The sequence below is a fragment of the Flavobacterium sp. PLA-1-15 genome (assembly GCF_049060005.1).
Lineage (GTDB): Bacteria > Bacteroidota > Bacteroidia > Flavobacteriales > Flavobacteriaceae > Flavobacterium.
Genome location: NZ_JBMGQS010000024.1, coordinates 1 through 52,629, shown reverse-complemented (window position 1 = coordinate 52,629; position 52,629 = coordinate 1). Strand labels below are relative to the sequence as shown.

At 35.9% G+C, this 52,629-nt stretch carries 43 protein-coding genes and 4 tRNA genes; 6 read left to right on the top strand and 41 right to left on the bottom strand.

From position 1 onward, the window contains the following. On the bottom strand, positions 1-1,311 hold a 1,311-nt coding region (locus tag ACI6PS_RS13095), incomplete at its 3' end, for a RecQ family ATP-dependent DNA helicase (protein ID WP_421013017.1). Positions 1,312-1,397: 86 nt separating this feature from the next. On the opposite strand from ACI6PS_RS13095, the gene ACI6PS_RS13090 reads away from it, so the two are divergent. The 4 genes from ACI6PS_RS13090 (at position 1,398) to lptB (ending at position 4,365) form a co-directional block, all read left to right on the top strand. After that, on the top strand, positions 1,398-2,363 hold the full coding sequence (locus ACI6PS_RS13090) for a KpsF/GutQ family sugar-phosphate isomerase (RefSeq protein WP_421013016.1): 966 nt from the start codon (positions 1,398-1,400) through the stop codon (positions 2,361-2,363). Further along, positions 2,363-3,175 carry a twin-arginine translocase subunit TatC gene (gene tatC / locus ACI6PS_RS13085; RefSeq protein ID WP_421013015.1) on the top strand — a complete coding sequence of 271 codons (813 nt, stop codon included), beginning with the start codon at positions 2,363-2,365 and terminating at the stop codon, positions 3,173-3,175. Before ACI6PS_RS13090 ends, tatC begins: the two co-directional genes overlap by 1 nt. Positions 3,176-3,181: 6 nt before the next feature. Next, on the top strand, positions 3,182-3,529 hold the full coding sequence (locus tag ACI6PS_RS13080) for a carboxymuconolactone decarboxylase family protein (protein WP_421013014.1): 348 nt from the start codon (positions 3,182-3,184) through the stop codon (positions 3,527-3,529). Positions 3,530-3,624: 95 nt separating this feature from the next. Further along, complete coding sequence (gene lptB, locus ACI6PS_RS13075; RefSeq protein ID WP_421013013.1) at positions 3,625-4,365, top strand: LPS export ABC transporter ATP-binding protein; 741 nt, start codon at positions 3,625-3,627, stop codon at positions 4,363-4,365. 357 nt (positions 4,366-4,722) lie between these two features. On the opposite strand, the gene ACI6PS_RS13070 is transcribed toward lptB, so the two are convergent. Together ACI6PS_RS13070 and ACI6PS_RS13065 are read right to left on the bottom strand one after the other, a co-directional pair. Further along, on the bottom strand, positions 4,723-5,577 hold the full coding sequence (locus ACI6PS_RS13070; protein ID WP_421013012.1) for a glycoside hydrolase family 25 protein: 855 nt from the start codon (positions 5,575-5,577) through the stop codon (positions 4,723-4,725). A gap of 512 nt (positions 5,578-6,089) precedes the next feature. Further along, the gene (locus ACI6PS_RS13065; RefSeq protein WP_421013011.1) at positions 6,090-6,794 is read right to left on the bottom strand and encodes a CDP-alcohol phosphatidyltransferase family protein; all 705 of its coding nucleotides are present in this window, start codon (positions 6,792-6,794) and stop codon (positions 6,090-6,092) included. A gap of 182 nt (positions 6,795-6,976) precedes the next feature. Here ACI6PS_RS13065 and ACI6PS_RS13060 point away from each other — a divergent pair, with 182 nt between their 5' ends. After that, positions 6,977-7,960: a PorV/PorQ family protein gene (locus ACI6PS_RS13060; protein ID WP_421013019.1), complete on the top strand. Its 984-nt coding sequence runs from the start codon at positions 6,977-6,979 to the stop codon at positions 7,958-7,960. A gap of 76 nt (positions 7,961-8,036) precedes the next feature. After that, positions 8,037-9,170, top strand: a complete 1,134-nt coding sequence (locus tag ACI6PS_RS13055) for a DUF4105 domain-containing protein (protein ID WP_421013010.1) — start codon at positions 8,037-8,039, stop codon at positions 9,168-9,170. Here ACI6PS_RS13055 and ACI6PS_RS13050 read toward each other — a convergent pair. The 38 genes from ACI6PS_RS13050 to ACI6PS_RS12865 form a co-directional block, all read right to left on the bottom strand. Continuing rightward, positions 9,139-10,530 (bottom strand): sugar transferase, encoded by a 1,392-nt coding sequence (locus tag ACI6PS_RS13050; protein ID WP_421013009.1) that lies wholly within the window; start codon positions 10,528-10,530, stop codon positions 9,139-9,141. The two genes, ACI6PS_RS13055 and ACI6PS_RS13050, sit on opposite strands and share 32 nt — an antisense overlap. 68 nt (positions 10,531-10,598) lie before the next feature. Continuing rightward, entirely contained in the window at positions 10,599-11,606 is a 1,008-nt protein-coding gene (locus ACI6PS_RS13045) for a glycosyltransferase family 4 protein (protein ID WP_421013008.1), read from the bottom strand. After that, the gene (locus ACI6PS_RS13040; RefSeq protein ID WP_421013007.1) at positions 11,578-12,942 is read right to left on the bottom strand and encodes an O-antigen ligase family protein; all 1,365 of its coding nucleotides are present in this window, start codon (positions 12,940-12,942) and stop codon (positions 11,578-11,580) included. The genes ACI6PS_RS13045 and ACI6PS_RS13040 overlap by 29 nt, the downstream gene beginning before the upstream one ends. After that, on the bottom strand, positions 12,939-14,078 hold the full coding sequence (locus ACI6PS_RS13035; protein WP_421013006.1) for a glycosyltransferase family 4 protein: 1,140 nt from the start codon (positions 14,076-14,078) through the stop codon (positions 12,939-12,941). The genes ACI6PS_RS13040 and ACI6PS_RS13035 overlap by 4 nt, the downstream gene beginning before the upstream one ends. Then, entirely contained in the window at positions 14,068-15,156 is a 1,089-nt protein-coding gene (locus ACI6PS_RS13030; protein WP_421013005.1) for a glycosyltransferase family 4 protein, read from the bottom strand. Before ACI6PS_RS13030 ends, ACI6PS_RS13035 begins: the two co-directional genes overlap by 11 nt. Beyond that, positions 15,153-15,965 carry a polysaccharide deacetylase family protein gene (locus ACI6PS_RS13025; protein WP_421013004.1) on the bottom strand — a complete coding sequence of 271 codons (813 nt, stop codon included), beginning with the start codon at positions 15,963-15,965 and terminating at the stop codon, positions 15,153-15,155. The genes ACI6PS_RS13030 and ACI6PS_RS13025 overlap by 4 nt, the downstream gene beginning before the upstream one ends. 6 nt (positions 15,966-15,971) lie before the next feature. Then, the gene (locus tag ACI6PS_RS13020; RefSeq protein ID WP_421013003.1) at positions 15,972-16,958 is read right to left on the bottom strand and encodes a GNAT family N-acetyltransferase; all 987 of its coding nucleotides are present in this window, start codon (positions 16,956-16,958) and stop codon (positions 15,972-15,974) included. Between the two features lie 2 nt (positions 16,959-16,960). Beyond that, on the bottom strand, positions 16,961-18,280 hold the full coding sequence (locus tag ACI6PS_RS13015) for a glycosyltransferase family 2 protein (RefSeq protein ID WP_421013002.1): 1,320 nt from the start codon (positions 18,278-18,280) through the stop codon (positions 16,961-16,963). Continuing rightward, complete coding sequence (locus ACI6PS_RS13010; protein WP_421013001.1) at positions 18,270-19,316, bottom strand: exostosin domain-containing protein; 1,047 nt, start codon at positions 19,314-19,316, stop codon at positions 18,270-18,272. The genes ACI6PS_RS13015 and ACI6PS_RS13010 overlap by 11 nt, the downstream gene beginning before the upstream one ends. Then, on the bottom strand, positions 19,316-20,485 hold the full coding sequence (locus tag ACI6PS_RS13005) for a glycosyltransferase family 4 protein (protein WP_421013000.1): 1,170 nt from the start codon (positions 20,483-20,485) through the stop codon (positions 19,316-19,318). The genes ACI6PS_RS13010 and ACI6PS_RS13005 overlap by 1 nt, the downstream gene beginning before the upstream one ends. Then, positions 20,482-21,300, bottom strand: coding sequence for a hypothetical protein (locus tag ACI6PS_RS13000; protein WP_421012999.1), 819 nt, complete (start codon positions 21,298-21,300; stop codon positions 20,482-20,484). Before ACI6PS_RS13000 ends, ACI6PS_RS13005 begins: the two co-directional genes overlap by 4 nt. Before the next feature lie 76 nt (positions 21,301-21,376). Beyond that, the gene (locus ACI6PS_RS12995) at positions 21,377-22,771 is read right to left on the bottom strand and encodes an asparagine synthetase B family protein (protein ID WP_421012998.1); all 1,395 of its coding nucleotides are present in this window, start codon (positions 22,769-22,771) and stop codon (positions 21,377-21,379) included. Beyond that, positions 22,758-23,831, bottom strand: a complete 1,074-nt coding sequence (locus tag ACI6PS_RS12990; protein ID WP_421012997.1) for an acyltransferase family protein — start codon at positions 23,829-23,831, stop codon at positions 22,758-22,760. Before ACI6PS_RS12990 ends, ACI6PS_RS12995 begins: the two co-directional genes overlap by 14 nt. Then, positions 23,828-24,946 carry a glycosyltransferase gene (locus ACI6PS_RS12985; RefSeq protein ID WP_421012996.1) on the bottom strand — a complete coding sequence of 373 codons (1,119 nt, stop codon included), beginning with the start codon at positions 24,944-24,946 and terminating at the stop codon, positions 23,828-23,830. Before ACI6PS_RS12985 ends, ACI6PS_RS12990 begins: the two co-directional genes overlap by 4 nt. 2 nt (positions 24,947-24,948) lie before the next feature. Continuing rightward, the gene (gene asnB / locus ACI6PS_RS12980; protein ID WP_421012995.1) at positions 24,949-26,772 is read right to left on the bottom strand and encodes an asparagine synthase (glutamine-hydrolyzing); all 1,824 of its coding nucleotides are present in this window, start codon (positions 26,770-26,772) and stop codon (positions 24,949-24,951) included. Between the two features lie 27 nt (positions 26,773-26,799). Beyond that, on the bottom strand, positions 26,800-28,230 hold the full coding sequence (locus ACI6PS_RS12975) for a lipopolysaccharide biosynthesis protein (RefSeq protein WP_421012994.1): 1,431 nt from the start codon (positions 28,228-28,230) through the stop codon (positions 26,800-26,802). Between the two features lie 592 nt (positions 28,231-28,822). Further along, positions 28,823-33,700: a GEVED domain-containing protein gene (locus tag ACI6PS_RS12970; RefSeq protein WP_421012993.1), complete on the bottom strand. Its 4,878-nt coding sequence runs from the start codon at positions 33,698-33,700 to the stop codon at positions 28,823-28,825. A 201-nt stretch (positions 33,701-33,901) separates the two neighbouring features. Then, the gene (locus tag ACI6PS_RS12965) at positions 33,902-34,213 is read right to left on the bottom strand and encodes a DUF3467 domain-containing protein (protein ID WP_421012992.1); all 312 of its coding nucleotides are present in this window, start codon (positions 34,211-34,213) and stop codon (positions 33,902-33,904) included. A 97-nt stretch (positions 34,214-34,310) separates the two neighbouring features. Further along, positions 34,311-38,618: a DNA-directed RNA polymerase subunit beta' gene (gene rpoC, locus ACI6PS_RS12960; protein WP_421012991.1), complete on the bottom strand. Its 4,308-nt coding sequence runs from the start codon at positions 38,616-38,618 to the stop codon at positions 34,311-34,313. Between the two features lie 258 nt (positions 38,619-38,876). Then, on the bottom strand, positions 38,877-42,689 hold the full coding sequence (rpoB, locus tag ACI6PS_RS12955; RefSeq protein WP_421012990.1) for a DNA-directed RNA polymerase subunit beta: 3,813 nt from the start codon (positions 42,687-42,689) through the stop codon (positions 38,877-38,879). Between the two features lie 254 nt (positions 42,690-42,943). Then, the gene (gene rplL, locus ACI6PS_RS12950; protein WP_026704166.1) at positions 42,944-43,315 is read right to left on the bottom strand and encodes a 50S ribosomal protein L7/L12; all 372 of its coding nucleotides are present in this window, start codon (positions 43,313-43,315) and stop codon (positions 42,944-42,946) included. A gap of 75 nt (positions 43,316-43,390) precedes the next feature. Next, complete coding sequence (gene rplJ, locus ACI6PS_RS12945) at positions 43,391-43,885, bottom strand: 50S ribosomal protein L10 (protein ID WP_421012989.1); 495 nt, start codon at positions 43,883-43,885, stop codon at positions 43,391-43,393. Between the two features lie 22 nt (positions 43,886-43,907). Next, positions 43,908-44,597, bottom strand: coding sequence for a 50S ribosomal protein L1 (gene rplA / locus ACI6PS_RS12940; RefSeq protein ID WP_421012988.1), 690 nt, complete (start codon positions 44,595-44,597; stop codon positions 43,908-43,910). 7 nt (positions 44,598-44,604) lie between these two features. After that, the gene (rplK, locus tag ACI6PS_RS12935; RefSeq protein WP_026704163.1) at positions 44,605-45,045 is read right to left on the bottom strand and encodes a 50S ribosomal protein L11; all 441 of its coding nucleotides are present in this window, start codon (positions 45,043-45,045) and stop codon (positions 44,605-44,607) included. 70 nt (positions 45,046-45,115) lie between these two features. After that, positions 45,116-45,667, bottom strand: a complete 552-nt coding sequence (gene nusG / locus ACI6PS_RS12930) for a transcription termination/antitermination protein NusG (protein ID WP_421012987.1) — start codon at positions 45,665-45,667, stop codon at positions 45,116-45,118. 6 nt (positions 45,668-45,673) lie between these two features. Beyond that, on the bottom strand, positions 45,674-45,871 hold the full coding sequence (secE, locus tag ACI6PS_RS12925; RefSeq protein ID WP_421013018.1) for a preprotein translocase subunit SecE: 198 nt from the start codon (positions 45,869-45,871) through the stop codon (positions 45,674-45,676). 15 nt (positions 45,872-45,886) lie between these two features. Beyond that, positions 45,887-45,957 (bottom strand) — tRNA-Trp (locus ACI6PS_RS12920). A gap of 55 nt (positions 45,958-46,012) precedes the next feature. Further along, positions 46,013-47,206 carry an elongation factor Tu gene (gene tuf, locus ACI6PS_RS12915; RefSeq protein ID WP_421012986.1) on the bottom strand — a complete coding sequence of 398 codons (1,194 nt, stop codon included), beginning with the start codon at positions 47,204-47,206 and terminating at the stop codon, positions 46,013-46,015. 54 nt (positions 47,207-47,260) lie between these two features. Then, positions 47,261-47,332: transfer RNA gene (locus ACI6PS_RS12910), tRNA-Thr, on the bottom strand. A 76-nt stretch (positions 47,333-47,408) separates the two neighbouring features. Beyond that, a tRNA-Tyr gene (locus tag ACI6PS_RS12905) sits at positions 47,409-47,489 on the bottom strand. A gap of 44 nt (positions 47,490-47,533) precedes the next feature. Then, a tRNA-Thr gene (locus ACI6PS_RS12900) sits at positions 47,534-47,607 on the bottom strand. A 92-nt stretch (positions 47,608-47,699) separates the two neighbouring features. Then, positions 47,700-48,002: a ribosome hibernation-promoting factor, HPF/YfiA family gene (hpf, locus tag ACI6PS_RS12895; RefSeq protein ID WP_421012985.1), complete on the bottom strand. Its 303-nt coding sequence runs from the start codon at positions 48,000-48,002 to the stop codon at positions 47,700-47,702. A gap of 37 nt (positions 48,003-48,039) precedes the next feature. Continuing rightward, positions 48,040-48,933, bottom strand: a complete 894-nt coding sequence (locus tag ACI6PS_RS12890; RefSeq protein ID WP_421012984.1) for a tyrosine-type recombinase/integrase — start codon at positions 48,931-48,933, stop codon at positions 48,040-48,042. Between the two features lie 71 nt (positions 48,934-49,004). Further along, positions 49,005-49,199: a 30S ribosomal protein S21 gene (gene rpsU, locus ACI6PS_RS12885; RefSeq protein ID WP_026704157.1), complete on the bottom strand. Its 195-nt coding sequence runs from the start codon at positions 49,197-49,199 to the stop codon at positions 49,005-49,007. Between the two features lie 71 nt (positions 49,200-49,270). Beyond that, positions 49,271-50,440 carry an acyl-CoA dehydrogenase family protein gene (locus tag ACI6PS_RS12880; protein WP_421012983.1) on the bottom strand — a complete coding sequence of 390 codons (1,170 nt, stop codon included), beginning with the start codon at positions 50,438-50,440 and terminating at the stop codon, positions 49,271-49,273. 138 nt (positions 50,441-50,578) lie between these two features. Beyond that, positions 50,579-51,448 carry a ComEA family DNA-binding protein gene (locus ACI6PS_RS12875; protein WP_421012982.1) on the bottom strand — a complete coding sequence of 290 codons (870 nt, stop codon included), beginning with the start codon at positions 51,446-51,448 and terminating at the stop codon, positions 50,579-50,581. Between the two features lie 12 nt (positions 51,449-51,460). Further along, positions 51,461-51,688: a PspC domain-containing protein gene (locus tag ACI6PS_RS12870; RefSeq protein WP_421012981.1), complete on the bottom strand. Its 228-nt coding sequence runs from the start codon at positions 51,686-51,688 to the stop codon at positions 51,461-51,463. 47 nt (positions 51,689-51,735) lie between these two features. Next, positions 51,736-52,629: DUF2851 family protein (locus ACI6PS_RS12865; protein WP_421012980.1), on the bottom strand; the 894-nt coding region annotated here is incomplete at its 5' end.

Sequence of the window (52,629 nt, the reverse complement as noted above, 5' to 3'; positions counted from 1 at the left end):
AATTTCTTTTGATTTGTACAAATGCTTGGTATCGCGAACCACTTGGAGCAATTTAACCACTTGGTCTTTGGCTTCAACCTTGGCTTTCGGATTGCGGATATTGTCGTCCATATCAGCACCTTCGCCTGTTTCGCTGTCAAATTCTTCACCGAAATAATGCAGAAGAAATTTTCGTCTCGACATCGAAGTTTCGGCATAAGCCACAACTTCCTGCAACAAGGCAAAACCAATTTCCTGCTCGGCAACGGGTTTTCCAGACATGAATTTCTCCAGTTTTTCTACATCTTTATAGGAATAATACGCAAGGCAATGTCCTTCTCCGCCGTCACGTCCTGCCCTACCCGTTTCCTGATAGTAACTTTCCAATGATTTTGGAATATCGTGGTGGATGACAAAACGAACATCCGGCTTGTCGATTCCCATTCCGAAGGCGATTGTTGCCACCACAACCTCAACATCTTCCATCAGGAACATATCTTGGTGTTTGGCTCTTGTTTTCGCATCCAAACCTGCATGATAAGGCACGGCACTGATTCCGTTTACCTGTAAAACTTGGGCAATCGCTTCCACTTTTTTACGGCTCAAGCAATAAATAATCCCCGATTTCCCTTTGTGTTGCTTTATAAAACGAATAATGTCCGACTCCACATTTTTAGTTTTGGTACGAACTTCATAATATAAATTAGGTCTGTTAAAAGATGCTTTGAAGGTATTGGCATCCGACATATCGAGGTTTTTCAAGATGTCTTCCTGCACTTTTGGAGTAGCAGTAGCGGTCAAGCCGATAATGGGAACGTCGCCCAACTGCTTGATAATATGTCGTAAATTTCTATATTCAGGTCTGAAATCATGCCCCCATTCAGAAATACAGTGTGCTTCGTCAATGGCTACAAATGAAATAGGTACGTTTTTAAGAAACAGCACATATTCTTCTTTCGTAAGGGACTCAGGAGCAACGTATAATAGTTTCGTAATTCCAGAAGTAATGTCTTTTTTAACCTGTGCAATTTCCGTTTTGGTCAAAGAGGAATTCAAAACGTGAGCAATTCCATTCTCAGAAGACAAACTTCTAATCGCATCCACTTGATTTTTCATCAAGGCAATCAGAGGGGAAACAACAATCGCTGTTCCTTCTTTAATTAATGCAGGCAATTGATAGCAAAGGGATTTACCTCCACCTGTTGGCATGATGACAAATGTGTTATTATTTGTGATTATGCTTTTGACGACCTGCTCTTGCAATCCTTTAAATTGGCTAAAACCGAAATACTTTTTTAACTCTTTGTGGATGTCAATTTCGTTTGAATTCATTCTTTATTTAGGGTATTTTACATAAATTTGCACCACATAAAGATACAACTTTCTTTTATAACAACAAATTTTATACAATTTCTGTTTTGATAGCAAAAGAAAATATATTGGCAATAGCCAAAAAAACCATTCTCTCTGAAAGTGAAGCCATTATAAAACTCATCGATTTTCTTGACGACAATTTTGTGAATACTGCCGAGATAATTTTCAACGCAAAAGGCCGTCTGATAGTCACTGGAATCGGCAAGAGCGCCATAATTGCTCAAAAAATTGTGGCTACTATGAATTCTACCGGAACGCCATCGATGTTCCTGCATGCTTCAGAAGCCATTCACGGCGATTTGGGAATGGTGCAACCTGGAGATGTCGTAATTTGTATTTCAAAAAGCGGTAACAGCCCCGAAATCAAAGTTTTGGTTCCGATTTTAAAACGTTTTGGCAATACTTTAATCGGGATGACTGGAAATATCACATCTTTTTTGGCAAAAGGTTCCGATTATATATTGAATACTACGGTTGAAACTGAGGCTTGTCCTATAAATTTAGCACCAACAAACAGCACCACCGCACAACTGGTCATGGGCGATGCTTTGGCGGTTTGCTTGATGGAAATGCGTGATTTCAAGAGTGATGATTTTGCAAAATACCATCCAGGTGGTGCTTTGGGTAAGAAATTATTGCTTCGCGTAAAAGACATGCTCGAACATACACTGAAACCAATGGTCAATGCCGATGCTTCTATCAAACAGGCTATTTTCGAAATCTCAGAAAAACGTCTTGGTGTGACTGCGGTTGTAGAAGACAATAAGGTTATCGGAATTATTACCGATGGTGATATCCGAAGAATGCTCAACGAACGTGATACTTTCGCGGATTTGACAGCAAAAGATATTATGACCAAAAATCCAAAAGTGATTAAATCGACCGATATGGTGGTGGACGCTCTGAATATATTGGAAGATTTCTCTATTACGCAACTGATCGTTGTGGATGGTGAAGAATACAAAGGCGTGTTGCATTTGCACGACATTTTAAAGGAAGGCATCGTATAATGGCAAAAAAGAACCAAAGGGAAATGTCTTTCCTCGACCATCTCGAAGTATTGAGATGGGTATTGATCAGAAGTACGATTGCGATTTTGATTGGGGCAACTGTTGCCTACAATTTCAGTGATTTTATTTTTGATGTCATTATTTTCGGACCTAAAGATGGCAATTTCATCACCTACCGCTGGTTCTGTGAATTGGCAACACAATACGACCTGGACAAAAGTTTCTGCCTAGAAGAACTTCCTTTTCAATTACAGAACCGTACCATGGAAGGACAGTTTTCTATGCTGATTTGGACTTCGATAACTGCCGGATTTATTATTTCGTTTCCTTTTATACTATGGGAATTATGGAAATTCGTAAGCCCCGCTTTATATGAAAAGGAAAAGAAAAACATCAAGTATTTCATTGCCATTGCCTCTTTTCTGTTTTTCCTTGGAGTGGCGTTTGGTTATTTTATATTGACACCACTTTCTATAAATTTCCTGGCCAACCTTACCATCAGTACGCAGGTAGAAAACCAGATTGATATTGATTCCTATATTGGATTGGTAAAAACGACTTCGCTCGCAACAGGATTGGTCTTTGAACTTCCGATTGTAATCTTTTTCCTTGCCAAAATGGGACTGGTAACCGCCAAATTCCTTCGAGATTACAGAAGATATGCCATCGTAATCATCTTGATTATCGCCGCAATTGTTACACCTCCAGATGTCATCAGTCAGATTATTGTGACGATTCCGTTATGGATTTTATACGAAGTAAGCATCTTCATTGCCTTATTTGTATCGAAAAAAGACAAACAAACAACTTAATATATTATGTCAGATTTAGTAAAAGAATTTAATGATTACCGCGCGAAAATGAATGAGAAATTGCTTGCTGACAATAACAAGATCGTCAAGCGAATTTTTAATTTAGATACGAATGCTTATGCCGAAGGTGCTTTGGATGTTAAAACCAAAGAACTTCTAGGACTTGTGGCTTCTGCAGTTTTAAGATGCGACGATTGTGTGAAATACCATTTGGAAACCAGCTATAAAGAAGGCGTTACCAAAGAAGAAATGATGGAAGCGATGGGAATTGCAACTTTAGTTGGCGGTACGATTGTAGTACCTCACTTGAGAAGGGCGTATGAATTCTGGGAAGCATTGGAAGAGAACAAATAATTGTTAAAAGGTGTATTTGGTAATGCGTTAATTTGTTAATTTGTATCGAATTACCGACGGGCAATGAATAACCAAATCAACGAATAAAATATAAAATGATATTAAGAGCCGACAATCTAATCAAAACATATAAAGGCAGAAGTGTCGTGAAGGGGATTTCTGTGGAAGTGAATCAAGGCGAAATTGTGGGGCTTTTGGGTCCGAATGGTGCCGGGAAAACCACTTCCTTTTATATGATTGTAGGTTTGGTGAAGCCAAATGCAGGGAACATCTATTTGGACGACATGAACATCACCGATTTCCCGATGTACAAGCGTGCCCAACACGGAATTGGTTATTTGGCACAGGAAGCTTCGGTTTTTAGGAAGTTGAGTATTGAAGATAACATCTTGAGTGTACTGCAATTGACGAAACTTTCGAAGGCGGAACAAGTGGCAAAGATGGAATCGTTGATTGATGAATTCAGTTTGCAACACATCAGAACCAACAGAGGGGATTTACTTTCGGGTGGAGAGCGACGTAGAACTGAGATTGCACGTGCCTTGGCAACGGATCCCAAATTTATCCTGTTGGATGAGCCATTTGCAGGGGTTGACCCGGTTGCGGTGGAAGACATCCAAAGGATTGTAGCGCAATTGAAGAACAAAAATATTGGGATTTTGATTACCGACCACAACGTTCAGGAGACTTTGGCGATTACAGACAAGACGTATCTGATGTTTGAGGGTGGTATCTTGAAGGCTGGTGTTCCGGAGGAATTGGTACAGGACGAGATGGTAAGAAGGGTATATCTTGGTCAGAATTTTGAGTTGAGGAAAAAGAAATTGGAGTTTTAAAAATAGAAATTAGCGTTTATAAATCAGAAACCGGAAAAGTACTTTAAAAGTTCTTTTCCGGTTTTTTATATTTAGTAGGTATTTATTTCCTACTACTTTTCAATTTTTGCCATACTTTTTCGGAGACAGCCTTCGTTTTTGGACATCAGCCAACCTTTTTTGAGTTTTCGCCGACCTCTTTTGCGTTTCCGCCGACCTTTTTTACATTTCCGCCGACCTTTTTGGACATCAGCCGACCTCTTTTGCGTTTCGGCCGAGCTTTTTGAGTATCCGCCGAGCTTTTTGAGTATCCGCCGTACTTTTTTTGTGACAGCCTTGCTTTTTTGGCTTTCCAACAGCGCACACTTAGACTGATTACTAATTGCCTATGGTCTGGAATTTTAATTGCTGAAGGTTGCCATTGAAGATGTTGACATCGACGTTGCCTTTGATGCCGGGAATGGTGCCTTTTTCGGTGAATTGCCATATCAGCCAGTCGTCTTTTATGTTTTCGACGAAGAAATTGTAGTTGGCAATCCAGAAATTGTAGTCGGCAAATTCTTCTTCGAGGAAGTCGCTATAGTAGCTTTCGCCGGAATAGATGATGGGCTTTTCGCCATAATGTTCTTCTACCCTTTTGAGCCAGCGCTTGAGACCCACCTTTAAACTGTCGATGGATTGATTTTTGGGCAGTTTTTCGATATCCAATATCGGAGGCAAATCGCCTTTTTTGAGTTTTACGGTTTTGATGAAGAGCTCGGCCTGTTCCAAGGAATTTTCGTTGGGACGGTAGTAGTGATAAGCACCACGGATGATTTTTTGGTTCTTGATGGCTTTCCAGTTTTGGTGGAATTTGGCATCGACACGGTTCTTGCCAGCGGTGGAGCGGACGATTATGAATTGGATGGGAAAAGTACCTTCGATGTTTTTTACTGAATCCCAGAGGATGTTGCCTTGGTATTCGGACACGTCGATTCCGGCTATCTTGCCTTGGTGTTTGGAGAGGATTTGGAAATTTCGGACGTCTGAGAGTCGTTTTTGCTCGGCTTCTTGCTTGATGATCTTGTCGGTTTTATAGCCGAGATAATAGGCCAGTCCGTTGCGGTAATGATAGCCAATAGCAGTGATGACCAATAGAATTGAAACGATGATGATGGTGCTTCTTAGCCAGGAGGATTTCTTTTTGGGTTTTCTTCTTGGGGCGGGTTTCTTTCTTGGTGCTGGTTTTTTCATATACCGTTTTTAGGATATAAAGATATAGAGATTTAAAGACTTAAAGATTAGAAAATTGAAATGCCGAAAATGGATTTTGAACTTAACTTCGTCTTTTCTAGCCACTGATGCACAGATTTTACATTTAATTCTGGGATATTTAAATTCCACAGATTTGAATGCTTCGCATTCGGTTTTCTTTTGCCACGGATGCACAGATTTTATATTTAATTCTAGGATACTAAAATTCACAGATTTGGATGCTTTGGATTCGGTTTTCTTTGCCACGGATGCACGAATTTTATTCAACCGTAATATCTAAAATATTGAACAGCAGTTGAACATTTACGGTTGAACTTATAAATCTGTGTATCTGTGGCTGAAACGGAACAGCATCGTGGGCGCTTCAAGGATTTCTTCTAGCCCCGATTGAAGTGGAAATCCTCTTTGTTTTTTCTTTAAAAACAAAAAGATTGGAACGGAAAGCGGGAATATGGTTTTATTCTTAGCCCTAACGATTTGCTCCTAAAAAACTATACGCTCTTTTTCTTTTTATTGTTGATGATGGAAAGCAGGATATAGGTGAATATTAGAAGTGGAATTCCGAGGAATTGGAAAAACACGAGCAGGAGAATGGAAACGGCAAGGAAGAACACTTGGAGTTTGTATTTGGCGAAGGTAAATTGCTTTATTTTCAAAGAGAACAACGGAATTTCGGCGTTTAGGATATAGGCACTGAAAAGGGTGATGAGGAGGAGTACCCATTGATTGGTTAGTACTTCGACCATGATTAATGATTCGGTGTTTTGCAAAACGAGTGGCAAGCTTAGTATTACCAAGGCATTGGCGGGTGTTGGTAGGCCTATGAAGGAGTCGGTTTGACGGGTGTCGATGTTGAAATTAGCGAGTCGGTAGCAGGAACCGAGGGTGATGATGAAGCCCAGGTAAGGAAACCATTCGGGTACTGAGGTTGAAGCAGACATCATTTGGAACATGATGAGTCCGGGAACGAGACCACTCGTAACCATATCTGCAAGGGAATCGAGCTGGAGCCCTAGCTCGCTTGAAACATTAAACATTCGGGCAAAAAAACCATCGAAAAAATCAAGGAATATCCCTAGAGAAACGAAGAAAAACGCCATCTCGAATTGTTTGTTGAAGGCAAAGACAAGGGCGATGCAACCGGAGAACAAATTGAGGAGGGTGATGCTATTTGGGATATGTGATTTGATGTTCATTTTGATAATTTTTGAAAAACAAATTTAGCACAATAAGTTAAAGAGAAGTGCGTTTTTTATTAGAGATTTTTAGTTGATATTTGCAAAAATTAAAGACGTTGAAAAAAACCGCATTCTTTGCTTTCCTTTTAACCTATTCACTTACTTACAGTCAGGCAGTTAGAAAATACTCTAACGAATTCATGAACATTGGTGTTGATGCGGCCGCTTTGGGTATGTCGAACGCGGTGGTGGCAAGTACGAATGATGTGAATTCGGGGTATTGGAATCCGGCTGGATTGGTAAATCTTGAAGACGGACAGGTGGCGTTGATGCACGCGAGCTACTTTGCAAATATTGCGCAATATGACTATGCGGCGTATGCGAAACCGATTGACGACAGGAGCGCTTGGGGAATTTCGATGATTCGGTTTGGGGTGGACGATATTATGAACACGACCCAGCTGATTGACGGTGATGGAAATATTGACTACAACAGGATCAGCCTTTTCTCTGCGGCGGATTATGGTTTTACTTTTTCGTATGCGAGAAGGTTGCCGGTTCCGGGATTTCAGTATGGTGTGAATGCAAAGGTGATTCGCCGTGTGATTGGTAAATTTGCAAATTCATGGGGATTTGGTTTTGATTTCGGACTGCAATTTGAACGTGACGATTGGCATGTGGGGTTGATGTTGCGCGATATTACGACTACCTATAATATTTGGAATATTGACGAAGAGGAATATCAAAAGATAGCGAATGCGATTCCGGGTGAGAACCAAGAACCGCCGGAAAGCACGGAGATTACATTGCCGAAGGCGCAACTGGGAATTTCGAAGAAATTTGAATTTCATAATGAGATGACGCTTTTGGCGGCTACGAATTTGAACATGCGTTTTGAACAGACGAATGATATTATCTCTACCAAGGCGGTGAGTATTGATCCTGCTCTGGGTTTTGAAGTAGGCTATATTGATTTGGTTTTTGTGAGAGCTGGCGTGGGGAATTTCCAAAACGTAATGCAATTGGACGGTAGCGAAAAAGTGAACTTTCAGCCGAATATTGGCCTTGGATTCAAATACAAAGGCATCCAGATTGATTATGCTCTGACGGATTTGGGCGATCAAAGTGCCGCACTTTATTCAAATGTTTTCTCTGTTAAGGTGGATTTGGGGATATTCAGGTGATATATAGCTGTCTACTGGTTTTAGAAAAAATCTGAAATCAAAAATCGTTAATCTTCAATCTAAAATCTTCCATGTAATGATAAAAAGAATACTCATCTTCCTCTGTTTAATAAGCTTTCAGATAAATTTTGCGCAATCATTGGTTTCGGACAATACTATTGTAAGTATCCTGACGGTGGGAACTGCGGATGCTTCGCACTCGCTTTACGGTCATACTGCTTTACGCATCAAGGATGATTCTAAGAATATTGATTTGGTGTACAACTATGGTATGTTTGACTTTAGTACGCCAAATTTTATGTTCAAGTTTGTAAAAGGCGATTTGCAGTATTATGCTGCAGCATATCCGTATGATGATTTCGAATACAGCTACAGGTTCGAGAACAGGTCAATTTATGAACAGGTTTTGAATTTATCAAATGCAGAAAAGGAAGCGCTTATTAACAAATTGGATGTTTCGTTATCCTCCGACGATAAATATTACACCTATAAATTTATTGACCGAAATTGCACGACAAAAGTGATTGATATTGTGAACGAAGTGCTGGAAGGAAAGCCTATCGTGAAGAAAAACATCGATTCGAAAACATACAGGGATGTATTGTTTCCATATGTTGAAAATCATTTTTATCAGAAACTGGGCATCAATATTATCTTCGGACACCGCGTTGATGATCAGGCTACGATTATGTTTTTGCCTCTAGATTTATTTGAAAACCTAAAAACTACTTCTTATAAAAACAAACCGCTGGTAACGGAAACAAATGTAATTTTTGAAGCCAACAGGCCTTCGGCTTTTTCTTTTCTGGACAGTATCTATTCGCTGATTGTGGTATTGTTGCTTTTTGTAGTGATCAAGAAAAAAGCAATGCAGATGACGTTTTTCCTGATTTTAGGAGCAATCGGTTTATTGTTTTCGCTGATAGGGCTTTACTCGTTGCACCAGGAAGTATTGTGGAATTATAATGTATTGCTTTTCAATCCGCTGTTTTTATTGTTGCTTTATTTTATGGCAACAAATAACGAAAAGTGGATCAAGAGATTGTCTTCCGTTTGCCTGGTATTCTTAGGAATTTATATGGTGTACATGCTCAACAAGGTACATCTTTTTATCGTGGCGCCTATTGTAATTACAGCGGCCATTCTATTGTTCCGATTGATTGCTCCCAAAAGATTTTCTATTGGCCGCGGTAGAACAAGACCGTACTAAACGTTTTGATGATGATATTCAGATCGAGGAAAATGCTTCGGTGCTTTATGTAATACAAGTCATACTGCAGCTTGATGAGGCTTTCCTCAATGCTCTCTCCATAAGAGTAATTCACCTGAGCCCAACCTGTAAGTCCAGGTTTTATGACGTGACGTGTTTCATAAAAAGGCATCATGGCAGCAAGCTCCTTTACAAAATAAGGGCGTTCTGGTCGTGGCCCAATAAAACTCATATCTCCTTTTAGGATGTTGATAAATTGAGGCACTTCGTCAATCCTTGTTTTTCTTAAAATCCTACCAAAAGGTGTGATTCTTGCATCGCCTTGAGTTGCAAATTTAATTCCGTCACGTTCTGCATTCTTGACCATTGTCCTGAACTTGTATATTTCGAAAGGCACTCCATTTCTACCAATTCTGGTTTGCATATAAAAAAGTGATCCCCGATTACCTATAAGATTACCAATTACTACAAAAGGCAAGATGAGCAATCCCGCAAGCAATCCAATAGTTGAAAAAACAACTTCGAAAATTTTTATGACCAGTAGATACAGTCGGTTGTGGTTGCTTCTACTAAAAGGAAAATAGCGATAAAAATCCTTATCGAAATGCTGGATCGGAATGCGATGCGTAATAGCTTCATAAACCTGATTATAGGCTCTGATACCTATTCCTTTTTCCAACAATGTCAATAAATTATTGTATAAATCCACTGTAATTCCATCTGTCTTCTGCGAAGCAACTACAATTTCTGACACGCCATTACTTCCAATAAAAGACTCTAAATCCTGCATCCCAACCAATCTGATTGACGAAACTATATCTGCTCCATTTTGGGAGTCTGTATCAATAAAGCCTACAACCTTATAGTGAGGATCTGCTTTTTCCAACGACGTTGTCAATTCTTCTAGCTGATTTTGATCGCATACGATGATTACTTTTTTTACAAACCTTTGTGATGCTAAGAATTTTTGGTAAAAAAGCCTCCATACAAGTAGCGAAATAGCTATGGATAAAAAGAAATAGACAATTTGTAATCGATTAGACGGTAAAGTCGGTGTAAATATTGGAGTTAGTAAAAAGAAAAGTACCGTCGTACAGGAAGTGAGCAATATACTCTTAATAATTTGCAATTGACTGCTGGCAACTTGCAGGCTGTACATCTCAAAAACGGTCCCTAAAACATTAAGATACAAAGCCAAGACTATAGTCCAATAAAAACTGGCATCAGTTATCCTAAAATAATGAAAATCGAAAGTGTGTCCTACAAATGAAAGTGAACACAGAACGGTCAATACATCAAATAACCTTAAGAGTATTTTCCGTTCAGAAATCTCAAAATGAATTGTTTTAGAGGGTAACATATGGGGTATGTCTTTTGAAAGCACGAATTTAACATTTTTTTCCAAAATAGCGTTTAAAACAAAATTATTTATAAAACATTTTTCCAACTATGCTTTACAACATTCCAATCAAAGCTTTCTACCTTTAATCGTGCTTTGTGGCTTATGTTTTTAGCCAAACCCTCGTCCTGACACAATCGATCGATAGCGTCAACCATTTCGTCTATAGCACCATCTGCAACCAATAGAGCATCCACTCCGTCATTAAGCAAATAGGGAATACCGCCAACATTAGTACTGATTACTGGCAAACCCAAAGCCATTGCTTCCATGACACTCACCGGGGTATTATCAAAATGAGTTGTACTAATGAAGAGGTTATAATTTTCTGATAATTCTATCCATTCTTTTTTGGAAAGTTTTCCTGTAAAAACAACATCCAGTTGATAGGCCTGCGCCAAAAGCTTTGCATCTGCCAAAGATCCATCTTTATCTGGCCCTACCATACACAAGGTTGCTTCTGGATATTTTTCTTTTATAAGCTTGAAAACCTCAATAGTCATATTGGGATTATAAATTTTTGCAAAGGATCTGACCCAAAGCAAATGTGGAAAAACTACTTTCTGCTCCTTATAAGAATAGTTATCGATCTCAAGGGTATTAGGAATATAAATGGCATTGTTAAAACCACTCAATTCAAAATGGTGCAGTAAATATCCGGATGGTGCAACATTTTTATAGGCATTACCAAAAAGCATTTTACAAAGTCGAGGATTATTTTTCAATCTCTGAGGCAGATTACCTCCATGCAATATCGGAATGTACTTGATTTTTAAAATCCTAGCCAATTGACTAGTCAAAAACGCATACCAAAAACTTGAAGTACTGTATGTATCAATCAATATAAAATGCGTCTTACTTCGAAATTTCAATACGCTCCAGATCATATCCAGCATCCGAAAAGCCATATTTTTTTTCGACGATGCATAATGCAGAGCAAAGCCTTCTTCCTCCAATAAAACACCCAAGGTTTCTATAGTAGTAACAGATACGCCATGACCAGACAACTTATTTCCTATGTAGAGCAGGTTCTTCAAACGGTACAACTTTTAAAAGTGATAAGGCATAAATAAAGGCAGGCGCTGCCAATCGCATTGATGCATGATTAATGGTCAAGAGCCAAAATATAAAGAACGAAAACAAATAGAGATGCTGTGTGTTGTTAAAGGACAAAAGGAGTGGTGTTGCCAATAATATTAACAAAGCCATTATACCCAAAGAACCATGTTCAGCAAGCATTCTTGTAATCTCATTATGCGACGCTCCTTCAATTCCTGTAAGCTCTTTACGATACTCCTTGTTCTTTCCAACGCCTATCCCAAAAATGGGATTATCAAAAAACATTTGCAATTCAGCCTCCATAAGAACTTCACGTCCAGAAAGAACACTTTCTTTTTCTCTTCCCAAAGCATCTTCATTAGTATAACGATTCTCAATCAATCCCTTTGTTTGATACAAGCTATATCCCCATATACCTATTAAACCTAAAATAGCAATCCCAGAAACAATTAACAGCTTAAATTTAACTGTAACATTTCCAATGATAAACAATTTTATCAATAAAATCACAATCATAACACCTCCAGTAATAACACCTCCACGTGAAAAGGTTATTAGTCCTCTAAACAGTGCAAAAAACAGTAAAAAACCGTTAAGAGCTAATAAATATATATTTTTAGAGTATAAAATAGTTCTTACGAAGAAAACAAACATGGCAAATCCCAACATCGTTGAAACCTGATTTGGACCAAACCCTCCAGATGTAGCCGAATTTGATGCAGTGCTTATTACAGCTTCTTGTATATTAGGTGTGAAAAAGTAAAGATAGGCAAACATGGTCGTAATAGGATAAGACATCATCCGAAACAGCTTATCCATTTGTGAAGCTGTCACTACTCTTTGATAGCAATAAATAGAAGATAAGGCCAAGCAAAGAGGACCACTAATATTAAACATAATAGCTTTTCTGACATCTGTTTCATAGTTTAAAACTATAAAAGAATATATTACGCCTGGAAGTAATAATAATAAATAAGACCATATTGGAATTGCGTTTTTAGAAAAACCTTTGTAATACATTCCTATAAGAACAAACACTATTACAACATATTTCCCGTATTCATTCCCAATATTACCTTTGGTCATCCTCAAAAAAACTTCAGCACACACCACATAGGCACACCAATACAGTGCTTCATTATCTTGATTCTTATTCTTTATTATATAGAAGCAACCTATCATTCCTATCCCTACAGCGTAAAGAATAGCTATGGGTTTGAATAGATAAGCAGAAAAACCTAGCAAAGCATGCAAAAGCAAAAGGAATAGATAAAAATCTTTACTATTATTAGTATTTAGTATTCTACTATTCATCGATTACTTAAAATATAGGTATTTAATTTCTCCAAATAAGCTGTAAAAGTAAATTTTTCGCTTAAAATTCTTAGCTCACAAGATTTCTCTTTTAATTTTTTTTCCGATTCCAAAAGAGCTTTTTCTAATATTTCTCCATAAGATACGTTCTCATTTCTCATCCACAAATAACCATTTTGAGATCCTATATAATGTGAAATACTTCCAACATCGGATACGATTGGTAGTACTCCATAACATGCGGCTTCGGCTATTGTCTTTGGAAAACCCTCTGATTCGGAAGGCAAAAGATAAAAATGACTATCGGCTAGGATTGGTTGCAAATCATTTTTAGATAAAAAGCCATGAAATACAACTTTATCTTTCAAAAAAGAAGCTTGTTGTTCATATAGTACCCGTTTAGGCCCATCTCCTATAAAATGAATTTTATTTATTTTATCTGTAGAAATAGTACTTATAGATTCAATAATTTTTGCCACCCCTTTTTCATCCTCCAATCGTCCTACAAAAGTAAGTACAAAATCTTCCGTAAAATCCTTTTTTTGAGCAATAATCTCACCTATTTCAATATCCTCTTTTACAAGGCAAGGATTTTCGAATGAATAGCAATGCCCTTCTTGATCCGGCCAGAAGCCGTTAAGCGTCACTTTGCAATTCATCAAATTTTTTTTAAGCCACCAACGCTGAATACGATAGGATAGTGGTGGTTGCTCTGCTCCCCAATTACCAGCGTATTTAACCCATAGTGTATATTTTCTTGGCAATATAAAGCTAAATAATGGTAGTAAAAAAAGGCCCATACTAGTAGGGAGCCGTAATTGTACTTCCGTAGCGCCATTTAAATTACGAACTACTTGAAAGATGATCTTGGGAATTTTAACAAAAACCATCAATTTTGACAATAAAGTTTTGCCACCATAAGGAGGAATTGGAACATACTTAATTGTATTTTTAGAATATGGTAATGCGCTTTTCGGAGCAAAATCCTTATATAGACAACCTATATGAACCACTTCATCCCAAAAATCAGACAAAAAATTAACTTCATTGATAGTAGGACCCCAACCAACAATTTCTTGATTTTGATTTATATAATGTTCGGTATGAGATACAATAAGAAGTTTTTTACGCTTCATGTTTTATTATTTTTAAATAGTATTTAATAATGTAGCTCCAATCGAAATGCGTACTCCATTCTTGGGCTTGAACGCTATATGAGTAATAATTCTTCATAATTTCCGTTACAGCATTCAATACCTCGTTAGGATCATTCTGATTCACTAAAACACCTGAATAATTGGTTTTTATAGCATCGGCAATTCCTGAATCTCTAGAACCAATTGCGGGAATTCCCAAAGAATTTGCTTCTAAAACGGCAATACCAAAGCCTTCGAAATCATTTTTTACATGCTGGCTTAACATTAAGAAAATTGTTGCCTTTTTGAGAACAGCATTTCGTTCTGCATCCGATAAAATTCCATAAAATGTAATACAATCAAAAACTCCTAAAGATTGAGCTAATGCAGAAAATTTTTCTATTTCTGTTGGAATGCCAATACAGTGATAATGAATTTCAGGAAACTGTTCTTTTAAAAAGGGTAAAGCTTTAATCACATTTTGTTGCCCTTTCCTAAACGTAAGATTACCAACGGTTACCAAATTTAGTTTATTTGATTTTTCTTTCAATTCATTTTCAAATTGACTAATTTCAAAACCATTGTTGATTACTTCTATTGAAAGGTTTGGATCAACTGAGAGAGCATATTGTTTAGTAAATTCAGAAACAGCAATAAGAGTAGCAAATCTACTTAGACTCCATTTTGTAAGCGCTTGTTGGGCTTTATTTCCAGCTCTAAGCTCTGAACCATGGAGCACAGCAATAAATTTCTTTTTGCAAAAAAAACTATTGAGTAAAGCGCCCATCCATAAAGAAAATTTACCAGAACAAATAATTATTTGATTTTGCTTTACCAGTAATTGGGCTTTCTTGAATCTATAGAATTGTGTAAATTTATTTCTCTTGATCCGATGAATAGCAAAACATTGTTGAGCATCAAATGCCAAATCTTCATTTTCATTTCTAAAATCACTTAAAATTGAAACTTCAAAACCTTTTTTTTGTAAATATTTTGACAAAAAAAATGCATGATTACCTATACCTCCAGGTTGTGGAGGAAATTCAGAAGTGATAAGTAACAGTTTATCTTTTATCATGATAATTCAGAAGGGAGTACAAATGATATAGATTGATCAGAAGTGGTTAATCTTTCTATAAAATTTAAAAAATTTTTCTTGGACTCTTTTTTATTTTCCAAACTAAGCATAAATGGATGTGCACTTATGGTGTATGTTTCATAATTTGTGGTTAGGATATGATTAATTACATCCTCATCAAAACCAGTATAATGATTTTCAAGAATTAAAAGCCCATCTTTCGTAAATATACGTCCTGTCTTGTTTTTTTTCTGAAAACCTAACATCATAAATAAATTCTTATAGGAAACTCGGACCCATTTATAATTATTTTTTTTTAGTAATCTCAATACATTCTGATTGTCACCCATTTTAAAAAAAGGCCAGATTCCGCGATCTCCTAAACTAAAAGCGCCTCGTCGGAACCATGTCATGGGACGGTTATGGGGAGGTACAAATCCAACGACTGCATTTTCTTTCATTATGCAGCTTTCTAAAGATTTTTTACTCCTTTGTAAACTTTTTTGCATCTGATCTTCTTTAAAAATTGGCATCCATTCATGCTTCCAACTGTGGGATGCTATTTCATGACCCTTTAGAGCAATCTCTTTTATAAAGTCTGGAAAACAAAATGGGTAAGGGCCTTGTTCTGCAGAAAATCCAGTTATTGCAAAACAACACTTTATATTCTTCTCTTTCAAAAAACCAATTAACCATTTAACATTTTGAATTTCTTTTTCAATATTTTCAAAATTAAAATTATACGGATAGCTTGAATTCACCTGACCAATAGGACCATCAAAATCCCAAATTAAAATTATTTTCTTCATTTCGCATTAAATATTTTCATCTGAATCATGCAGTGTATAGTAGAATTTTTTCTTGTTTATGGACCTTTTAATCTTTTCATCCTTCGTGAACATTATGACTTTCGTAAGAGTTCTAAATAAAACAAAACCAAGAAATGGTAATTTACGATTTATCTTAGAGTCTTCCATAGAAACAAACTTTATGCGAGCAATATCCGATTTCCTATATTTAAAATAAATAAATGAAATCATTCTCAAGAAAGAACCTAAACTGTTAGCTCTAAAATCTGTTAGAAAATAAAGACCATTGATGAAATATCCTGAGAAAAAATTAAAATCATCTTTTTGATAACATTCAATACCCTGGTAGTATGGTTTAAATGCAGAAAACCTCCAATTATAGTAACTGCTATCGTGATTACAATAGAGTTGCTCTCTAACACGATAATGATTCAATTCCGAATATTCCCGCTGATTGATCAGCTTGTAGTCAGAGTTTTTTATAAAAAACAAGACAACAAGAAAAGGGTTGGGCAATCTATTGAGAAAACTATTATTTATTCCTTTCAATTTAAATATTTCTCCAATTTTAACAGGAAAAACAAATTTCCTAGGCCCTTCCAAAGAGAGATAACCCTTTTTTAACATTGACTTTTCAGCTGCAGGACTAGGATCACTTCCCAAAGTTATTGCTTTATTTTGATGAGCAAAATCATACAACTTTTCCGCTACTCCTTTTCCTCTATAGTCTGAATCTACCATTAAATCACAAGCCCATTGTCCTTCAATTAATTCATCATCAATAAGAACCTCACAGGGAATCAAACCGAATTGACCTATAACCTTTTCACCTTCAATCGCCAGAATAAAAGACTTTAATTCCTTTTCTTGACTCCCTCGAAACTTCCAATAAATATATTCAGGTATAAAACGTCTTTCCTTTTTCCAATATTTTTTAGCAAATTCCGCATGAAAAGTTTCATATTGTTCCGAATAGTATTTAATTTCTATCATGATTATTTTTTTAGAAGCATTAAACTAGACATCCGCCACGATTTAAAAACCTGAAACATTACCAAAGGAAATAGAAATGGTAATAATAAAAAAGTTAAAATCTTCAAGGATTTACTCTTCTTGAATTGATAGGGTACTAATGACGGCAATATCGAATGAAGAATATAATAAACCGATAACATAGTGCCAAAATATTTTCTTGAAAGATATAAAACACTAGGGACTGGTCTAGGGCCGAGAATTTTTTTTGGCCTCCAGCCATCCCAGCTACCCATTTGTCTTAATCCTCCTTGACTCACTTTTAAATGAACTCTTTTGGCCTTATAATTTGAAATGTTTTTATATCCGCTTAAATAACATCTTAATCCATACTCTCCATCCCCCATTCGTTGTTTTTCAAACTGACGATCGAATAAACCAATTTCCTTAAAAATATCTTTTTTGAGCAGAACATTGCCGGTATCAAGCTGATCACTCCATCTAAAATAGCGGTAATGAGCAGGAACTTCTGCTCCAACGGTACTAATGGAAACGCCTGAAGACAAATCGGCATTAAAAAAATCCAACGTTTTAAGATGCTGTTCAATCCAATCATTTTCAACTAGAGAATCGTCATCATAAAGCAAAATATACTCCCCTTTAGCCGATTCTACAGCTTCATTTCTCGCCCTCCAAAGTGCTTTTTCTTCTTGAAACCAAAAATGTAAATCTAAATTCCAGCCTTTATAAAAATCTGCTCTAAAAGCATCGGTTTGATCAACCACTATAACTTCAAAATTTTGATACGTTTGATGTTCTAAGTCTTTAAAAACATCCTTGAGATAATCATACCTATTCAATGTTGGAATAATAACAGAAACAAATGGTTGCTGCAACAGCAATTGGCTTTCAAATTTCTCGTAACTGGGATATTGAAAATGATCTTTTGCGTAATCTACTCGCTTAATATTTCTTGTCTTTACAAACGAAGCTAATTCTATAAACGGATTTTTAAAAGTGAATAGCCGAAATATTAACACATAATAGACCCATGCTTTATGAAAGTTCTTTCTAAAAAAACGGTATTCGTCTTGAATTGGCAATTTTATGTCCTGCCAAACATCCAGTCCCAAAGTTTCCGTATTGGAAATAAATCCCATTTGGAATGCACGCCAAGCCAAATCTCTTTCTTGAGAGGCCACGCTTACATAGCCCGAATCATATTCCAATTCAAGTCCAGCTGCTGCAATACTTTCTCTACTAGGAAAATAATTAAAATCTTTAGCCGGCTTAAGATTAAAATACCAAGTAGGCTTTATGTATCGTAAAAAATTAAATACCATCTTTTATTATATTCAGAATATTCCCAACAGACAATCCTTCTTTCCATAGCTTTCTATTTTCTAATTGCATCATTTCAAAATCCTTTTCGGATATTTTTTGATGAAAATCTGCGACGAGTTCGGCTACATTTTTTCTATTCTCCCATTCAATCCAAAGAATATGTTTATCCCACTGGATTTTATCTTCAAAGGGTAGCAAACAATCGGTATTGATAAAAATGGGAATTCTCCCCATCATAAGGGTTTCATACAAACGTACGGAAAAATTACCTGCTCCTCTAACACAAAGCACATAATCCGAATTTTTAATGTTATCGTAATATTCTAAAGTGGTTTTTTCCCTTTCTTCTTTTGAGATTGCACCCGCACGATAATGCTTACGATAAATAAAATTCGTTATAATTTTATCAGAATTTTCAAAAGACTTCAATAGTTTGGCTCTTTGAAAAGCAGAAGCAAAAAGTGATTCATAGTCTTCTCTGAATGGTCGTTTCAAAAAACGCTTAAGATTTTCTTTTAAGAATTTCGCATACTCTTTCAATCTCTTTATCTGTGATAAATCCGAATGTCCACAAAACCCAACAGTAGGAATAAATTGCTTTGCCCTAACATCTATTTCTTTTTCCTTATAAATTCTCTGAAAATGATCAGAAAGCGCAACTGGAAATCCTTTGTTGTTTTGTGAAAGTTGCATTTTAAAGCCTCCCATTCTGAAAAAATATATATTTTGAAATCTCCCGAAATCTTCGCCGAAATCTCCAGATATATACCCATAAGCTTTAATGTTAAATTTCGAACAAATAGCATTTATGCTTTCAAGGTCAATCTTGGAATATGAATTTACCGGCTTCGGAATAAAATATACTTCGGCTTTTGAGATATCTTCTGTATAAGAATGATCTTCAGAAATATTCCAAAGTTGTTTTTCAGAAGCTGTATTTGTCCAACCAATGTCTGACCAAAAAGGTCGAGCAAGAATAAAAATACTCTTTCTATTTATTGTTACAAAGTCAATATGCGGAATGTATATTTTCATTATTTATAAAATTCTAAAAACGCTTGTTTTTGTTTTTCTAAATTAAACTCCCATAATACTCTCTTAATAGCATCTCTCTTTATTATTTCTTTTTTTGAAAACTCTAAATGAATTACTTCTTTTATTTTTAAAGCCAATAGATCAGGTCTTTTTTTAGGAACAACCCAGCCAGTTTGATTATCAAGAACATTTTCACTCAATCCTTCTGCATCAGAAACAATGCATAAAAGCCCCATAGCTTGGGCTTCAAGAACAGCATTACAAAATCCTTCCTGAATACTATATTGCAAATAAACATCTGTATTTGATAGTTCCTCCTTTAATCTTTCTTGAGAAAGTTTCCCTAAAAAGCTAACATTTTCACTGAGTCCTAGCCGGTAAACCGCAGATTTTAATTGCTCTTTTTCTGCTCCATCTCCAATAACAGAGAAGTGAAACATGATACTTTCGTTTTTTAACAGGGCTAAAGCTTCGATAATGCCATCAAGTCCCTTAATCGGATGCAGTCTTGAAACCGTTTTTATTTGTAAGATAGGATTTTCGGATTTTCTTTCAGAAATGTTAAACAGATTTGTATCAATAGCTGGGGTTATCCTTATAATACTTTCAGCATTGACCCCTTCTTGAATCAAACCCTTTTTCATTGAATAGGAAAGTACGTGATATTTTACTTCTTTCGAAAACAATAGCGAATAACAGTTTTTATTGTTTATTGGATAAACGTAATAATCGTAACCCCTAAAGCTAACTGCCATTTTCGCTCCGATTGCAACAGCTATATTTTCTCTGCCGAGTGCCATAGTACCAAAGCCAAAATGCAACCAATCCAACCTTTCTGAAAGCAGGAATTGATTGGAAATAATTTGCTTTATGTTTTTTCGGAATGCAGTACCGTCTCTTTTATTGAGCTTGAACAACAAGAAACTCTTTTTCGGATTTATAAAAGTGATTTTTAGAAGCTGAAGAAAACCATTAATTATAGTTTTAAGTTTATTTTCCCCAAGACTTGGTGCTTTTACAATTTTACAATTCAAATAATCATTTTCAGATTTTGAATTGTTTACAAACAAAATAACTTCATATCCTTTTTCCTTCAAGCCAAGAATTTTATTCTTAAAAAAAGTTTCGGAATAAACTGGAATGTCCGGTAAGACTAGCCCTATTCTCATCTCTTGAAATGATTTATTGTTATACCAAAAAAATCAAAAACTTCCTGGATTTGTTTATCGTTATCTTTTGCAAATACATTAATCGAATACAAGCTACTCTCTTGAGAATTTGGAATCTCTATAAATGGATAAAAATAGTAGTTGGTAAAAACAACAGGAATATTATTTTTTAAAGAATTTGCTTTTAACCAAACATCATCTGCATTTAAGCATATTTTTTTTATATTTTCAACATTAAAGAGACCATCATCAAAAAAACTTGGTTTGTATAAAATACCTCCAACACCAGTAGGGAATAGTCTCTTAGAGGGCTCGGAATTATAAACCTGATTGATCTTCCAATCCCTGTAGGCGGTTAAGCTTCTTTCTTCAAAGCCAATTTCACGTACTCTATTGGCAATAATACAATTAGGCTCTTTTTGATTCAGGGCAAATAATTTTTCTAAAGTATCTATTGGATAAAAAATATCATCATCGATCGTTACAATCGAATTATTTGGAAATTTACGAAACGTATAGAAATACTTTTTATGAGGCCTTAAATCCTCACAAAACTCTATTTCTAAACCTTTTTCTTTTAGTTCCAATAATTGTTTTGGAAGACCTTGCTCTTGATCAGGGAATTGCTCTTCAGCTAACCAAAGGACAACCCTTTGGGGTTTGCAAGTTTGATTCATAATACTTTTTATTGTAAGATGAACCGTATTTATTCGTGCAGGAAATGATGTCAAACTAACAACAACTTGACTATTTGGATCAACATGTAATTTTTGAATAGATAATTCTTTATAATATTTATGCAGAGCTTTTTTCAAGAACCTATAATTACTCCAATAAACCCCTTGAAACAATCTGTTTTTATTGTTTACGTTCTTTTGAGTTAAGTAAAAATTATAAAGAAAATGAATCATTGGGTGATGTTCTAAAAAACAAAGACAAGGTCAAAAGCATGCTAACTGAATGTGAATAATAAACAGCGTCTGTATCTTGGAATTTATTATAAAAATCCAAAGATAATTCTTTTGGAATTACTTCATTCATTTCCATATTATCAAACAGCCATTTTTTTAGGTGCTTTTCATTTTCATCGCCTAAAAATTGTAATTCCCAGTTTCGTTGGATAATTTTTTTTGGACTTACAACTCTTTTCGCTTTATCCAGTACTCTATATGGCAAATTATAGGGTGACTTATTCATCTGATAATTGTACAAATTAAAAGGCTTTTGACTTTGCCAAGTAATCGCAGCTAATTTCTGATTTCTCATTTTTATGTATTCAATCTGAATTTGTCTTCCTGCTAAATATTTCTCAGGCACAGAGCAAATAAATTCACACATCCTGTTGTCATAATACGGAAGCTCTATTGGCTTTTCATTTTCAAAAACCGAAAGATTTACACTTGTCCATCTAGGAGCCCAATATAAACTTTTGAAAGCCCTAATTTGCGCATTAGCACTTTCTGGAATGTTGATTTTAGTAAGTAACGTTTTTAGCCTTTCATATAGATATTCCTTAAAACTTCCTTCAATATTCCATTCTTTCCAAAGAGAATTTGCTAATTCCAGACCTCCCTTTTTAACGACTTTTTTAAATAGGACTTCTACTTGCTGCTCTAAAGATAAATCTTCAGTAACCCCCATATCATCAAAAAGCACATCTCCCCAATGTCCGAGAGAAAAAACATCTCCCATAGAGGCATATTTTTCTATAAAAGCCATTTGCCTAGGGTGTGTAAAGTCAGAATAGCAACCATTTATTTGTGCTAATTGTTCTATTTTCCCCCATAAATAACCATTAGGGATTTCCCATCTATTAAAAGGAAACCCAAAAACTTCTGCTATCTTTTTAGAGTAAAGTGTCTCGTCGTGTCCCCCCGAAAAGCTATAACTATACGAGTTTACATCTGCACCGATACTACCAAGACCACAAGCTTGGGTTCTACTATCTAATCCACCGGACAAGGCCAAGATTACTTTCTTGTTATGCGATTGCTCTTTTAAAATTGTTTCAAACAATGTAGCAAACTCTTCTGTTATAGTTTTTAGAGAACGCTCTATCGGGCTATAGTTCCATTTGAAATATTCTTTTCTCGAAGTGATATTGTTTTGATCATCAAAAGTATAGTTTGTAGCAGGTTTAAGTGCTTTTTGTTCCGTAAAATACGAATCATCGTCAAGAAAAAACCCTAGAGCTGAAAAAACACAAATTGCTTTTAGATCGAGTGTTTTTTGTACTCCTACGAAATTTACTTTTGAAGGAATTATATTGGTTTTAATTTCTCTCATTTTTTTTTAAAATATTATCTCTCCATGATAAAAATTTAATTTCAACCAAGTAATAAGAAATAATTGAACAAACAAAAATACCTAATATTTTAAAGACTAATGGAATATCCCAAGAATATAACCATACCTGTTGCCATAAATAAATTGAGTAACTCCATAATCCTATTTTTACCATAAACGGTAGATTAAGAAAACGAGAAAACAAGGCTCTCTTGGGATTATTTATCAATACTAGAATTAAAATTCCAATCGCAAAATTAAGTACCGTAAGTCCGAATAAATTATAGAAATATTTTGATTTTAATCCAAATAAATCAACAATAAATTTCCCATTTAATGATTGCATTAGAATAATTATTATAATTAACATCCAAGTTCTATTTTCTATAATTCTGTAAAATTTATTAGAAATTATTTTTGTAGAACATATAGCGATTAATCCTCCAACCGCTAATGAATCTACTACCGTTTCAAAAGATCTGTGGATTGAGCCTCTCAAAAATTCAGGAATCCATGGAAATAACAAATAACAAATTCTAATTATTGGAACTAAAAAAACAATACAAAACAATATATAAACAAGCTGACCCTTATTAATAACCTTTTTATTAAAAAAATAAAAAAGCAGCGCAACTAATACATAAAATTGTTCCTCTACAGCCAAAGACCAAGTATGTCCTACAAACCACTGATTTGAATTCCAAAGTGATCGAGGATGATAATTTTCTAAATAAACAGGAGCTCTCCAAAATTGTTCCCATTCAAAAAGACCTAAATATTTGAGTACAAAAAAGAGTACCAATAAATAAACATAAAACGCAGGGAAAGTTCTTGTGAATCTTTTAAAATAAAATACCTTTATCGAAAATTTTTTTCTCTCAACATCTTTCAATAGAATTCCAACAATTAAGTAAGCGGAAATCACAAAAAAAATCCTCACTCCTAAATTTGCAATATCAAGAGACTTAATATGAAAAGCATGACCAATCAAGACTAATAATATGGATACAGCCCTTAATCCATCTAAAGAGGGAATCCTGTTAATTAATAAGGCTTTCATCTGAAAAAAGATAAGTAAAACTCTTCATGTTTCTTGATTTCAATTTCGATTGAATAATTTTCGGAAACTAAATTATAAAAATTCTTTCCTAATTCTGATAATGCATCCTTATCCTGACTCATGAAAACAGAAAGTTTTTTTGCTAATTCATCTTCCCTTTTTGGAGTAAACAAATGTTCCGGAAAACTATTTAGCTGATCCTTTATACCCGGGACCTTAGATCCCAAAACAACTTTAGAATTAGCCATGGCTTCGAGCAATGCAACAGGAGAACCTTCTCGTCTTCCCTCATCCAATGTTGGCAAAACGAATATTTCAGAATGATTCAAGTAGTCTGCAATATTCATTTGCTTTCCTGAAAAAATAATTCTTGTGTTTAATTCTAACGATTTTACTAATTCATGAAGCTTTATTCCGTATTCATTTTTATCGTCTCCAACTAGCCATAAACTCCAATCAGGATATTCATCTTTTAGCTTATCATAAGCCTTAATAAGTATCTCAATTCCTTTTACAGGGACAAAGTTCGCTACACAAATAAGAACTCTTTGCTTGTCTTCTGTCCTCATAAAAGATTTGATTTCAGGATTTGGAGCTGAAAAGTGAAACTTTTCAATATTTACTCCTCTCGGAATTAGTGCTGTTTTCTTTGAATTCGGATAAAATTTATTCATATCCGAATTTTGTAAAATAATTTTATTTGAGAAAAAAGAACGCAACTTCCAACTGTTCTTTGAAGAGCCTCCCCAACTCATATTCTTTTTGGTAAAAACCCATTTTTTTCCTGACAACCTTACAGACAATGCTTCACTGTAATTAGAGCTGTAATGAAAACTATGAACTATATCAGGGTTTATTTCCTTTATTCTTTTAGATACTCTAAAGCAATTTTTAAGCATCTGAAAAATGGGTCTCTCTTTCGGAATGTAATCAAAAACATAAACAGGAATTCCCGATTTTTCCACCGTCTTAAAAAACTCTCCTTTATTGTGCAAACACAAAATATGTGGCTCAAATTTTTCTTTATCAAGTCCTAAGGCAAGATTCAAAAGAGCCTTTCCACTTCCTGCCGTATCAAAATTAGGAATAGTATAAAGTATCTTAATTTTTTTCATAACTATTTTACCAAACTATATAATGTAAACAAAGCCCACTTCAAATCTTGTTGTTGAGAATTATGCGTTTCCAACATTTTTTGAATTGCCTTTTTATCAAATCCAAAATCAGATAAATTCCCTTCCAACAAGGTATTTTGAAAAACACCTTTCAAATCTTGCCTTATCCAATCTGAAAGTGGAATAGAAAAACCTCGTTTAACATTATCATCTTTAACTTGAGGAATTTTAGTATGTAGGATATTCTTTAAAACTTGCTTTTTATTTCCGTTTCCATAGCTCAACATAGGGTCAATTTGTAAGGAAGCTTCAATCATCTTTTTCTGTAAAAATGGAACTCGTACCTCTAGAGAATTTTCCATACTTGCCAAATCTACTTTACGAAGTGTTTTTTGCATCATTCCGTAAAACTCAGCTCTTCTCATTTTAGCTAATAATTCCCTTTCGTTTTTACAATTATGATAATTATAAATATTCCACTCACCAGGCAAGCTTATATTCTGCAAATCTGGTATAACTTCGTTCAACCACTTATCACTAAATCGAGAATGTAGCCTCTCGTGGGATCTTGCTTGAGAATCTGAAAGCAAAACATCGTTTACCTTTTTATTTTTGGAAACATATTTGTCAAATCCATAAATAGTTTTTCTGAATAATGAAGGATAATGCTGGTACTTTATATTTTTACCTACGCTCCAAAATCGCTCATAACCAAAAAACAATTCATCTCCACCATCACCACTCAAAGCTACACTTACACTTTGTTTAGCTAGTTTAGAGACCAAATAAGTTGGTAAAATGCTAAAGTCTGCTAATGGCTCGTGTAAAGAAGCTGTAGCTTCGTTCCAAAATGAAGTCATTTCTTTAGCATCTAATTTCCAAATATTCTGTTTGAGATTCAAAGAATTTGCAAATTGTTTGGCTCTTTCTGATTCATCGTGAATTTTGCTATCTGAACCTATTGAGAAAACCGTCATATCTTGATTATAATCTTTTGCTAACGAACAAACCAAAGGCGAATCGACTCCGCCAGACAAAAAAGCTCCTAAGGGAACATCGGAAAGCATTTGATCTTGTACACAAGAATCCAAGGTATCTAAGATATATTGTTCTGCTTTTTTTGAATCTGAGATTGTAAATTCGCTTCTATCAGAAAGCTCCCAGTATCTGAAATGCTTTTTTTCTCCATTTGGATAGAAAGTTATCATTTCACCAGGATGTAATTGATGAGTTTGATTATACAAGCCAAAAGGAGCTGGGACAAAGTGCTGTTGCAAATACAGCTTTAAAACACTTTGATCTATTCCTGTATTTTTAAAGACGGGATGGCTTACGACTTGATCATATTGGCTTGAAGCGACCAACATTCGACCATTCCAACCATAAAATAGAGGTTTTATTCCCGCAAAATCACGAATTAAAGTAACTGATTTTTGCTGATTATCATAAATTGCTAATGCAAACATTCCATCTAGTTCTGAAATAGTTTTTTCGATTCCCCATTCTTCAAGACAGGCAGTTATGGTTTCTGTATCGCTATTACCTCTAAAATTAGAAAAAGAGAGTTTTTTTCTTAAATGGATATGATTATAGATTTCTCCGTTAAAAACAACCGTAAAAAGATTGTTTGGACTCGACATTGGCTGGCTTCCTAAATCAGATAAATCGAGTATAGCTAATCTATTAAAACCAAACTGAACATTCCCAGAAGACCAATATCCTTGAGAATCAGGACCTCTTTTTTTTGATAGATTAAGAAGGTCAACGAATTGTTTTTTATCCGTTAAAGTACTTGTGACATCATATTCTGCAAGGAATCCACACATAAAGCTATTTTGATATATCGTAATTAATTATTTCTTTTTAAACATACTCTTAATTTCATTGATAACTTCCTGCGTATCATTCTTCTTAATTCTACATAAGCAGAATATCATTATGAGGAATAAAAATGCGAAAAAGAATGTCCCTAACAAATTGAGATCTAAAAAGATATTTATTATGATTGTGATTTGTGCTAAAAAAAACAAATGAAATATATTTTTCAAAAAAACGAAAGACTCATCTATTACTTTCATAGAAAGATTTACTAAAAAAATTGAACTAAAAAATCGAATAATCGTTATTGTAGCCACTGTTATTAATAAACTATTGCATAAATATGTCGATGCAAGAATACCTATTATAAATATTGGAGTAGATATTAAATTAAATCGGAAACCTATTTTTGGTTTTCCAACTGCATTAAAAATACTGCTAGAAGGACTCGAAACTATATTGAAAGCGACATATACTAATAAAATTTTAATATAAATCACAGCATCAATCCATTTTTCCCCATAAAGCATCAAAACAATATACTTAGAAAAAATAGCAAATAGAGTTATCATTGGTAAAAATATATAGCTAATAAGCCTTATCATTCTATAATAACTATTTTTCAATTTTTCATTGTCATTATTGTATTTAGCAAGAAGTGGCAAAGAAATATTTGTTACTACTGGTAAAAAATAAGCATTTATTAAATTAGAAAACTGAAAAGAAATATTATAAATACCCAAAGAAGCCATTCCAAAGAATTTACCTATAAGTAAAGTATCTCCTTCATTAACAAATTTACCAAGAATACGTTGACCTACAACATACTTAGTGTAGTCAAAAATATCCTTCCAATACTTTATATTAAAATTAATACTGGGTGTAAAATTACTTTTGTAGAATAATAAAAAAGCTAAGAGAGGGGCAAAAATTGCTTTTGGCAAAGCAAGGCTGTAAACACCATAACCAAAAATAGCAAATACTACTTGAGAAACATTTGTTAAAGTTCCAACTATAGTTTGGATAAATACTATTGGCTTAAAATCTAATTCTTTCCTCAATAACCCATTTGGAATTGAAGCTATCATTGAAAAGAAAAAATTTACTAACAATAAGTATCCTATATTTTTTATTCTTGCATCATTATAATAACTAGACCAAAACGGTAGGAGTATAAAAACCAATAGGCATACAAAAATTGATAGAAATAAGATTAACCAAAATGCTGAATTAGCTAAAGGCTTTTTATCAGGCTTATTATAGAATATCACATATTCTCCAATCCCACTCATTAACAACAACTCTACAAAAGTGATAAGCACTGAAGATATTGCCAATAACCCAAAATCCTCTTTTGGTAAGATACGAGCGAGATATGCAGTCACAAAAAAAGTAACAACACCTCCCCACATTTTTCTTAGTACAAGAAGTACGGTTGCGTTCCCTATCTTTTTTGCAACATTCATTAACTCTTCGAGAAAGCTTTACATGTATAACAATTCTTTTTTTTAGCAAGAAACATAAAGAGAGACAACACTAGTTTCTGTGTATATAACTCTCTAAATAAAACTATAAGTGTGTAGATGTTTCTCTGTACAAACGAAACCAACAAGTCTTTATATTGCCAAACTTCTTCTAAATGAAGCCTAAAAAACTGATTTTTTGATTTTATTTCAAACAGCCATTCTTGGTCATTATGATCCTTCATTTTTGCAACACAATATGTTAAGTTTTTTTGGGTTTTCAAATATAATACTTTATCCTAAAAGACCATCCTTTTTTAAACATATAATCAACATTTAAAGATTACCTCACATTACACCATTATTTTTATGTATTTGCTAAAATACAATCTTACAAGCAAACACTTTTCTAAATCTAGCTTTCTTAAATCATTAGATTTTAAACTTATTTCTGGATGAACCAAAATGCCAAACGCTCCTAAATTAAAGTATAGATACTGTATGGATAGATAATTTAGTCTTCAAGACAAAAAAAATCCCGATTGCCCTAAGACAACCGGGATTAAAACTTCTCCCCTTAGGAAAAGTTTAAAAACTATTTCTTAATGACCTTGATATTTTTAACCAATCCATTGGCCATTACATTAACAATATAATTTCCTGTAGCCAGCGAGCTCATATCAATCTTAACCTCTTGGCTGTTATGTGCTTTTTGATACACTTTTTGCCCAAGGACATTAAACACTTCAACGTTTTCAATAGTATTAGAATAAGTAATCGTCAATACGTCAGAAACAGGGTTTGGATAGTATTTCAAACTCACTGAATCAAATCCTGACGTTTTAAGATCGACACCTGCAGTAATCATTAGGCGTGTAGCACTCTCACAACCATCAACTGTTTGAGAAACATAATAAACACTGCCTGCCGTAATTGCTGTTGAAGAAGCTAGAACGTTTCCATCAGTAGAAGCATCATACCAGATCAAATCGGTACCCGTTACATCAAAATCAGACAAATCATCACCCGTAGTAAAATCTTGTGTTGCATTGGCTGTTGTCGGAGCATCAACTGCTTCTTTAACGGTTACAATAACAGGAAGCATTACCGAACATCCACTAGCATTTTCAGCCTTTATATAGAATGTTCCTGAAGATGCAACTGCATCTGGGTTAGGGAAAGAAACAGTACCAAATGGATCTGCCCATTGGCTGAAAGTCAAGCCTGCACCTGAACCTGCTGTGATTGAAGCCGCAGTAAGGTCAACAGTACTTCCAGCACAAACTGCATCTGGATTAGTAATTACCAATAAAGGTGCTTCATTAACGGTTACGGTAATACTTTGAGTAACCGCACATTGACCTGCATCTGGCAAGAATATATAGGTAGCTATACCTGAAGTAGTCGTATCAATTACCGCTGGAGTCCATGTTCCAGTTATGCCATTTGGAGAAGTAAGCTCTAGAGCTGGAATAACATCTCCTATACAAATTGGATCTATTGCATCAAAATTTGGTGCAACAATTGGATTTACCGTTACAGTTATTGTCTGTGCGTTGGCACACACTCCTGCATCCGGTGTAAACAAATAATCACCTCCCACAGCAGTATCAATTACATCTGGACTCCAGCTTCCTGAAATTCCATTTGGAGAAGTAAGCTCCAATTCTGGTGCTGTTGCACCTGAGCAGATAGTGATATTGGCAAAATCTGGTGTTAAAGCTGTGGTAATGGTTACTACCAATTCATGTACGCTACCGCACTGTCCTTCATTTGGTGTAAAGGTATATGTTCCAGAAGCATCAGTATTAACAACCGCCGGATTCCATGTACCGATGATACCATTAGGGGATGTTGTAGTCAAAATAGGCATCAAATCAGTAGAACAAAAAGATAAAGCACTTGCAAAATCTGGTGCTACTGGAGTTGAAGAAACAGTTACATCCAATGTCTGTGGCAATGCACAGATTCCTGCATTAGGTGTAAACACATAACTACCACTTGCCATATTATCTATTAAAGCAGGAGCCCAAGTTCCTTCTATCCCGTTTGGAGAAGTTGTAGCCAATGTCGGAGCTACAGAACCTTCACAGATTGTTCCTATCAGGGCGAAATTAGGCAATTGTGGTGTAGAAAACATAATTACGAGTTCAGCTCTTGCGCTTTCACATCCTCCAACAGTTTGTGAAGCATAATAACTTCCTTCAATCAAGTTTGCTGTTGAAGCCAATGCTACTCCTCCTGTTAAAGCGCCATAAATTTGCACATCTGTACCAGTTACCTCGCTTAATAAATCAGCAACTGTTGCGGTAGGACAAAGTTCCAATGCAGTTGCAGGAACCGCTGGTAAATCTACAACAGGAAGTAATGTAAATTCTTGACTAGCAGACGAAACACTACAACCAAAAGCATTGGCAACATTCGCAACATAAGAAACAGTTGAAGTTGGCTTCGTATATACCTTACTTGCAACAGTATTGGCTACATATGGTACAGTTGCTTCGGCGTCTGTATAAAGATCCGTTGCTGGCGACCAGGTAACATTGCCCTGTAAGCCAACATTAAAAGTAATATCTACTCTCGATGAAAAACTTGTAAGAGAACCTGTCGCCGCAGGCAACATGCTCGCTAGGTTTGCATTTACAATAGCAGCTGTTTGATTGTCAACCCTCCACAGATATGTGCTTCTAAAACTCGTAGCCGAGTATTTTGCAGTATTACTTGGACTTGGCCCAGCATCATTATTACTGTAATTGATCTCAATAATCAAGTTGCTGACTCCATCCCATTCAAAAGGCGTATCTAATGTAAGAACATTTTGCCCAACAGTTGGGGTATGACTTGCAGCATTTTTCACTACTGTCAAATCGGTTTCAAACAGCGTGCCTGTGGCTTCAAACTCTTGCTTGGCAGTGTTTTTCATTTTAACTACTACGTTTTGTAGAGCTACACCATTTGTTGCAACCATGTTTAAGGCGATACTTTGAATTGTAGCTTGTGGTGCAAATCCTAAATCCAACAATTCTTGCGCTTTGTAAATCCATTGTTGCTTGTTTCCCCCGTAATAATTCTGGAAAGGATTTGGTCCAACTGGTGTAGCAGATCCAGGTGTAGATGTAAATCCTCCAATTCCTGAAACAATCGTACTTGTATTTTTTCCTCCGCTAATACTTAATTCTTGAACAGAACCAACACACATTGCAGCATCGCTATAAGAAATAGTGGCTGGTGTAAGATTTTCACTGACTGTAATTTTAATAGAATTAGTTAAAGTGCACCCAGTAACAGAATCTGTACCAACAACCGTGTAGGTAGTGGTAGCTGCAGGTGTTACAACTTCAGTTCCTGTCGTAGCAACGCCATTAATAGTATAAACATAGTTAGGATTTTCTGAAGAAATATTGATTGTCACTGGCTCAGCTGTTACACAGAACCCAGTTTGCGAAGCCGTAACATTTATTACAGGCATCCCTACTGTTAAAAGTGCCGCCGGATTGGTCTCTTCATTCCAAAATCCATTGTTTGAAGCACCGTATCTGTAAGGTCCAAAACCTAATTTGTATCGTGCTACAAAGTATTGATTTCCTGCAGGCAATGTTGCATAAGTTACCTTATATTCATCGTTATTATTTGCTTGAATATTATATGTTGCCAATGTAAAAGCTGATTCAGGCCATGTAGCCGGATCCGTGTTTTCACTATATCTACCAATCCAAACTTTTAAATCTGGATTTGCACCATCTGGTTGTGTAGCTACTTCGTCCCATGCTTGGGTATAAACGTCTACTGTTTGACAAGGTTGCATTGCTGTAACGGCATTACCACCAACAACAAATGCTTGCAGGTTAGCCCATGTAACAGCGTCTTGAGGTTGTGCTACAATTGTAAACTTATAATCTTCCGCCTCGGTACGTGTATTTGTATTTGAACAAGGACTTGGGTTGGTAGCATTATAATCGGTTCTAACCCTCATTCTATATTCTCCAAGTGCCACATTACTTGGCAGTGTCACATTACCATTAGTAACCGCATTTATATAGCCATTCGACATATAAATTCGTTCACTATCTTCAAAAAGATAGTTATTGTTCCAATCTACCCAAACATTTAATCCTGCAGTACCTCCTGTTATAGCAGAAGTAATAGAAAATGTTCCTCCTGCAAAATGTGTCATCCCAGCAGTATCATAATTATTCTGATAGCCTCCAGTTGTATATCCAGAAGCCAGATTAGAAATATTCGTCATTGCTCCAGCTGTAGAAAAATTGTTTATAAAGGTCAATGCTGAAGTTGAAGAAGGTACACAATATCCTGTAAAAAAGGTAAAAGGTCCTGCCCATGTGCTCATCCCATCAGAAGTAGCAGTACAATCCTGACGCACGAACCATCTGTAAGTTGTGTTTGGTGCTAAGTTATCAAGTGCAAATGCAGTTCCTGATACAGCAGTTTCCGTATTTGGCCCCTCACCGGCAAGGAATGTTCCAGTACCCCAATTGATTTCAAATGCGGCACCTGTACTTGTCCATCCTAATGTTGCTTCACTTAAAGTAACACCTGAAGCAATTCCCGCAGTAGGTGCGGCACATGCCACGAGAGTTGTAAAATCAATCTTAGGAGACCAATTACTTGGCCCATCCTCTCCACAATCAGTCTTAACATACAAGTCATAAGCGGTAGAAGGAGCTAATCCTGTTGCAAGTCCTGATACATTTGTACCATTCCCAGACGCTACGACAGCTCCATTCGAACCTGCATTATCAGCCACTACAATCCAGTTGTATGCATCCCCGTTATTAACAGGATTCCAGTTAATTGTTGCAGTGTAAGGCATTGGCGTTACAACAATACCAGAAGGGGCAAAACAAGAAGGTGCAGGACCTTGAGAAATAACAACATTATCAAAATAATACCAATATCCATCACCATCAACCGTAGTTATCGCCTCACTATTAAATCTGAAATAAAGATCTCCTGATGCAGGTGCCCCAGAAAAAGAAAAAGTTTTATTAGCACAATCACTAGAAGGATTATGATTTGAACTATCTATCTGATAAACTGATGTCCAAGGTCCACTGGTGCTTGTAGCATATTCTACTTTTATGGTTCCAACATTGGCCGCAGATGTTGCTGTAGCAATGTTAGCATAGCCTACTACTTTGTAATCAAAGCTAAACGTTATATCGCCACCATTGGTATTCTGTATAGCAGAAGAACGAACAGTATTAAACCTGCTAGAATTATAAAGATTTACCCTGAAAGAGAAACCGCTTCCTCCGCATGCACCAGTAGCAATTGAAGTAGGTTGATAACCACCAGAAGCAGTCCATCCATTTGTACTTGTCGGCCAATCGTAAGAATAGCTCATCTGAGCATATCCAACCTGACCAAATAAAAGCATCAAAACCGTAAGCCACCCAAGCCATTGATTCAGTTGAGGAAAAGGATTCCTCGTAGAAAAGTAATTTTTCTTCATAATTATTATATTAAAGTTTTTGTTAATCAAAAGCTAATTTAACAAAAAATAACATATCTAATGAAAAATACCTTAATATTTATCCAAATAAAAGCACATATATTTATTCTTACAAAGAATTAATATGGAAGATATTATTGAAAATCTTCGATGTGATTTTATATAAAAAAACCTTTTCATTTCTGAAAAGGCTTTCTTAAATTAAGCTTGACCCGTTGGTCCAAAATTTAGCGGTACAGGCGGTTGTTCGCTATCTTTTATCTCACCATGAGCCAATTCATATCTATGAATGTTTTCTCCCATTGCTTTTAAAAGACGCTTTGCGTGTTGCGGTGTTAGGATGATTCTTGATTTTACTTTTGCTTTGGGTGTTCCAGGCATTATACACACATAATCCAACACAAATTCCGATGCAGAATGATTAATAATTGCCAAGTTAGAATAAATCCCTTCAGCTGTTTTTTCATCCAGTTCAATATTTATTTGACCTTGATTTTGGTTTTGATCGCTCATAAAATTATTTTAGATATTTAAATTAAAAAAACCTAACAGACTAGTCTGTTAGGTTTAGTAAATATAGAAAGAATATTTTTTCTTTTAGAAATAAATTCTAGTAATTGTATTCTTCTTTCGTTGCCATCATTTCATTGAAATCTTCTTTTGATCCTACGATAGTGTTATCGTATTCTCTCATACCTGTTCCTGCAGGAATTCTATGTCCTACAATAACATTTTCTTTCAACCCTTCAAGTAAGTCAACTTTACCAGCTACTGCCGCTTCATTCAGTACTTTAGTAGTTTCCTGGAACGATGCCGCAGAAATAAATGATTTCGTTTGAAGCGAAGCTCTTGTGATACCTTGCAATACAGGTGTTGCAGTTGCAGTGATTACCTCACGTGCTACCACTAGATTCTTATCATTACGCTTCAATTGTGAATTTTCATCACGCAATTCACGAGAAGTAATAATCTGTCCTGCTTTTAAGTTATCAGAATCTCCAGCATCTTCAACCACTTTCATTCCGTATAATTTATCATTTTCAACGATAAAGTCTTTTGTGTGGATCAATTGATCTTCCAAGAACAATGTATCTCCTGGATCTTGAACTCTAACTTTACGCATCATCTGACGGATTACAACCTCGAAGTGCTTGTCGTTGATTTTTACACCTTGCAAACGGTATACCTCTTGAATTTCATTTACCAAGTACTGTTGAACAGCAGCCGGACCTTGAATTCTCAAGATATCGTCTGGCGTGATAGCACCATCAGACAATGGCACTCCCGCTCTAACGAAGTCATTTTCTTGAACAAGAATCTGACTTGAAAGCTTCACAAGATATTTCTTGATTTCACCGAATTTAGATTCGATTACAATCTCACGGTTACCTCTTTTGATTTTTCCAAAAGAAACAACACCATCAATTTCCGAAACTACAGCCGGGTTTGAAGGATTACGAGCCTCTAACAACTCTGTAATTCTTGGAAGACCTCCTGTAATATCACTTGATTTAGAAGAACGACGTGGGATTTTCACAAGAATCTTACCTGCTTTAATCTTCTCACCATCTTCTACCATAAGGTGTGCACCTACTGGCAAGTTGTAGGAACGGATCAACTCTCCGTCCTTACCGTAAACCAATAAAGTAGGGATTAACTTTTTATTTCTTCCTTCAGAAATTACTTTTTCTTGGAAACCAGTCTGCTCATCGATTTCAACCATGAACGATTGTCCTTGCTCTAAATCTTCGTAAGCAATCTTACCGGTAAACTCAGAAATAATAACCCCATTATATGGATCCCACTTACAGATTACTGCTCCTTTATCAACTTTCTCTCCGTCTTTAACGAAGATACTAGAACCGTAAGGCAAGTTATGCGTATTTAATACAATTCCTGTTTTCTCATCAACCAATTTCAATTCAGTTGAACGGGAAACAACAATGTCTACAGTATTTCCTTCAGAATCTTCACCTTTTACAGTTTTCAAATCCTCTATTTCAAGACGACCTGCAAAACGAGTTACGATGCTTGATTCTTCAGATAAACCTCCTGCAACCCCTCCAACGTGGAAGGTACGAAGTGTCAACTGTGTTCCTGGCTCTCCAATTGACTGTGCGGCAATTACACCAACAGCCTCACCTCTTTGAGTCATTTTTCCAGTTGCAAGGTTTCTACCGTAACATTTAGCACAGATACCTTTTGTAGCCTCACAAGTCAATGGAGAACGTACTTCTACTTTCTCGATTGGAGAAGCTTCGATAACCCTCATGATTGCTTCGGTAATTTGCTGACCTGCTTTTACTAAAACTTCAGTTGTCAAAGGATTGATCACATCTTGCAATGCAACACGTCCAAGGATTCTTTCTCCTAAAGTTTCAACAATCTCTTCGTTCTTTTTCAATGCAGAAACTTCCACACCTCTTAAAGTACCACAGTCCTCGATGTTAACAATAACATCCTGAGAAACGTCGTGTAGCCTTCTTGTCAAGTATCCAGCATCGGCCGTTTTCAAAGCCGTATCCGCTAGACCTTTACGAGCACCGTGAGTAGAGATAAAGTACTCAAGGATCGAAAGACCTTCTTTAAAGTTAGAAAGAATAGGGTTTTCAATAATCTCTCCACCACCGGCAGTTGATTTTTTAGGCTTAGCCATCAAACCACGCATACCAGTCAACTGACGGATCTGTTCCTTAGAACCCCTCGCCCCAGAATCAAGCATCATATATACAGAGTTGAAACCTTGTTGGTCTTCTCTAATATTTTTCATTGCCAACTCTGTCAATTGAGCATTTGCTGAAGTCCAGATATCAATAACTTGGTTGTAACGCTCGTTATTGGTAATAAGACCCATATTATAATTCGCAGAAATACCTTCAACTTGCTCTCTTGCATCTGCGATTAATTTTGTTTTTTGTTCTGGGATTCTAATATCACCCAATGAGAAAGACAAACCTCCTCTAAAGGCAAATTTATAACCCATATCTTTCATATTGTCCAAGAAAGCAGCCGTCGTAGGCACATCCGTCACACTTAAAATGTGGCCGATAATATCTCTAAGGTTTTTCTTAGTCAATACATCATTGATATAACCAGCAGCTTCTGGAACTACTTCATTAAACAATACACGTCCTGCTGTTGTTTGAATGATTTTGTATACCAACTCTCCATTTTCGTTGAAATCTTTTGCTCTAATTTTCACTCTAGCATTCAATTCCAATCTTCCTTCGTTCAAGGCAATGTTTACTTCTTCTGCAGAATAGAAAGTTAAATCTTGACCTAAAATTTTCAATTCCGGAGTAGTTAAACGTTCTTTGGTCATATAATATAGACCCAAGACCATGTCCTGAGAAGGTACCGTAATTGGGGCACCGTTTGCAGGGTTCAAGATATTGTGAGAAGCCAACATCAAAAGTTGAGCCTCCAAAATAGCTTCTGGTCCAAGTGGCAAGTGAACCGCCATCTGGTCACCATCAAAATCCGCGTTGAAAGCCGTACAAACCAATGGGTGAAGCTGGATCGCTTTTCCTTCAATCAATTTTGGCTGGAACGCTTGGATACCCAATCTGTGCAAAGTAGGAGCACGGTTAAGCAATACAGGATGTCCTTTGATTACATTTTCAAGGATGTCCCAAACTACAGGCTCTTTCTTATCGATGATTTTTTTAGCAGACTTAACTGTTTTTACAATTCCTCTTTCGATCAATTTACGGATCACGAAAGGCTTGTAAAGTTCAGAAGCCATATCTTTTGGCAAACCACATTCAAACAATTTCAATTCAGGCCCAACGACGATTACCGAACGCGCAGAATAATCCACACGTTTACCCAAAAGGTTTTGACGGAAACGACCTTGCTTACCTTTCAATGAATCAGAAAGTGATTTCAATGGTCTGTTTGATTCAGTTTTAACAGCAGATGCTTTTCTTGTGTTATCGAATAACGAATCCACAGATTCCTGCAACATACGCTTTTCGTTTCTCAAGATCACTTCAGGAGCTTTGATTTCCATCAATCTTTTCAAACGATTGTTACGGATGATAACTCTTCTGTACAAATCATTTAAATCTGAAGTTGCGAAACGACCTCCATCAAGTGGCACCAACGGACGCAATTCTGGTGGAATAACCGGAACCACTTTCATGATCATCCATTCAGGACGATTTTCTCTGTTCAGGTTAGACTCACGGAAAGATTCCACAACTTGAAGTCTTTTTAAAGCCTCAGTCTTACGTTGTTTAGATGTTTCGTTATTGGCAGCGTGTCTTAAATCATAAGACAACGTATCCAAATCGATTCTAGCCAATAAATCCATGATACATTCAGCACCCATTTTGGCGATGAATTTATTAGGATCACTGTCATCTAAATATTGGTTTTCCATCGGAAGAGTATCCAAGATATTTAGATATTCTTCTTCAGTAAGGAAATCCAATCTTTGCAATGATTCTCCATCAGGATTTTGTGCAATACCAGCTTGGATTACTACGTATCTTTCGTAGTAAATGATCATGTCTAATTTCTTAGATGGAAGACCAAGGATGTATCCAATTTTGTTTGGAAGCGAACGGAAATACCAGATATGAGCGATTGGCACAACAAGGTTGATATGTCCTACTCTATCTCTACGTACTTTCTTTTCTGTAACTTCCACACCACAACGGTCACAAACGATACCTTTGTAGCGGATTCTTTTATATTTACCACAAGCACACTCGAAATCTTTTACTGGTCCGAAGATTCTTTCACAGAAAAGTCCGTCACGCTCTGGTTTGTGTGTTCTATAGTTGATGGTTTCCGGCTTCAAAACCTCACCTCTTGACTCAGCAAGAATAGATTCTGGAGAAGCAAGTCCAATCGAAATTTTGTCGAACCTTTTAACTTGGTTCTTGTCTTTATTATTTCTGTTATTCATCATAATAGTTTTTACTATTGATTTATTGCAATTAAAAATTGAATTTCGTTTCAGCAGAAAGTAAACTTTCAACTTCCACACTACCTCGGATTACTTCTCTAAACCTCAAGCCTCTTTCATCTTGAAGCGCTAGTTATAAAATTAATTTTATAAAAAATCGGAACGGTTTACGGGTATAAATCCTCTAAAAACTTTATTAAAGCAATCAGTGCCCAGCTTAAGTCTTTCAACTATTACTGAACACTGATCACTGAATACTTATTACTCTTCTAATCTAAGATCTAAACCTAGACCTTTCAATTCGTGCATCAATACGTTGAATGACTCAGGCAATCCTGGTTCTGGCATAGTTTCACCCTTAACAATTGCTTCGTAAGTTTTCGCTCTACCAATTACGTCATCCGACTTAACCGTTAAGATTTCACGTAGCGTACTTGAAGCTCCATAAGCCTCAAGTGCCCAAACCTCCATCTCTCCAAAACGCTGACCTCCAAATTGAGCCTTACCTCCAAGTGGTTGTTGCGTAATCAACGAGTATGGTCCGATTGAACGTGCGTGCATCTTATCGTCAACCATGTGTCCAAGTTTCAACATATAGATAACTCCAACTGTTGCTGCTTGGTGGAAACGCTCTCCAGTACCACCATCATAAAGATAGGTGTGTCCGAAACGTGGAATTCCAGCCTCGTCCGTCAATTCATTGATTTGATCCAAAGTTGCACCGTCAAAAATTGGAGTAGCAAATTTTCTACCCAAGTTCATACCTGCCCAACCTAGAACTGTTTCATAAATCTGACCGATGTTCATACGTGAAGGTACCCCAAGTGGATTCAACACGATATCAACAGGAGTTCCATCTTCCAAGAAAGGCATATCTTCGTGACGAACGATTCTAGCCACAATACCTTTGTTACCGTGACGTCCTGCCATCTTATCACCCACTTTCAACTTACGTTTCTTAGCGATGTAGACTTTAGCCAATTTCAAGATTCCAGCTGGCAATTCATCTCCAACAGTAATCGTGAATTTCTCTCTTCTTAAAGCTCCTTGCAAATCATTCAACTTGATTTTATAGTTATGGATAAGATCATTAACTAACTTGTTAGTTTCATCATCTGCAACCCATTGACCTTTGCTCAAGTGAGCGAAATCTTCAACAGCGTTCAACATTTTTTGAGTGTATTTTTTACCTTTTGGCAATACTTCTTCACCCAAATCATTCATAACTCCTTGCGAAGTTTTTCCGTTTACGATATCGAAAAGTTTGTCAACCAATTTGTCTTTCAATTCAACAAATTTTACTTCAAACTCCATTTCAAGTGAAGACAAATCATCTTTGTCTTTACCTCGCTTACGTTTATCTTTTACAGCTCTTGCGAATAATTTTTTATCCAAAACAACACCGTGCAATGATGGAGAAGCTTTCAATGAAGCATCTTTTACATCACCCGCTTTATCACCGAAGATAGCTCTTAAAAGTTTTTCTTCAGGAGTTGGATCAGATTCTCCTTTTGGAGTAATTTTTCCAATCAAAATGTCGCCAGGCTTAACCTCTGCTCCAATTCTGATCATACCGTTTTCATCCAAATCTTTAGTAGCTTCTTCAGAAACGTTAGGAATATCATTCGTTAACTCTTCGTTACCTAATTTAGTATCTCTAACATCCAATGAATAATCATCAATGTGGATAGAAGTAAAGATATCATCACGAACTACTTTTTCAGAAATTACAATCGCATCCTCGAAGTTGTACCCTTTCCAAGGCATAAACGCTACTTTAAGGTTTCTACCTAAAGCAAGCTCTCCGTTTTGAGTTGCATAACCTTCAGAAAGTACTTGCCCTAATTTCACTCGGTCACCTTTTCTTACGATAGGTTTCAAGTTGATAGAAGTACTCTGGTTGGTTTTTCTGAATTTGATCAAATTATAAGTTTTTTCATCTGGGTCAAAACTTACCATTCTTTCTTCGTCCGTTCTGTCGTATTTAATCGTTATGATATTAGCATCAACATATTCAACAGTTCCGTCACCTTCAGCATTGATCAATACTCTGGAATCAGACGCTACTTGTCTTTCCAAACCAGTTCCCACAATTGGAGCTTCTGGTCTTAACAATGGTACCGCCTGACGCATCATGTTTGATCCCATCAACGCACGGTTCGCATCATCATGCTCCAAGAAAGGAATCAACGATGCAGAAATAGATGCGATTTGGTTAGGAGCAACGTCGGCATAGTGAATGCTTGATGGATCCACAACAGGGAAATCGCCTTCTTCTCTGGCAATTACCTTATCAGCAAGGATAGTTCCATCTTCATCAATCTCAATATTTGCTTGTGAAATCATTTTACCTTCTTCCTCTTCAGCACTTAAATATACTGGAGCAGAAGCCAAATCAATTTTACCGTTTGTTACTTTACGGTATGGAGTTTCGATGAATCCCATTCCGTTTACTTTCGCATAAACTCCAAGAGATGAAATCAAACCAATGTTTGGACCCTCTGGTGTTTCAATCGGACATAAACGACCGTAGTGTGTATAGTGAACGTCACGCACCTCAAATCCGGCTCTCTCTCTAGAAAGACCACCTGGTCCAAGTGCTGACAATCTTCTCTTGTGCGTAATCTCAGCCAATGGATTCGTTTGATCCATAAATTGAGACAACTGGTTTGTACCAAAGAAAGAGTTGATAACCGACGATAATGTTTTAGCATTGATCAAATCAATTGGTGTAAACACCTCGTTATCCCTAACGTTCATTCTCTCACGGATGGTTCTCGCCATACGAGCCAAACCTACACCGAATTGAGCAGAAAGTTGTTCACCAACTGTCCTAACACGACGGTTTGACAAGTGATCGATATCATCAATCTCTGCTTTAGAGTTGATCAATTCGATAAGGTATTTTACAATCGTAATGATATCTTCTTTGGTCAAGACCTGCTTGTCCATTGGGATATCAAGATTTAATTTCTTGTTCATTCTGTAACGACCTACTTCACCTAGGTTGTAACGTTGGTCAGAGAAGAACAATTTATCGATAATACCACGAGCAGTTTCCTCATCAGGCGGTTCTGCGTTACGCAACTGACGGTAGATGTGCTCAACAGCTTCTTTTTCAGAGTTTGTTGGATCTTTTTGCAACGTGTTGTGGATGATTGCATAATCTGCTTGATTAGCATCTTCCTTGTGCAACAAGATAGACTTAACGTTAGCCTCGATGATCTCTTCCACATTATCTTTATCAATAATAGTGTCACGATCAAGGATAATCTCGTTACGCTCGATAGAAACTACCTCACCAGTATCCTCGTCCACAAAATCTTCGTGCCAAGTATTCAATACACGTGCAGCTAATTTTCTACCTACATATTTTTTCAAGCTTGTTTTAGAAACTTTGATTTCTTCAGCAAGGTCAAATATTTCAAGGATATCTTTATCTCTTTCAAAACCAATTGCTCTAAATAGAGTAGTAACTGGTAATTTTTTCTTTCTATCGATATAAGCATACATTACGCTGTTGATATCGGTAGCAAATTCTATCCATGATCCTTTAAAAGGAATTACTCTGGCAGAATATAATTTGGTTCCATTTGCGTGGAATGATTGTCCAAAGAAAACACCTGGTGATCTGTGTAATTGCGAAACAACAACACGCTCAGCACCATTGATAACAAACGTACCACTTGGCGTCATATAAGGAATTGTTCCAAGATAAACATCTTGTACAATTGTTTCAAAATCCTCGTGCTCTGGATCTGTACAATATAGTTTTAACCTTGCTTTTAAAGGCACACTATAGGTAAGACCTCTCTCAATACATTCTTGAATAGTATAACGTGGTGGATCTACAAAATAATCAAGAAATTCTAAAACGAATTGATTTCTTGTATCTGTGATTGGAAAATTTTCCATGAAGGTGTTATAAAGCCCTTCGTTGCCTCTTTCGTCAGATTTCGTTTCTAATTGGAAGAAATCCTTAAAAGATTTAACCTGAATATCCAAGAAATCTGGATATTGAGGAATATTTTTTGTGGAGGCAAAATTCAATCTTTCAGTCTGATTTGTTATCATCAATGGACAAAATTTTGATTAAAAAAAAGTGATTTTTTGTGTGTAAACACTAAGTAATCCTTACTTTCTTTTATAACCTGTACATCTTTAAAAATAAACCAAGTTGGAGTCTATTTTTTTCTTCGTACGGATTAAAAGCTTTTCGTATTCAACTCAATGACTAATAAAACCGGATATAATTTTATTATACGAAAAATGGTTTAGGTCATTGGAACATGTCCAAGACCTAAACCTTGTTTCAAAAACTGGTAGTATTATTTAAGCTCAACTACAGCTCCAGCCTCTTCTAATGATTTTTTAAGACCTTCAGCCTCATCTTTAGAAACACCTTCTTTAACGTTTGCAGGAGCACCGTCAACTAAGTCTTTAGCTTCTTTAAGACCTAAACCTGTAAGTTCTTTTACAGCTTTAACTACAGCTAATTTAGAAGCACCAGCTTCTTTAAGAACAACTGTAAATTCAGTTTGCTCTTCAGCAGCAGCACCAGCATCTCCACCTCCTGAAACTACAACAGCAGCTGCAGCTGGTTCGATACCATACTCGTCTTTTAATATTGTTGCTAAATCGTTAACTTCTTTAACTGTCAAGTTAACTAATTGTTCTGCGAATTGTTTCAAATCTGCCATTTTTTCTATCGTTTAAAATGATTTGTAAAATATAATTTATTATTGTGCGCGTTTTCTAAACTTAATTCAGAAGAATTAAGCAACCTCCTCGTCTTTGAATTGGTTTTTAAGAGCAGAAATAACTCTTTGAGCTGGAGATTGAAGTAATCCGATGATTTCTCCAATAACCTCTTCTTTAGATTTAAGCGAAGCTAATGAATCTAATAAGTTATCTCCGATGTAAATTTCAGAGTTGATGAAAGCTCCTTTTAGAACTGGCTTATCTGATTTTTTACGGAACTCTTTAATAATTTTTGCTGGAGCATTAGCCGTATCAGAAAGGAAAATAGATGTATTACCTTTCAAGATAGATGGCAAATCACCATACTCCTTATCAGAAGCTTCCATTGCTTTTTCAAGCAAAGTGTTCTTAACAACTTCTAATTTGATACCTGCTTTAAAACAAGCTCTTCTTAAGTTTGAAGTAGTTTCTGCATTTAATCCAGAAATGTCTGCTACATAAACAACATTTGTACCGGCTAACTGTGCAGTTAAATCTTCAATCGCGATTGATTTTTCTTCTCTAGTCATACTAAAAATTTTTAACTACCAATTATACAGCTTTAGGATCTAAAGCTATAGCAGGACTCATTGTTGATGAGATGTGGATACTTTTAATGTAAGTACCTTTCGCTGCAGTTGGTTTCATTTTGATTAATGTTTGAATAATTTCATGCGCATTTTCGGTAATCATATCAGCTCCAAATGAAACTCTTCCGATTCCTGCATGAACGATACCAGTTTTATCAACTTTAAAGTCGATTTTACCAGCTTTTACTTCTTGAACTGCTTTCGCAACATCCATAGTAACAGTACCTGTCTTAGGGTTTGGCATAAGACCTCTTGGTCCTAAAACTCTACCTAATGGTCCTAATTTACCCATAACAGCTGGCATAGTGATGATTACATCAATATCTGTCCAACCGTCTTTGATTTTTTGCAAATAGTCATCCAAACCTACGTGGTCAGCTCCAGCAGCTTTTGCTTCAGCTTCTTTATCTGGAGTTACAAGAGCCAAAACTCTTACATCTTTACCAGTTCCGTGAGGTAATGTTACTACACCTCTTACCATTTGGTTTGCTTTTCTTGGATCTACACCCAATTTTACTGCGATATCTACAGACTCGTCAAATTTTGCAGAAGCAACTTCTTTGATCAATGCAGAAGCATCTTTCAAAGAATACAATTTGTTCTTTTCAATTTTTGAAGCAGCCTCTTTTTGCTTTTTTGTCAATTTTGCCATGTTTCTCTTATTTTAAAGGAGAATCTCCAGTTACAGTTATACCCATTGATCTAGCTGTTCCTGCGATCATGCTCATAGCAGACTCGATAGTGAATGCATTTAAATCAGCCATTTTGTCTTCAGCAATAGTCTTGATTACATCCCAAGACACGTTTGCTACTTTTTTACGATTAGGCTCACCTGATCCAGACTTTAGCTTTGCAGCTTCCATTAACTGGACAGCAGCTGGTGGAGTTTTTACAACAAAATCAAATGATTTGTCTTTATAAACTGTAATTTGCACAGGGCAAACTTTGCCGGCTTTATCCTGGGTTCTAGCATTAAATTGCTTACAGAATTCCATGATGTTAACACCAGCAGCTCCCAAAGCAGGTCCAACCGGTGGCGACGGGTTCGCAGCACCTCCCTTAACTTGTAGTTTAACTACTTTACTAATTTCTTTAGCCATTTCTTAAATTTTTACATCTATCAATTGGAAGCGATTGATGCGGTTATTATAATATGTGTGTAACAAAAAATTATACTTTCTCAACTTGCATAAAACTCAATTCCAAAGGTGTCTTTCTTCCGAAAATTTTCACCATTACTTCAAGTTTACGCTTTTCTTCATTGATTTTCTCAACCGTTCCATTGAAACCATTGAAAGGACCATCAATAACCTTGATTGTTTCTCCGATGTTGAAAGGAATTGCATGCGTATCGGTCTTAACAGCCAATTCATCTACTTTCCCTAACATTCTATTTACTTCTGATAATCTTAATGGAACTGGATCTCCGTTTTTAACTTCACCCAAAAACCCAATTACACCTGTAATAGACTTGATAATATGAGGTATTTCACCAGCAAGATTTGCTTCTATCATTACATACCCAGGAAAATAAACCCTGTCTTTTGTAATTTTTTTCCCTTCACGAACCTGAACCACTTTTTCAGTTGGTACAAGAACTTGAGAAATATAGTCGCTCATTCCCAATCTACTGATTTCAGTTTCGATGTAGGCTTTCACTTTATTTTCTTGTCCGCTTACTGCTCTAACAACGTACCATTTTTTCACATTACTGTCTGTCATCACAAATTAAGCTTTAATCCAATTAAAAAAACCAGCTAATGCTTTTGCAAAAACTTCATCAACTCCCCATGTTGCCAAGGCGAATAATACTGAAAAAACAGCAACTACAATTGTAAGACGTTGTACTTCTGCCCATTCAGGCCACGTTACATTTGATTTTAATTCAACAAATGCTTCTGATATGTAATTAACAACTTTCATTATAATTTTGTTTTATTGCACGGGCGGAGGGATTCGAACCCCCATCAACGGTTTTGGAGACCGCTATTCTACCCTTGAACTACGCCCGTTTATTAAAAACCAGTGTCGTCTTCACGACACTGGTTTTGTATATTTATAGAATAATTATTCTACGATTTCAGTTACCTGTCCAGCACCTACAGTTCTACCACCTTCACGGATAGCGAAACGTAAACCAACACTCATCGCGATTGGGCTTAACAAAGCAACATTGATAGTCAAGTTATCACCTGGCATTACCATCTCTACACCTTCTGGTAAAGAAATAACTCCTGTTACGTCAGTTGTACGTACGTAGAACTGTGGACGGTAGTTATTGTGGAATGGCGTGTGACGACCACCTTCTTCTTTTTTCAAGATATAAACCTCAGCTTTGAATTTAGCGTGTGGTTTTACTGATCCTGGCTTAATGATAACCATTCCTCTTTTGATAGATTCTTTATCAATACCTCTCAACAACAAACCTACGTTATCTCCAGCTTCACCTCTGTCAAGGATTTTACGGAACATCTCAACTCCTGTAATAGTAGAAGTCAATTTGTCAGCTCCCATACCGATGATTTCAACAGCATCACCTGTATTAGCAATACCAGTTTCGATACGACCTGTAGCAACAGTTCCACGACCTGTAATTGTAAATACGTCTTCAACTGGCATCAAGAATGGTTTTGCAGTATCACGAACCGGCTCTTCGATCCAGTTATCAACAGCTTCCATCAATTCAAGAATTTTAGGAACCCAGTTTGGATCAGCATTCAATCCACCTAAAGCAGAACCTTGAACAACTGGTCCGTTATCTCCATCATACTCGTAGAAAGACAACAAGTCTCTGATTTCCATTTCAACTAGCTCTAAAAGCTCAGCATCATCAACCATATCCACTTTGTTCATGAAAACAACCATTCTAGGAATACCTACCTGACGACCCAAAAGGATGTGCTCACGTGTTTGTGGCATTGGTCCGTCTGTAGCAGCTACAACTAAGATAGCTCCATCCATTTGAGCAGCACCAGTAACCATGTTTTTTACGTAATCCGCGTGACCTGGACAGTCAACGTGAGCGTAGTGACGGTTAGCTGTTTCATACTCTACGTGAGATGTATTAATAGTAATACCTCTTTCTTTTTCTTCTGGAGCGTTATCAATCTGGTCGAAAGATTTAGCACCTGTTTTAGAAAAACCTGCTTCAGTTAATACTTTAGAGATTGCTGCAGTCAAAGTAGTTTTTCCGTGATCTACGTGTCCAATAGTACCTATGTTAAGGTGTGGCTTGGTACGACTAAAATTTTCTTTTGCCATTTTACTTAATTTTTAATCTTAGTTATATATTAGTGTTCAAATTCTTACTTATTGAGCCAACTACGGGAATTGAACCCGTGACCTCTTCCTTACCAAGGAAGCACTCTACCCCTGAGCTAAGTCGGCAGAGAGTTTTGATTTTAGACTTTTGAATTTAGATTTTTCATAAAAACCTTCAATCCAAAACCTTAACTTCTTTTAGTGGGGAGAGCAGGATTCGAACCTGCGAAGTTCTCACAGCAGATTTACAGTCTGCCCTCGTTGGCCGCTTGAGTATCTCCCCTACTTCTTAAATTGCTTTCCTTGACACAACCTGTCATTTATTTGAGCCGGCGGAGGGACTCGAACCCACGACCTGCTGATTACAAATCAGCTGCTCTAGCCAACTGAGCTACGCTGGCAAATACAATAAAAAAAGTCCGCTATTTCTAACGGACTGCAAATGTATATCTTTTTGTTTTTTAATCAAAACATTTTTAATAAAAAATTTATTTTAAATATGTGTTCTAATTTTTTCTTTTCTTTTTACCAATAAACGCTCTAACGCTTCTGCAGATTGTTCAGCCGCTTCTTCAAATGTTTTGCATTGTTTTTTTACCATGAAATCATCTCCCGGAACGTGAATTTTTATCTCTACTATCTTGTTTTCTTTTTCACTTGTTTTTTCAACCTTGAGAAATACATCCGACGACACTACTTTATCATAATATTTCTCCAACTTATCCATTCGTTCTTGAATAAAATCTACTAATTTTCCGTCAACATTAAAGTTAACTGCGTGAACATTTACCTTCATAATCGATATTTTAATTGGTTATACATTTTTCGAATTATTATCTATTTCTAGGATGCGCATCTTTGTAGACTTTTTGCAACTCACTTAAACTATTATGAGTATAAACTTGCGTCGATGCCAGACTAGAGTGCCCTAATAATTCTTTAACTGAATTTAAGTCGGCTCCGTTGTTTAGAAGATGAGTCGCAAAGGTATGCCGCAAAATATGCGGACTCTTTTTTACCTTCTCGGAGACATTACTAAAGTAGTTATTTATTAAACGATAAACAAGAGAATCATTCAATTTAACGCCTTTTTTTGTGAGGAACAAAAACTCAGGATTGGCAATTACTTCTAAATTAGCTCGTTCACAAATATAGACTTGAATTTGTTTAGAAATTATTGGCAAAATCGGCAGGATCCGCTCCTTATTTCTTTTACCCAACACCTTTAGCGTATTGTTAGACAAATCAATGTTAATCATTTTTAAATGAATAAGTTCAGTCCTCCTAATTCCGGTAGAATAAAACAAATCAATCACAAGCTTGTCACGCAGACCTTCGAAACCCGAGGGATACACGATATGATGAAGCACATCATTCAATTCTTTTTCCGAAAAAGGGATTTGGATTTTTTTTGGAGATCTTAAAGCTTTATGCTTCAAAAGCGGAGTTGTAATTATTTGCCTCGTCTTAAGAAGAAATTTATAATAAGCTTTTAAGGAAGCTATTTTTCGATTTACCGAACTATTCGAAATACCATTATCAACCATCTCCACTATCCAGCTACGGATTTGACTATAATTGACTTCATCAATATTTTCCTGCTCAAAATTAGCCTTATTGAACTTTTCAAACTCAAGCAAATCATTATAATAAGCAGTAATAGTATGAAGAGAATAATTTTTCTCCTTCTCCAAATAATCTTTAAACTTTTGCTTATTATTTTCCATAAAAAAACCGTTAGCATCAAAAGTATAAAACTTTGATGACTAACGGTTGCATTTTCCTCAAAAGACTTGATTTAGTTTTCTAAATTGTCTTTCATGTTTTGGATATAAGCCGCTTTCTGAATTTTCATTCTGTTTACAACAGAAGGTTTCGTGAACGCTTGACGTGCTCTTAATTGACGCACAGTTCCTGTTTTGTCGAATTTTCTTTTATAGCGCTTTAATGCTCTATCGATATTTTCTCCGTCTTTAATTGGTATAATTAACATAATATGACACCTCCTCTCGTTAAGGGTGCAAATGTAATGCTATTTTTTGATTATGGCTTATGAATTACGATTTATTTTACCGCCGGTTTATAATTTTGATTATCGATTATCATTTTCGATAAAATTTCCTTCAGGATTTCCGAAGTTCCGCCACCAATAGGACCTAAACGGCTATCTCTCCATAAACGCGCCAACGGATATTCTTCCATATAACCATAACCACCTAGCATTTGCAGGCAACTATTGATGGTTTCATCGGCTACCTTTGTAGATTTCAATTTCGCCATTGTTGCTTCTTTAACCACGTATTCCTTTTGATTCAATCGGGCAACAGCTGCATAATTAAATATTTTACAGTGTTCTACGTCAGTAGCATGCTCCACAATTGTGTGACGCAATGCTTGAAATTTATCAATTGTTTTTCCAAAAGCCTCACGTTCGGACATATATCCTATTGTATATTCAATTGCATACTCCGCTCTAGCATGAGCATTGATGGCCATAATTAATCTTTCTAATGCAAAATGTTGCATGATGTATGGAAAACCTTTTCCTTCCTCACCCATTAAATTTTCTGCTGGAATCTCTACATTATCAAATGAAATTTCTGCCGTATCAGAAGCTCTCCATCCTAATTTATCTAATTTTGTAGCCGATATTCCTTTTGTATTTGCATCCACCAAGAACATTGTAATTCCTTTATTTCCAGCTTCTGGATTTGTTTTTGCGGCAACAACATAATAATCTGCATAAACACCATTTGTGATAAAAGTTTTAGATCCATTGATGACATATTTGTCACCTCTTTTTACTGCAGTTGTACGCATTCCTGCAACATCACTACCTCCAAAAGGCTCGGTGATACACAAAGCGCCAATTTTTTCTCCAGCAATGCTTGGCGCCAAATACTCTTGTTTGATTCTTTCATCGCCTTCAGCATTTAAGTGTGTCTGAGCCAAATAAGCATGGGCCCACATTGCAGCGGCGAAACCAGATGATTTAATTTTTTGAAGTTCTTCTAAAAAAACTACTGTATAGAACAAATCCAAGTTCATACCTCCATAAGCTTCCGGATAATTGATACCGAAGAAGCCCATTTCACCGAATTTTTTCCAAATAAAGCGTTCAATTGTTCCTGTCTTTTCCCATTTTTCAATGTGAGGCACAACTTCTTTTTGTAAAAAATCTTGAAAACTCTTTCTAAACGATTCGTGTTCTTCTGTAAAGTATATTGAATTCATATAAATATTTAGGATGTATTTTATCTTTATTTTTTGGAATTTCAAATATAAGGCATTTATTTTTTTATTTTAAACAGAAAAGCGATTAATGTTTGTTGATTTCGCAATTTTATAGCAAGTTTAACCTTTCAAACAAATTCAATAATTCAAATACTTTTCAATTACGTTTACTTTTTCTATCGGGAAACCTTTGATTTTCTTTAAATCTTCGGACGATTTTATATCTCCATGCATACTTCTATAAATCACAATCTCTTTTGCTAAGGCATATCTGAAATATGGAAAAAGGCTGAGCTCCTTTATTGAAGCGGAATTGATGTTGACTTTTTTAATATTCGGAACAGTTTTAATTTCAAAACGCTTGTTCAAATTTTCAATCACTTCGGGCGAAAGCCCCCAAATATGTTCCATCTGTTCCATCGTCATAAAAGCACCAAACTTTTCTTTCTCTTTTAAAATCCTTTCAGAAAGTGCAGGGCCGATTCCGTAAACTTTGATCAAATCTTCCTGAGTGGCTTCATTAATATCCATCACCACAATTTTAGGTTTCTTATCAAATTTTGATTTTGAATAATCAACAAATTGCTTGTTCTTCTTGTTCTTGACCCAATCTGGAAATTTAAAATAAGGCGACATTGTCTTTAACAATGAATCAGAAATCAACGTCACTTGCTGGAATTCTTCGGCAGAATTCACATATCGATTGGTTTTTCGGAAAGCCAACAACCTATCAATTTCTTCAACCGACATTCCTAGTTTGTATCCTTTAAAATCAGTTATAAAATTTGGATTGAAAGGATAAATCTTCGGAACATAATTTTGCTTTTCAACCTTCAAAGAATCCACATTTGTTTGTAAGGCAATCCATTTTTGTTTCGCAGGGTCAATTTTTTCAGAAATAGAAAAATCGCTAAAAAAATAGAAAAGCTGAATTATGATGATGATGCAAAAAAGCATAAGAATTCCGTTTCGCTCCATTCGCGAAAACTTTAAAAAAGATTTTATCATAGCAATAATTTTTTACAAATCGAATACCGACGTGCGTTTTGCCCTAATTAAATCCTTAAGTTTTATCCAGAAAGCCAAAGTTAAATAGACTCCAAACCAAAGGCCTGCAGTTACAAAAGATATGTAGATGAAGAATAAACGCACGCTACTGGCACGCATTCCTAATTTATCTGCCAAACGAGATGTTGCATTAAAGCCGTGCTTTTCGAAGAAATATTTTAGCCTAATTACGAATGACATTTGTTTTACTTTGGATGGTAAAATTAAGGAATTTAATTAAAAGCAGATTAGTTTTTTAAAAGTTCTGTTCCGATGGCACATTCCAAACACTTGCCCTTGTTGCAATATTCATTCTTGAGTTGCAATAAGGCCTGTGTGGAAAAAGCATTTTCGGATTTGATTCCGAAAGAGGAAAATTTTTCAATTATGGCGTTGCTTTCCCGGGCAATTTCATTTGACAATTCAATAAGATTTTCATAGACTTCTTTGTTTTGGTTTTTGTAATAGGTAAACTGAATTGGAATTATCGTATTGATGATAATCAAATCGATGAACGATTTTGAAAGTTGTTTTTTCTTCTTCGGACTTTCCTTGTCAAACTGGTAATGTGTCTGCCAGTAAGGAGAAACAGTGACATCAAGAAGCGAATAAATATCTTTTGCCTTTTTTACAGCCATTAATTTTGAGAACAAATTATGCTGATTGAAATACAAATTGGCAAACTGCGAAAGACGTATCGTTGGAAAATTATCCGGTCGATGTTTAAAAAACTGCAACGGAGCGATAGTCGTTTTTTCAATCTGATATTTATGAAGCAAATAAAAATACCGGAATTTTAAATCGTGAAAATAATTATCTTCCTTTTCCACATCTAGCAAACCCGACCTTCCAAAAAGCAAGGCTTCTATGTTTTCAACTTCAGTATTCTCTTTTCTGATGACTGTAAAAGGAATTGAAGTGGCAATTTTAAGAAAACTTTCACCATTGGTATTTAAGCCGAAGTTTTTCGCCAAGAGGCAAAACAAAACTGCTTCCCAATCCTTATCTAAAGTTTCGAATAAGTCCTGTATCGGAAATGACTTGCGTTCGAGACGCTCTAGAAACAAACGCTCTTTCCAATTTTCGAAAGTAAAAGCATTGATTTCTTTTAGTTGTTTTTCGCAGTAAATCCAAGATTTTGG

Excerpts from the sequence above, each read along its gene's own strand:
- tatC (WP_421013015.1), top strand. The coding sequence starts at position 2,363 with ATGGCAAAAAAGAACCAAAGGGAAATGTCTTTCCTCGACCATCTCGAA.
- ACI6PS_RS13080 (WP_421013014.1), top strand. The coding sequence starts at position 3,182 with ATGTCAGATTTAGTAAAAGAATTTAATGATTACCGCGCGAAAATGAAT.
- lptB (WP_421013013.1), top strand. The coding sequence starts at position 3,625 with ATGATATTAAGAGCCGACAATCTAATCAAAACATATAAAGGCAGAAGT.
- ACI6PS_RS13070 (WP_421013012.1), bottom strand. The coding sequence starts at position 5,577 with ATGAAAAAACCAGCACCAAGAAAGAAACCCGCCCCAAGAAGAAAACCC.
- ACI6PS_RS13065 (WP_421013011.1), bottom strand. The coding sequence starts at position 6,794 with ATGAACATCAAATCACATATCCCAAATAGCATCACCCTCCTCAATTTG.
- ACI6PS_RS13060 (WP_421013019.1), top strand. The coding sequence starts at position 6,977 with ATGAACATTGGTGTTGATGCGGCCGCTTTGGGTATGTCGAACGCGGTG.
- ACI6PS_RS13055 (WP_421013010.1), top strand. The coding sequence starts at position 8,037 with ATGATAAAAAGAATACTCATCTTCCTCTGTTTAATAAGCTTTCAGATA.
- ACI6PS_RS13050 (WP_421013009.1), bottom strand. The coding sequence starts at position 10,530 with ATGTTACCCTCTAAAACAATTCATTTTGAGATTTCTGAACGGAAAATA.
- ACI6PS_RS13040 (WP_421013007.1), bottom strand. The coding sequence starts at position 12,942 with ATGAATAGTAGAATACTAAATACTAATAATAGTAAAGATTTTTATCTA.
- ACI6PS_RS13035 (WP_421013006.1), bottom strand. The coding sequence starts at position 14,078 with ATGAAGCGTAAAAAACTTCTTATTGTATCTCATACCGAACATTATATA.
- ACI6PS_RS13030 (WP_421013005.1), bottom strand. The coding sequence starts at position 15,156 with ATGATAAAAGATAAACTGTTACTTATCACTTCTGAATTTCCTCCACAA.
- ACI6PS_RS13025 (WP_421013004.1), bottom strand. The coding sequence starts at position 15,965 with ATGAAGAAAATAATTTTAATTTGGGATTTTGATGGTCCTATTGGTCAG.
- ACI6PS_RS13020 (WP_421013003.1), bottom strand. The coding sequence starts at position 16,958 with ATGATAGAAATTAAATACTATTCGGAACAATATGAAACTTTTCATGCG.
- ACI6PS_RS13015 (WP_421013002.1), bottom strand. The coding sequence starts at position 18,280 with ATGGTATTTAATTTTTTACGATACATAAAGCCTACTTGGTATTTTAAT.
- ACI6PS_RS13010 (WP_421013001.1), bottom strand. The coding sequence starts at position 19,316 with ATGAAAATATACATTCCGCATATTGACTTTGTAACAATAAATAGAAAG.
- ACI6PS_RS13005 (WP_421013000.1), bottom strand. The coding sequence starts at position 20,485 with ATGAGAATAGGGCTAGTCTTACCGGACATTCCAGTTTATTCCGAAACT.
- ACI6PS_RS12995 (WP_421012998.1), bottom strand. The coding sequence starts at position 22,771 with ATGAGAGAAATTAAAACCAATATAATTCCTTCAAAAGTAAATTTCGTA.
- ACI6PS_RS12990 (WP_421012997.1), bottom strand. The coding sequence starts at position 23,831 with ATGAAAGCCTTATTAATTAACAGGATTCCCTCTTTAGATGGATTAAGG.
- ACI6PS_RS12985 (WP_421012996.1), bottom strand. The coding sequence starts at position 24,946 with ATGAAAAAAATTAAGATACTTTATACTATTCCTAATTTTGATACGGCA.
- asnB (WP_421012995.1), bottom strand. The coding sequence starts at position 26,772 with ATGTGTGGATTCCTTGCAGAATATGATGTCACAAGTACTTTAACGGAT.
- ACI6PS_RS12975 (WP_421012994.1), bottom strand. The coding sequence starts at position 28,230 with ATGAATGTTGCAAAAAAGATAGGGAACGCAACCGTACTTCTTGTACTA.
- ACI6PS_RS12970 (WP_421012993.1), bottom strand. The coding sequence starts at position 33,700 with ATGAAGAAAAATTACTTTTCTACGAGGAATCCTTTTCCTCAACTGAAT.
- ACI6PS_RS12965 (WP_421012992.1), bottom strand. The coding sequence starts at position 34,213 with ATGAGCGATCAAAACCAAAATCAAGGTCAAATAAATATTGAACTGGAT.
- rpoC (WP_421012991.1), bottom strand. The coding sequence starts at position 38,618 with ATGATGAATAACAGAAATAATAAAGACAAGAACCAAGTTAAAAGGTTC.
- rpoB (WP_421012990.1), bottom strand. The coding sequence starts at position 42,689 with ATGATAACAAATCAGACTGAAAGATTGAATTTTGCCTCCACAAAAAAT.
- rplL (WP_026704166.1), bottom strand. The coding sequence starts at position 43,315 with ATGGCAGATTTGAAACAATTCGCAGAACAATTAGTTAACTTGACAGTT.
- rplJ (WP_421012989.1), bottom strand. The coding sequence starts at position 43,885 with ATGACTAGAGAAGAAAAATCAATCGCGATTGAAGATTTAACTGCACAG.
- rplA (WP_421012988.1), bottom strand. The coding sequence starts at position 44,597 with ATGGCAAAATTGACAAAAAAGCAAAAAGAGGCTGCTTCAAAAATTGAA.
- rplK (WP_026704163.1), bottom strand. The coding sequence starts at position 45,045 with ATGGCTAAAGAAATTAGTAAAGTAGTTAAACTACAAGTTAAGGGAGGT.
- nusG (WP_421012987.1), bottom strand. The coding sequence starts at position 45,667 with ATGACAGACAGTAATGTGAAAAAATGGTACGTTGTTAGAGCAGTAAGC.
- tuf (WP_421012986.1), bottom strand. The coding sequence starts at position 47,206 with ATGGCAAAAGAAAATTTTAGTCGTACCAAGCCACACCTTAACATAGGT.
- hpf (WP_421012985.1), bottom strand. The coding sequence starts at position 48,002 with ATGAAGGTAAATGTTCACGCAGTTAACTTTAATGTTGACGGAAAATTA.
- ACI6PS_RS12890 (WP_421012984.1), bottom strand. The coding sequence starts at position 48,933 with ATGGAAAATAATAAGCAAAAGTTTAAAGATTATTTGGAGAAGGAGAAA.
- rpsU (WP_026704157.1), bottom strand. The coding sequence starts at position 49,199 with ATGTTAATTATACCAATTAAAGACGGAGAAAATATCGATAGAGCATTA.
- ACI6PS_RS12880 (WP_421012983.1), bottom strand. The coding sequence starts at position 50,440 with ATGAATTCAATATACTTTACAGAAGAACACGAATCGTTTAGAAAGAGT.
- ACI6PS_RS12875 (WP_421012982.1), bottom strand. The coding sequence starts at position 51,448 with ATGATAAAATCTTTTTTAAAGTTTTCGCGAATGGAGCGAAACGGAATT.
- ACI6PS_RS12870 (WP_421012981.1), bottom strand. The coding sequence starts at position 51,688 with ATGTCATTCGTAATTAGGCTAAAATATTTCTTCGAAAAGCACGGCTTT.